This window comes from Flavobacterium omnivorum, from assembly GCF_900099915.1.
Lineage (GTDB): Bacteria > Bacteroidota > Bacteroidia > Flavobacteriales > Flavobacteriaceae > Flavobacterium > Flavobacterium omnivorum.
In genome coordinates this window covers 230686-274989 of sequence record NZ_FNDB01000005.1, presented here as the reverse complement: position 1 = coordinate 274989, position 44304 = coordinate 230686, and the positions used below count along the sequence as shown (strand labels likewise).

Below are 44304 nucleotides of genomic sequence, written 5' to 3'. Positions count from 1 at the left end.
ACGTTGATAGGCTATAGATGTAAAGGCAGTAATGTCATAGTCGAGTAGTACTAATAACCCGTAAGCTTATGTACGCTTTTCCCCGGGGCAACCCGGGGAAGAAACTTTCTCAAACTTTTTATTTTCTTTATCTCAGTATGTTAAGATATTATGTAATTGATGTTTATACAACAATAAACAACATTACAGTAATTGCCCAAAGCAATTATAACCTCTTAAGGTGGTTATTGCGGCGGGGCTCACCTCTTCCCATCCCGAACAGAGTAGTTAAGCCCGCCTGCGCAGATGGTACTGCAGTTATGTGGGAGAGTATGTCGTCGCCTTTCTTTGAAAACCCTATTCCTATCGGATTAGGGTTTTTTGTTATATACCATATCCTAGATTGTGGCCGGTTTTGATGGAGCACGGGAAGGAATCTATGTTAATTCTTTTTTAAAAGGTAATATTATTTTTCTTTTATCTTGGAATAAAATTTGTAGCTACAGATGTTAAGAATAGATTAATATTATGTAGATGCGTATTTTTGCTAAGCCTTTTCAATCTAGATTTTGTATTTTTGTCACCAATATAAATACACATTATGAAAAAAATTATTTTGTTTTTGACCTTCTTTAGTTCTTTAATGTCATATGCGCAACAACGCCCTAAATTAGTAGTTGGAATAGTGGTAGATCAAATGAAAATGGAATATTTATATCGTTTTTCAGATGATTTTTCGTCAAATGGTTTTAATAGATTGATGAACAACGGGTACACTTTTCATAACATGCATTATAATTTTATGCCAACATATACTGCACCTGGTCATGCCAGTATTTATACAGGAAGTACACCATCTACTCATGGCATTGTGGGAAATGAGTGGTTCAATAAAGCTACGGGAAAAGATATGTACTGTACGGATGATGCTTCCGTTAAAATCCTAGGTGACGGTACAGAAAAAGAAGGTGCAATGTCTCCTAAAAATTTATTAAGTACGACCATTACAGATGAATTACGTATGGCTACTAATTTTAAAGGTAAAGTTATAGGTATGAGTATTAAGGATCGTGGTGCAATTTTGCCAGCAGGTCATTTCGCCAATTGGGCGTTTTGGTACAGTAAAACTGGATCTTTTATATCAAGTACTTTTTATGGTTCAGTATTACCAGATTGGGTAAACGAGTTTAATCAAGATAAGCGTTACATGAATTACATTAATAAAGGGTGGGATTTATTGAAGCCAGTTGCTACTTATAATGAAAGTCTTGTGGATGATAATCCTTATGAAGGAAAATTAGATAAAGGTAATGCACCAGTCTTCCCGTATGATTTGAGTAAAATATATAAAGAAAAGGGACCGGATATTTTACGAACCACGCCTTTTGGGAATGATATTTTGGCTGAGTTAGCCATGAAAGCCATAGAAAAAGAAGATTTAGGAAAAGATGATATTACTGATTTTCTTACTGTTAGCTTTTCTTCGACTGATTATGTAGGACATACTTTTGGACCCCGTTCTATGGAGTTGCAGGATACTTACTTACGTTTAGATCAAACTTTGGCTACTTTTATAAGCTATTTAGACAAAACTGTTGGAAAGGATAATTACCTACTTTTTCTGACTGCTGATCATGCTGGTGCTGAAAATCCAAATTATCTTAAGGATAATAAATACAATGTAAAAAATATTCCTTCTAAAGATATTGTTGAGGCATTAAAAAAACATTCAAATGAAACATTTGGTTCCGATTTGATATTAGACTATTCTAACTTCAATCTTTTCTTCAATAAAGAAATTATAAAACAAAAAGGTTTAGAATTAACTAAAGTAAAACAAAGTTTCAAAGATTTTTTGATGACACAAGAACAAGTTAAAAGAGTGTATACCGAAGAAGAAATCCTAGCATCTTGTGGGGAAGATTATTTTTTAAGTTTTATCGCTAAGGGTTATGATCCTAAACAAAATGGTGATATGGTAATTCTGGACAAAACAGGTTATCTTCAGTATCAAGCGACAGGAACTACACATGGATCTCCTAATAGTTATGATACACATGTTCCGTTACTCTTTTATGGATGGCATGTTCCGAAAGGAGAATTATATGCAAAAAAATATATAACTCAAATAGCACCAACACTTTCACAAATGTTGAAAATTCCATTTACTAATGGAACTGAATCTGAAGTTTTGGAAACGCTTTTAGAGAAAAAATAAAGCATTTTAAAGCTGCTGTTATTATAAAAAACTCCTCTCTTTTTAAAAAGTTTGGAGTTTTTATTTTTGTATTTTATTCTAAAATTTATTTTCTACTTCAGCTGCGTCTAGCATTAGATAATGTAAGTCTGTGTTTTTTATAAAAGGTTGCAACAGATCATTTCCGGGTCCGTACATGGCTAATTCGGTGTAATCAGCAGAATGATCCATACTAATCCAACCCACTGAATTGTGTTTCTTTTGAATGTCAGCAAGTACTTTGAAAGGCAAATGTTTTGGATTATAAAGACCTTCCTCTAATTTGATATTTGAATAAAAATTCAAAATTTCCTTAGCCTCATCTTCTTGTAAAATCGTTTTATTGGCATATTCAATTCTTTCAATTACTTGTGAAACAGATGTTTCTTGACCAATTCCATTTAAAATCCAATCGTTGGTTTGTCTGTAGTTTTGGATAGAATCAAAATTTTTATTAGTATCTTTTCCGTATATAATTCCTGGATTGGCGTTCCCGTGATCTGTTGTGATAATTACTAACGTATTTTTGTCTTTTTCAGCAAAATCAATAGCAACTTTTACGGCTTCATCATGAGCCACTTGATCATAAAGTAATCCAGTGATGTCATTTCCATGTGCTGCCCAATCTACTTTTCCAGCTTCGACTTGAAGTACAAAACCATTGGGGTGGTCTTTCATTTTATCAATGGCACGTTCCGTCATTTCAGCTAAAGTAGGAATAGACGCGGTTAATTCCTTGCTGCTTTCTCTATCTTTTGAATAGGGAAGGCCATCGTTATGAAACACACCAAGTATAGGTTTGTTGTTGCCGCATGCTAGCATTTCACTTTTGTTTTTTACAACAGAAAATCCATTTTTTGAAAACTCTTGGTACATATCACGTTTGTCTTTACGGCTTTCAGATGAGAAATAGTTATTGCCGCCACCCATCATGATATCAAATTTCAAGTCAAGATACATTTCAGCAATGCTTTCCTGACTATTTCTGCTCTTTGATGCAATACAAAATCCGGCAGGTGTGGCATGTGTAATAGGAACAGTAGTGACACATCCCGCCATTTTTCCTGCTTTTTTGAATTTTTGCCATATTGGAATGTATTCTTCTCCATTTATTCCAACATTTAAAGAACCATTTTTGACACGAAAACCACTTCCCCAAGAAGAACTTGCAGCAGCTGAATCTGTAACTATTGATGATGCTGAAGCCATGTCCATCAATGCTCGAGTTACTTTATTGTCTTTGTATAATTGAATCCAGTTGCTACCTTTTCCCGTTTTTCTATTTAGGTATAGGTCAGCCATGTTTAATGTACCAATACTCATTCCGTCACTAACGATCACAATGATATTTTTAGCTTTTTTATTCTTTTTTAAAGTGTCAAAATCTAGCTCGTTCGCATTTCCTTCAAAAGGATTTAGTATAGTTGCACCAATTGCAAATAAAGAGCCATTCTTGAAAAATTTCCGTCTATTCATTGTTTCTGTTTTTTTGTAAGAATTCCAAATGTAAAGAAACTACTTCACGGAGTATGTTAAGGATTGATTATTATTTTAGGATATAATAATTTTAGAAAGAGAATGATTTTTGAATAAACTAAATAATCCCATTCACGATGGCGAATGGGATTATTTAGATTAAGATGTTGTTACAGCAACGGGTAACGGAATTTGATTTTTAAGTATATCTTCAAAGGTTTCATGTGCTCTTATTAAATGCCCTTCACCGTTCATCCATAATACTTCAGCTGGCTTGTATCTGGAGTTGTAGTTTGAAGCCATAGAGAAACAATACGCTCCTGCATTTCTAAAAGATAAAATATCACCTTCTTTTATTTCTGCAATTTTTCTATTATTAGCAAAAGTATCGGTTTCGCAAATATAGCCTACTACGGAGTAGAAACGCTCTTTCCCTTTTGGATGCGATATGTTTTCGATATGATGTTGTGAACCATAAAACATTGGTCTAATCAAATGATTAAAACCACTATCTATCCCTGCAAAAACTGTTGAAGTAGTTTGTTTAACGACATTTACTTTAGCCAAGAAGAAACCCGCTTCACTTACTAAAAATTTCCCTGGCTCAAATATCAAGGTTAATTCTTTTCCATATTCGGTACAAAAAGCATTGAATCTTTTTGATAGTTTTTTACCTAATTCTTCAATATTAGTTTCGATATCGTCTTTTTTATATGGCACTTTAAATCCACTTCCGAAGTCTAGGAATTCAAGGTTTTTAAAGTTTTTGGCGGCATCAAATAATATTTCAGCAGCATACAAAAATACTTCGATATCCAAAATATCAGAACCTGTGTGCATGTGAATACCCACAATGTTCATTTTTGTATTTTCAACAATACGAACTAAATGAGGTAATTGGTGAACAGAAATGCCAAATTTACTATCGATATGACCAACAGATATATTTGCATTTCCACCAGCCATTACATGTGGATTTATTCGGATGCATACAGGAACATTTGGATGTTTTGTCCCAAATTGCTCTAATATGGATAAATTATCAATATTAATTTGAACACCCATGGCATTGACTTCTTCAATCTCTTCTAAAGAAACACCATTCGGAGTATAAAATATTTTATCCGGCTCATATCCTGCGTGAAGTCCTAGTAATACCTCTTGAATAGAAACTGTATCTAATCCTGATCCCATTTCTCTTAATAATTGAAGTATAGCGACATTTGACAAAGCCTTCATTGCATAATTGATACGCAACTTATTTACCTTTGAAAAAGCTTTAGTTAATCTATTGTATTGAGATTGTATTTTTTCGGCATCATAAACGTATAATGGACTGCCAAATTGTTCTGCTAATTGTACTAAGTCTTTTGATTGCATGATTATTAATTTTGAGCAAATTTATTACTCTTTATTTAGTCCCACAAGTTAATGAACGAATTCTAACAAATTCTAACAAAAAGTTATAAATTAAACATTTATTTGAAATTTTAAAAAAAAATAACCCTTGACAAAATTTTTCTGTCAAGGGTTATGTAATGTTGTCAAGAACTACAAGTTGGGTAAATCGCCATTTCCTTTAGTTGGTAAATTGGTATAACCCATTAAATATTTATCGACTTCTCGGGCAGCTTCACGACCCTCAGATATTGCCCAAACAATTAATGATTGTCCTCTTCGCATGTCGCCCGCAGTAAAAACATGAGGAACATTCGTTTGATAGTTAGTCGCTTTATAGTTGCTTCTCATATCAATTTCTAAACTTAATTGATCGCTTAATGTTTTTTCAGGACCTGTAAATCCAAGTGCCAATAAAGCTAAATCACAAGGCCATATTTTTTCTGACCCTTCTTTTTCTATCAATTCAGGTCTTTGTCCCGGTGTCATTTTCCAAGCCACTTCAACGGTTTTTAAACCGACAAGTTGGCCACTTTCATTTGAAATGAATTCTTTGGTGTTGATTAACCAGTTTCTACTACAACCTTCTTCATGTGAAGAGGAAGTTTTTAATTGCAATGGCCAAAATGGCCAAGGTGTAGTTTCACTTCTTCCAACGGGTGGTTTTGGTAAAATCTCAAAATTAGTAACTGATTTTGCACCGTGTCTGTTTGAAGTTCCCACACAATCTGAGCCAGTATCTCCACCACCAATAACGATCACATCTTTACCTGTCGCCATTATTTGATCTGGAATTTCCTCACCATATAGTGATTTCGTTTGTTGCGTCAAGAAAGTCATTGCTTGAACAACTCCCTTACTTTCTATTCCTTTGGTTGGTAAACTTCTTCTTTCGGTTGCACCACCACATAGTACGATAGAATCAAAAGCGTTCAATTCTTCAATGCTATAGTTTACACCAACGTTTACATTCGTTTTAAAAGTAATTCCTTCTGCTTCAAGTACTGTAACACGTCTGTCGATTATCCCTTTTTCTAATTTAAAATTTGGAATTCCGTAACGTAATAATCCACCAATGGCATTGTCTCTTTCAAAAACGGTAACGGTATGTCCTGCACGATTTAATTGTTGTGCAGCCGCTAAACCAGCAGGACCAGATCCTATTACAGCCACTGTTTTTCCTGTTCTAACTTCTGGTGGTTGTGGTTTTATCCAACCTTCAGCAAAACCTCTTTCGATAATATTTTTTTCAATATTTTCGATTGCTACCGGTTCGCTTATAATTCCTAATACACATGATTTTTCACATGGAGCTGGGCATAAACGACCAGTAAATTCAGGAAAATTATTGGTTGATTGCAATATTTTTAAAGCACTTTCCCATTCTTCCTGATGCACCATGTCATTAAAATCGGGTATCAAATTCCCTAATGGACAAGCACTGTGGCAAAATGGAATCCCACAATCCATGCATCTGGATCCTTGTTCTTTGATTTTATCTTTAGGTAATGTAATTGTGAATTCATTGTAATTTGAAACACGTTCTTCAATAACAATATTACTTTCGTCAGTTCTATTATATTCTTTAAATCCTCCTATCTTTCCCATAACTATAATGCTAGTAGTTCTTCAATTTGTTTTTCTTCGGCTAAACGTTGTAATGCTTTTTTGTAATCTGTTGGCATTACTTTGACAAAATGGCCTCGTTGGTTTTCCCAATCTTCTAAAATCCTTTTTGCCAAAGGGCTGTTGGTGTACATAGAATGATTTTTTATTAAACGTCTCAGTTTTGTAAAATCTTCTTCTTCCAATGTTTCAAAAGCGACCATTTCCATATTGCATAATGTAGCGTCGAATTTTTTATTTGGATCAAAAACATAAGCAATACCACCGCTCATCCCAGCTGCAAAATTTCTTCCCGTTTTTCCTAAAACTACGACAGTTCCTCCGGTCATATATTCACATCCATGATCTCCAATTCCTTCTACAACTGCTGTTGCTCCAGAATTTCTCACACAAAAACGTTCTCCAGCCATACCATTTATATATGCTTCACCAGTAATTGCTCCATAAAGGGCAACGTTACCAATGATGATATTTTCTTCTGGTTTGAAAGTAGCTGCAGGTGGGACTTTGATAATTAATTTACCTCCAGAAAGTCCTTTTCCTAAATAGTCATTACAATTCCCATGAATTTTAAAAGATAAACCATTGGTTGCAAAAGCACCAAAACTTTGTCCTGCCGATCCGGTAAAATCGACTAATATCGTATCTTCAGGCAAACCTTGCGCACCATATATTTTGGAAATTTCATTACTCAATATAGCGCCAACAGAGCGATCTGTATTCTTGATATCAAACGTAACTCTTGTTTTTTCTTTTCTATAAATAGAAGGAATAGCCGCTTTGATAATGTCAAAATCAAGTACATGCTCTAATGCGTGATCTTGAGTTGTCGTGTTGTGATTTGGAACTTCTTTAGCTTTTTCTGGTTTATATAAAATGGTTGACAAATCTAATCCACTTGCTTTATAATGCTTGATGGCTTTATTGACATTCAGTTTTTGAGATTGTCCTACCATTTCTTTAAGTGTCCTAAATCCAAGTTGTGCCATGATTTCTCTCAACTCCTCAGCAATAAAATACATGAAGTTGATGATGTGTTCCGGCGTTCCTTTGAAATTTTTTCTCAATTCAGGATCTTGAGTTGCAATACCAACTGGACACGTATTCAAGTGGCATGCTCTCATCATAATACAACCTGACGCTACTAAAGGTGCGGTTGCAAAACCAAATTCTTCGGCTCCAAGTAATGCAGCAATAGCGACATCACGACCAGTTTTTAATTGTCCGTCACATTCTAAAACTACGCGACTTCTTAAATCATTTAAGATTAATGTTTGTTGCGCTTCGGCAAGTCCAAGTTCCCAGGGAATACCGGTGTGTTGTAGTGAAGTTAACGGTGCAGCTCCAGTTCCTCCGTCGTATCCAGAAATCAAAATCACATCAGCTTTTGCTTTAGCAACACCGGCAGCGATTGTTCCAACACCCACTTCTGAAACTAACTTCACATTAATACGCGCTTCACGATTGGCATTTTTTAAATCAAAAATTAACTGTGATAAATCTTCAATAGAATAAATATCGTGATGTGGTGGCGGTGAAATTAAGCCAACATAAGGTGTTGAGTTTCTCACTTCAGCAATCCAAGGCACTACTTTTTCTCCAGGTAATTGACCACCTTCTCCTGGTTTTGCACCCTGAGCCATTTTTATTTGAATCTCTTTAGCATTGGTCAAATAGTTGATAGAAACCCCAAATCTTCCAGAAGCTACTTGCTTGATAGCACTATTTCTGGAATCTCCATTTAAGTCTTTTTGGAAACGTTTTGGATCTTCTCCACCTTCGCCAGAATTACTTTTTCCACCAATTCTGTTCATGGCAATCGCTAGATTTTCATGTGCTTCCTGACTGATAGATCCATAAGACATGGCACCAGTTTTAAATTTTTTCACAATTTCTGTCCAAGGCTCCACTTCGTCAATTGAAATAGGATCTAAGTTGTTAAATTCAAATAAACCTCTGATGGTCATCAAGTTTTCACTTTGATCATTGACCATTTTGGCATATTCTTTATAACTTTCAGGACTGTTTAAACGTACTGCTTGTTGTAATTTAGAAATCGTCGTTGGATTAAACATGTGTTTTTCACCGGATCTTCTCCATCTGTAAATACCTCCAATTTCTAAAGGCAATAAATTGCTGACTTTTGAATTTGGAAAAGCTTTTTGGTACCTTTTCTTGATTTCTTTTTCGACTTCCATTAAACCAATACCTTCAATTCGGGAAGGAGTGTAAGGAAAATATTTAGAAGTGAATGTTTTATTTAATCCTAAAATTTCAAAAATTTGTGCCGCTCTGTACGAATGTAAAGTAGAGATGCCAATTTTATTCATGATTTTCAGAATCCCTTTTGCGATAGCTTTATTATAATTTTTAATGGCATAATCCGCTTTTATACCAGTGATAAAACCTTCGTTTACTTGGTTATGAATAATTTCATTCACCATGTAAGGATTAATTGCACTTGCTCCGTAACCAAATAACAAGGCAAAATGGTGTGGCTCACGAGGTTCTGCAGATTCTATAATGATTCCAAATTTAGAACGAGATTTTAAAATATTCATAGAGTGATGAATATAAGAACAGGCTAAAAGCATTGGTATTGGAGCCATTTTTTCACTCACGCCTCTATCAGAAATGATAACAATATTACAACCATCTGAAACTGCCTTAAAAGTGGCTTGAACTGCTCTTTCCAAAGCACGTTCTAATCCGTTTACTCCTTTTTCGATGTCATATAAAGTAGAGATCGTTACTGATTTGAAATCAGCATGATCAATGTTTTTTACTTTATCTAAATCCTCGTTTGATATTACTGGATTTTGGATTTTTAATTTTTTACAATGTTTAGGTACAATATCAAAAATATTGTAATCTCCTCCAATTGCTAAACTGATATCCGTGATGATTTCTTCACGAATACCATCCAATGGTGGATTTGTAACCTGAGCAAACAACTGCTTGAAATAGTTGTATAAAAGCTGTGGTTGATCTGACAAAACCGCTAATGGAGTGTCATTTCCCATAGAGCTTAAAGCTTCTGCACCTTGGGTTCCCATTGGGTTTATGATAGTTTTTAAATCCTCTAAAGTGTATCCAAAAAGTCTTTGTCTTGTTTCAAAATCAATATTTTCTACAGGAATTGGATTGTCAGTGTATGGTATTTGAGCCAATTGTAGTAAATTTTCATCCAACCATTGTTGGTAAGGGCGTTTGGTAACAATAGCATTTTTGATCTCGTCATCTTCAATAATTCGCCCTTCGTTCATGTCCACAAGGAACATTTTTCCAGGTTCTAAACGACCATGTTGTATCACATCTTCTGGCTTGATGTCGAGAACACCAATTTCTGAAGACATAATTACGAAGCCACTTTTAGTCAAAGTATAACGGGAAGGACGCAATCCATTTCTATCCAATAAAGCACCAATAACGTTTCCATCAGTAAAAGGAATAGAAGCCGGGCCATCCCAAGGCTCCATGATACAAGCGTTGTATTCGTAAAATGCCTTTTTGTCGGCTGACATCGTCTGGTGTTTTTCCCAAGCTTCAGGAACGACCATCATCATGGCTTCCGGGAGAGATCGTCCTGTCATCAATAACAGTTCAATAACCATATCCATAGAAGCGGAATCTGATTTTCCTTCTAAAATAATTGGGAATAATTTTTTGATATCATCACCAAAAACGTCACTTTTCATCAATTCTTCACGAGCTCGCATGCGGCTAATATTACCACGGAGCGTATTGATTTCACCATTGTGACACATGTATCGGAACGGTTGTGCTAATTCCCAAGATGGAAATGTATTGGTAGAAAAACGTTGGTGAACCAAAGCTAATCGAGTTACCAAATCGTCATCCAATAAGTCAGTATAATACCTGCTGATGTCTTCCGGCATCAACAAACCTTTATATATTATAGTAGTAGTCGAGAAACTGGAAAAATAAAACATGTGGCTTTCTGAAATTCTTGAATTTCGAATCGTATGTTCTGCTATTTTCCTCGCTGCAAATAATTTAGCGTTAAATTGTTGTTCTGTAAGGTCTAAACCATTTTTACCTACAAATACTTGTTTAACGGTTGGTTCTTTCTCACCGGCAATTCGTCCTAAATTTGTTGCGTCAACAGGTACGTCTCTCCATCCTAGTATTTCTAAATTTTGATCACGTATTGAAGTTTCAAAAGTCGTTTTACAAAAAACAACTTGGTTTTTACTTTTGGGCATAAAAACCATTCCAACTGCATATTGTTTTGTCTCGGGGATTTCAAAATCACAAACTTTCTTAAAAAAATCATGTGGTATATCAAATAATATTCCTGCTCCATCTCCAGTTCTGCCATCTGAACTCACTGCGCCCCGGTGTTCTAATTTGATCAGGATATCTAGTGCTTTGTGGATAATATCATTTGACTTAATTCCATTTAAATTACAAATAAATCCTGCTCCGCAATTGTCGTGTTCAAATTCGGGCAAATAAAGGCCTTGTTCTTTAACTCTCATGCTTACTATTTTTTTTATACAAAAATAAAGATTTCGTTGAATATAATTCATTGTTTGCGGGTTAACGATTCTATTTTTACAATAAAATTAGAAAAACGTTTCGTAAATGATAATAAAGTAAATTAAATAGATTGTATACGACAAATCAATAATTTAAATTATTTTTAATGTAAAAAATAGTGTGATTACAATGAAATTAGAGGGCTAAGCAAGAATAATTCAATCGATATAGTACCTTTTTATATTTAAAACGAAAACTATTTTCCATTTTAAAAATGGATTAAAACTTAAATTTTAATTTTGAATTGTAATTTGATTTTTATTATCACTTTTAAATATAAAAAGATTTCTCTATTAAGATGAATTTTGCTATTTTTGTCCCACTTTTATTCTGAAAGAAATTCAGAAGCCAGACAAATTCTATATTATGAACATACACGAATATCAAGGAAAAGAGATTTTAGCTAGCTACGGAGTTCGCATTCAACGCGGAATCGTTGCTAATAGCCCTGTAGAAGCGGTTGCTGCTGCAAAACAATTAACTGCCGAAACGGGTACAAGTTGGTATGTTGTAAAAGCCCAAGTTCATGCAGGTGGACGTGGAAAAGGTGGTGGCGTGAAACTTGCCAAAAATTTACAACAAGTTGAAGAGATTTCAGAGCAAATCATCGGAATGCAATTGATTACACCTCAAACTTCTGCTGAAGGTAAAAGAGTACACAAAGTTTTAATTGCTGAAGATGTTTATTATCCTGGCGAAAGTGAAACTTCTGAGTTTTATGTTTCTGTTTTATTGAATAGAGCTACAGGTCGCAACATGATTATGTATTCTACTGAAGGTGGAATGGATATTGAAGAAGTTGCAGAACACACTCCTCATTTAATTTTTACTGAAGAAGTAGATCCTTCTGTTGGATTACAAGGTTTTCAAGCAAGAAGAATTGCTTTTAACTTAGGTCTTTCTGGAAATGCTTTCAAAGAAATGGTGAAATTCATCGATTCTTTATATAATGCTTACATAGGATCTGATGCTTCGATGTTTGAAATCAACCCGGTTTTAAAAACATCTGACAATAAAATTATGGCTGTTGATGCTAAAGTGAATATCGATGATAATGCTTTATACAGACAAAAGAAATATGCTGATATGCGTGACATTCGTGAGGAGAACCCAATCGAAGTGGAAGCTAAAGAAGTAGGATTAAATTATGTAGATCTTGACGGTACAGTTGGATGTATGGTGAACGGAGCTGGTTTAGCGATGGCAACTATGGATTTAATCAAGTATGCTGGTTTTGAGCCTGCTAACTTCCTTGATGTAGGTGGAACAGCTGATGCAAAACGTGTTGAAACTGCTTTCCGCATTATCTTAAAAGATCCAAACGTAAAAGCTATTTTGATTAATATTTTTGGAGGAATCGTTCGTTGTGACCGTGTGGCACAAGGAGTTGTTGACGCTTACAAAAATATGGGAGATGCAATTAAAGTGCCAATCATTGTTCGTTTACAAGGTACAAATGCAGCTATTGCAAAAGAATTAATTGACAATTCAGGAATGCCAATTTTATCAGCAGTTGAATTTCAAGAAGCTGCGGATCAAGTAAAAGCAGCACTTTCTTAATTAGAAAAATTGTTATATATTTTAAAAAAATCCTGAGTGAAAGCTCAGGATTTTTTTGTTTTTACCAGTAGATTATTTATTTTTTGAAATCTATTTTTAAGAGACATGTTTTTTTATAGCTAGAATTTTTAGAACCTAAAAATCATAAAAATAAATAAAAGTATAAATAATACTGACTTACAACCGTTACCTTTACTATTGTAAAAAAATCTTTTTTAAATATTATGAAACTTCATTTACAAAATAATTTGATAACTGAATTGCCTGCGGATTCCAATGAAATCAATGTTCCAAGGCAGGTTCATCAAGCTTGTTATTCGTACGTATTACCCAAAAAACCTTCAAATCCTTCGCTTATCCATGCTTCAAATGAAGTGGCTAATGCTATTGGTCTTTCTCAGGAAGATATACTTTCAGCTGATTTTTTAAATACTTTTTCAGGAAGTACCATTTATCCTGGCACGAAACCGTATGCTTTAAGTTATGCCGGACATCAATTTGGAAATTGGGCCGGACAATTAGGCGATGGTCGTGCCATTAATTTAACTGAAGTTATTCATGAAAATAAGTCGTACACATTGCAATTGAAAGGGGCAGGGCCAACACCATATTCGCGAACAGCAGATGGGTTTGCCGTTTTACGTTCTTCCATACGAGAGCATTTATGTGCTGAAGCGATACATTATTTAGGAGTTCCTACTACGCGCTCGCTTTCACTAATGCTTTCTGGCGATCAAGTATTGCGTGATGTTTTGTATAATGGTAATCCTGCTTACGAAAAAGGGGCTATTGTTTGTAGAGTTGCTCCTTCATTTATTCGTTTTGGTAGTTTCGAATTATTCGCTTCTCGAGAAGATCACGATAATCTCAAACTACTGACAGATTTTACCATAAAACATCATTTTCCTCATATTCAAAAAGAAGGTGTCGAAAAATATTTGGCCTTTTTTGAAGAGGTTACCCAAACTACGCTCAACATGATTGTAAACTGGCAACGCGTTGGTTTTGTTCATGGCGTTATGAATACCGATAATATGTCTATTCACGGCATCACCATAGATTATGGACCTTACGGTTGGTTGGAAGATTACAATTCCGGCTGGACACCAAATACAACCGATAACCAACATAAAAGATACCGTTTTGGCAATCAGCCAGAAATTGCACTGTGGAATTTGTATCAATTGGCAAACGCGCTGTTTCCTTTGATAAACGATGCAAAGCCACTCGAAACTATTTTAGAGGCGTATAGTACAAATTACGAAAAGGAGTATTTGAATATGATGCGAGATAAACTTGGGTTTCAAATTAAAAAAGAACAAGATGTAGTTTTGATTCAGAGCTTAACTCAATTGCTTGAAAAGGTAGAAACGGACATGACTATTTTCTTTAGAAACCTGAGTAATGTTACCAAAGCTGATGCTGCAATAACCGCTTTCAATGCCATAAAAGAGGCTTTTTACAATGAAAAGGATGTAGATGAAACAATCTTGAAAGATTGGCACGATTGGTTGGAGAAGTACAGCATTCGAATCAATGCAGAAACACTTTTCGATTCTGAAAGAAAAGAGAAAATGAATAAAGTAAATCCAAAATATGTCTTGCGAAATTACATGTCGCAATTGTGTATTGATGACGCGGATAAAGGAGATTATTCTTTGCTAAACGAGTTATTTGAAATGCTTAAAAATCCGTATGACGAGCAACCGAATTTTCAAAAGTGGTTTACCAAAAGACCCGATTGGGCGAGAGATAAAGTGGGATGTTCTATGTTGAGCTGTAGTTCTTAAAATTGGATTTAAACGCTATTGAAAACAGAATCTATTTTATACCAATTGCTTCATGACCTCTTAATAAAGTCTTGTTTTTATTTTCTAAATTCTCTTTAGTTTTCCCCAAGATGTTTATGATGTCAAATTTGGTGTGACTTTTTCTTAAGTTATAAAATGCTTTTGAATTAGTGACTTCAACTTCTAAAATGTAATTTCGGTCTAATTTGAAAGTTACCACATTGTCTTTTATTAATGTTCCATTTACCATATAAATGATATTGTTACTTTTGATTTTTGTGAATTCAGATTTAATTTGTTCCAAACTTATAAAATCATATTTCTTAGGTTTTTTGGAAGTAATGTTAATTTGGCCACGATACAACACACCATTTATAGTTGAGTCCTTTTTTACAACATTTATAGATTCAATTTCATTTGGGTCGACGTATTCAATTGTATTGCTGGGAACTAAGTTTAAATCAATAAACACTGCAGGTTTTACAGTTTTATTATTTTGTCCAAAAAACAAGGTTGTGAAAAGTAGTATGGAGCAGGTTAGAATACATTTCATATTTGAAGGTGTAAATTGATTTAGATTAACTAAACATACAAAAAAATCCTGAACTCTCATTCAGGATTTTGATATTGTATTAGTTTCCAATTTCTTGAATCGCATCTGATTCATATATTTTGAAACCTGTATTATTTATTTGTGCAATTTTCAAAAGTGCTTTGGCTACTGTTTTACCTTCAATGGGTTTGTACTTTTTCAAGTTTCCAAGGAATAAGAAGGAAAGTGTTTTCATAAAAAACGCACCAACTTTTTCTCCCAATCTAAATTCAGTTCGGTTTCCTAAAAGAAGCGATGGCTGCAATACAACAACACTTTCAAAATTACAATCCTTAAGAAAATCTTGAATTTCTCCTTTTGTTTTCAAATAAGAATTTTGGGATTTTGAATCAGCATTAAGAGAGGATATAATTAAAAATTGTTTGACTCTATTTTGCAAAGCAAAAGCCGCAAACTGTCGAGGATATTCAAAATCTACTTTTTTAAAAGCTTTTTTACTTCCCGCTTTTTTGATTGTTGTTCCTATAGTACAAAAGAAATCATCACCAACGACTAATTCTTTATAGGTTTCCGGATTATCAAAATCAATGATGTGTTGTGTTAATTTTGGATGCTTTATACCTGAATCTCTTTTTACGAAAGTGATCACCTTTAGATAGTCATTGCTATCTAAAAGAAAGTTCAATAGTTGTGAACCTATCAAACCGGTGCTTCCAATAATTAGGGCCGTTTTCACAGTTATGATTTTTTATTCTTGCCGAAGTTGAATTTCACTTTCTCTACTACTTGGACTTTTGAATTTCCCTTAGGATATTGTTTTTTAGAAGTGTTTTTTGTAGCAGGTCTTGATTTTGAAGGTGCTTCGTCACCTCGTGATTTTTCTTCGTCTCTTGGTTTTGCCTTAAACTCGGGTCTGTCTTTAGATCCTTCTTTTGCAGGAATTTGAGCTTTATGTTTTGCTAAAACATCATTCGGGTTTTTTGGATTTTCCTTTGTTCCGCGCAAGTGAATTACCAATGCATTTAGGAAGTTACGCAACACTTGGTCTCCACATTCCATGTAGTTTTCATGTTTTTCATCACGAAAAAAAGCGCCTAATTCTGATTTAGTGATTCTAAAATCTACCAGTTCTAATATTTCAACTATTTGATCGTCACGTAACATTAAGGCTACACGAAGTTTTTTAAAGATATCGTTATTTGTCATCATATTCTAATTTTTTACAAAGGTACGGTTTAAAAGCAATTGGACCACAATTTTAGATTCAGAATTGGTTTTGATTCAGAAGGTGAATTATGATATCCAAATCTTCTTTTTTGTGATTGGCAGTAATTACAATTCTGTTTAAATCTTTGGTGCCTGTCGCGTATTTAAAATTGGTTACAATAATTTTATTCGCAGCTAAAACTTCATTTATTCCTTCTATTTCCGGATAAATAAGTGGATATTCAGGATCAAAAAGGACTGCTTTGTTTTTAATTAAATGAGTATTAATATAGTTTAAATTGTCTTTTAATTTCAGATGCTGTTGCAAATAAATAGTTTCAGCTTCAGCCATGGTTTGTACAAATGCGGCATTCATTCCGGCACTGGATACAAATGTATCATGATTTCTCATCTGAATGATAAATTCAGAATCACTTGCAATTATGCCTCCTGTCAGTCCAAAGGCTTTGCCCAAAGAGGACACCATGATTTTACTTTTAATATTGGAAAGATTGATTTTTGAAAAAATTCCGCAACCATTCGTTCCTAAAATTCCAAGTGAATGCGATTCATCAATAACTAAAGTGATTTCTTTATTGTTCGGAATCAAATTTAGAATAGAAAGATCGATTGGTTGTACATGAAAGGAGGGAACCGAATCCGTCAAAACAGTAATTTTTTCAATTTCAGAATCGAGTAACCGAGGATTTATCTTTTCTCCAATAAAAAAAGGAAGACTGTTTTGCGCTTTGATGGCAGTGTGCGTATCTGGAAAATGAAAAAAGCAATCGGTTTCAGGCGTTAATGTTTCAATAACTAATTTTCCTGCTAACATTCCGGAAGAAAGTGTAAGAGCAGCATCCGCTTTGATGAAATCGGCTAAAAATCGTTCGCCATTTTCGTAGGCGGTCATTTGAATATTTGCACTTCGAGAGCTTCCATACGCTGTTCCCCATTGCAAAATGTTTTTGATAAGCAGTTTTTGGAACTCAGGATGCGTTGGCAAACCCAAATAAGCCGTTCCTCCAAAATAAAGATATTCTTTATTTTCGATTTCAATTATTCGATCTGGAAATTGGTTGACTTTCATTTAAAACTACATTAAAGTTACACCAGTTCCGTTTAAGTCAGAATAGTTTATTTTTCCAAAATCGATTGTCACTCCTGTGGCAATATCTTCTGCCAAAAGCAATGCACCGTCCATATCAACATAATCCAATTGTGGCAATAAATGCGCAATCGCAGAAATCCCTACAGTCGATTCGGTCATACAACCCACCATGGTTTTTAGACCTAATTTCTTAGCTTCTTGAATCATTCGTCTTCCGGGAGTTAAACCGCCACATTTTACTAATTTGACATTTACCCCATGAAAATGGTTATGACATTTTGCTACATCTTCTTCTATAATACAACTTTCGTCAGCGATAATCGGTAAAACGGAATGTTTGAAAACTTCTCTATGACCTTGCCAATTGTCGGCTTTCATGGGCTGTTCCAAAAATTCCACTCCTAATTTTTTTAACTCGATGGCATTATTTATGGTTTCTTCAATACCCCAGCCACAATTGGCATCGATTCTAAAAACAGCATTCGTATGTTTCCGAAGTTCTGTAACAATGGCAATATCTTCTTTGGTTCCCAATTTTATTTTATAAATTGGCCAATGTAATTCCTTCATTTTAGCCACCATTTTTTCGATGGATGCAATTCCAATCGTGTAATCTGTCAATGGATTTTTGTCAATGGAATAATTCCACAATTCGTATAACTTCTTTCCTTTTTTGCGAGCATATAAATCATTGTATGCCATGTCCAAAGCGCACAAAGCAAACATATCGTCTTTTAAATATGGATGGATTTTTGCCCAAAATGCTTCGGGTATTTCATCTATAGTATTTTCTATTATGGTTCTAATTTTTTCTAAATCCTGCATCATCACCGGAACGGTTGTTTTATAATATGGATTAGAAGTTGCTTCGCCAAAACCAGAAAAACCATCACGTTGCAACTCCACAATCAAAGAAGGCTGAACGTTAATCGATTCTCTTGAAATCGTGAACGTATGTTTTAATTTGAGGTTGTATTCTCTTAATATTAGTTCCATTTGAGGTTTAATTATACTATTTGTTGTGTTTATTTGAAGCAGAATTTTTAGTAACCGAGCCATAAAATGGCATCAACAAAACCATCGCGCCATAGTTTTTCATTGTGTTTTCCGTTTTTTACAATTGTTTTTTTATTTAAATTGAGGCAATAGCATCGATTAGAATTTAGTAAATATTCCATTTTGTTCAAATCTGAAACCATGTCGTCACTTTCAGCATCACCACACAGAAAATAAATTTTCGACTTTATTTTTTTGGATTTTTCAGTCAGCGTATAAATGTCTTTGGTAAACCAAAACGAAGGCGAAAAAACACCTGCTTTTCCAAAAATTTCAGGGTATTTTAAAACGGCATAATAGGAAGCCAAACCGCCAAGAGAACTTCCCATGATGATTGTATTTTTCTTTCTAGTTTTGGTTCGATACGTTTTGTCAATTTGTGGTTTCAATGTTTTCACGATAAATTCTAAATAGTGATCTGCTTTTCCACCACCGTATTTTTCGTTTTTAAAAGGCGTTAATTCCTCCATTCGTTTCTCATTTCCATGTTCGATTCCTATCACAATAACTTGCGCTTTTAGGCTGTCCAGTTTTTCATCTACATTCCATTCCCCGGAATAAGAAGTTTTAGCATCAAATAAGTTTTGAGCATCATGCATATATATTACAGAGAAATTCTTTTTTGAAGTTGCATAATTTTCGGGTAAATACACCCAAATTTTCTTTGTAGCTTGAAGTTGTGGTGCTTCAATAGTAAAAGTAGAAACTTGTTTAGAAGCAGTTCTTTCTTGAGCATACGCATGTGAAAATATAAAAAATAATGTGAGAACGGGAAGCAGTTTTTTAATCATTATGTTTTTTTTAAAGCATTTATTCGTAGTTAAAAATAGTTATATTTTTTATTATTTGATTATAAACTTTATTTGATGTTTTTTGTTTTTTTTGAACAGTTTTTTAAATCTTTTATTAATGAATGTAAGTATATGATTTACTGTGTTTACTATTTTCAAGTTTTCTTCCTTTATTTCATTTAACAATTTGCATGTTTGTAATAAGATTAAGTGGCATAGTTATTGGTTTTGCCTTCAATAGTTATTAATTAAATTTTTGAACAGATGAAACAGATAAAAGTACTTGCATTACTAGGAATCTCCTTTTTTGCCTCAAGCACTATAAATGCGCAAGTTTCAGTGGGTGTAAACATTGGACTTCCCTCAGTGGTAATATCGGGTCAATATGAACGCAGATATGAACCACAAAGGAGAAATGTTGAATATCGCGAAGAACACGTTATATATGTAGATCATAGTGAATGTGATGATAGATGGCATGACGATCGAAGGTACGAACAAAGAAATTATAGAGAAAAAAAACACTATCACGGAAAGGATTATTATAAAAAATACAAAGGGAAAGAGCATAAAAGAGACTACGATGATGAGGATGACGACTAATAGTTGTTCGAAATGAGAGTATACAATGAGAGAATCAATTTTGGTTCTCTTTTTTTTATTCATTTCTCCTTAAAGTCTAGAAATATTTTAATGGTATATTATAATGAGATTATTGTTTTTGTACAATTTTTTTATGCTTGTAAAAAATAGGAGAATAACTGTCATTTGTTTATTCATTATCAACATTTAGGGTTTTCATTATAAAATTGATATTTTAGCTAAAAATAATAATTTGATGAATACATTCGAACAAAAGAGGAGTTTACTTCTAGAAATGATTGCTTTTTCTACCGTTGACGGACATTTGCATAAAAGAGAATATGAGTTTTTAGAAATTGTCGCCAAAGAACTGAGTTTTGACAGTACTGTTTTTAAAGATTTTTTTCATCAAGAATTACCTTTACTACCGATAAAAACTGAATTTCAACGGATTCAACAATTTTATAGATTGGCTTTATTGATGTTTTGTGACGGAATTTTACATAAAAAAGAAGCTGTTGCTATTCAGCAAATAGCAATTGAAATGGGACTTAATCCAACAGCTACAAAACGCATTCTTAAATTGATGAATGAAGCGCCTAATGCAATTATAGAAGCTGAAGTTTTATTAAATATTTTTCAGGAACAACATAATTAACCTTTGATTCTAGTAGATTTTAAGCATCTATATTTTTACTATTTATTTCTTAAAAGATATTTTCACACCGAAGCCGGTCTGTAAATCAGGTGCATTATCTAGGGTAAGGTCTTCTCTAATGTATATAAAATAAGAATATTGTTTAACAGAATAGGTGCAGATTAAATTCCACGCATCAAGATTTTCATATAGATGAGATAATGTTTCCTGCCAATGCGATTTTACTCTTTCGCCAGTTAAAACAATGTGATTAAAATCATTTTTATTATTGTAAGGTGTTTGAAAAGTATAATTGATTCCAAATGAGATCGTATTATTATTTTGAAGTTTTCTTTTGTAATCAATAAGTCCTTCAAAACTGTATAGGAAGGAGCGATCGCTGAAGTTTATTCGATCTCCAAACTGGAATAATCGCTGTCTTAAAGCGCCTGCACTGATGCCTACAGTCAATATGTTTTTATCTTTAACTATCATTTTCTTGATAGCGGAAGAAGAAATACCAAAGTCCGTTACAGGATTATATCTGGACATATTGATGCCGAAATGGGCGCCAAAATTCAGATAGATTCGATATTTCTTATTTATTTCTAATTTTGGATAGTAGAAATAATTAATCTCCATTCCGGGAATTCTAAAATCACCATTGTTCATTGTTAGTGTGGCGTTTTTTTCGTCTTCATAGGATATTTTTGCTTTGTTTAAACCATAATACCGTCTCGAAAACGGATCTTCGCCTCCGGCAATAGTACTGTGAAACCATTCAATGGATTCATCAGAGGTAAAAATTGAAAATGGATATTTTCCTCCGTCAAGGGAATACGATCGGACGCCAAAAGTAAGTTCTTGATTGACTGATAAAGGCAAGGAAAATGTAAATTTATAGGATCTAATGACACCGTCAGCAGTAAATGAGTTGGTTTGAGCAGGAACGGTGCTGAGATAAAATTTAAATTCTCGGTCATGCCAAGGAAACTGTGCCGAATTTGCTCTATCAGCTGGATTTGTTAAAGTATATGATTTAACATAAGGCAACATCACATTTCCGCTGGAAACTTTAAATGAGAAGGAGTATTTCTCTGGTGAACGGACTTTAAAATTATGATTTATTCGCGAAATATACATTCCTAGGGGGTGATTAGAAAGAATATTAGGTTTGATTAAATCAGTGGAGTTTTCTATTTCTGTGCGTATTAAATCCGGCTCCGAAGTTTGTCCTGAAGCACCTGAAATAAATCCTAAAAGAATTAAAATGTATGAATGGTATTTCATTTAAAATCGTAATTGATTGTATGACAATTAGATAGCATTTCAATTCAAATTTAAAACTTTTTAAATGATTTAAAAACATTTCACGGCAAAATAGTAGCACTTAAAGCGATCAAAATTTGCGAAGATACATTTTATATTTGTTTGTAATGATGTATTGCAGCGTTAGCTAGGCTAATTGACCTTGTAATCTCTTGATATCATCCCGTAATTTTGCCGCTTGCATAAAGTCTAAATCTTTTGCCGCTTTCTCCATTGATTTGCGTTTCTCTCTAATAATCTTCTCGATTTCCGGTTTGGACATATAAGTCGTCTCCGGTTCAGCAGCTGAGTTTAAGGTAAGTCCTAATTCATAATCGACTAATGGATTTTTGGTAAAAGCGCTCTCGATTTTTTTATTTAAAGCCATCGGAACCAAGTTGTGTTCTGTGTTGTAATTAATTTGTTTGGTTCTGCGGTAATTGGTTTCATCAATAGTTTTTTGCATGCTATTTGTGATTTTATCGGCATACATAATTGCTTTTCCATTGAGGTTTCTTGCCGCTCTACCAATGGTTTGCGTCAATGAACGGTGGCTTCTTAAAAAACCTTCTTTGTCTGCATCTAATATGGCGACCAAAGAAACTTCTGGTAAATCCAACCCTTCACGAAGTAAATTAACACCAATCAACACATCAAAAATTCCTTTTCGCAAATCTTGCATGATTTCTATTCGTTCTAAAGTATCTACTTCAGAGTGAATGTAACGGCAACGAATATTAACTTTTGTTAAATATTTAGCGAGTTCTTCCGCCATTCTTTTGGTTAACGTCGTCACCAAAACGCGTTCGTCAATTTCGGCCCGAACTTGAATTTCTTCGATTAAATCATCGATTTGGTTTAAACTTGGTCGGATTTCGATAATTGGATCTAGTAAACTTGTCGGACGAATTACCTGTTCCACAACAACACCTTCTGTTTTTTGCAACTCATAATCCGCTGGTGTTGCGGAAACATAAATCACCTGATTTTGCATGGCTTCAAATTCTTCAAACTTCAAAGGACGATTGTCCATTGCGGCGGGTAGCCGGAAACCATATTCCACTAAATTTTCTTTTCGGCTTCGGTCTCCGCCATACATAGCGCTAACTTGTGAAAGAGTCACGTGACTTTCATCAACCACCATCAAGTAATCTTTAGGGAAATAATCCAATAAACAAAAAGGTCTGGTTCCCGGTAAACGACCATCAAGATAACGAGAGTAATTCTCGATTCCAGAGCAATAACCCAATTCCCGAATCATCTCCAAATCAAAATTGGTGCGTTCTTCCAATCGTTTTGCTTCTAAAGGTTTGCCAATTTCCTTGAAATAATCAACTTGTTTTACCAAATCTTGTTGTATTTCCCAAATGGCGCCTTGTAAAACATCTGGTGAAGTCACAAACATATTAGCCGGATAAATAGTCAGTTTGTCAAATTTTTCAAGAACCTGAGAATTTTTGGTGTCAAAACTTTCAATTTCCTCAATTTCATCCCCAAAGAAATGAACTCTGTAAGCTTCATCTGCATAACTTGGATAAACATCTACTGTATCACCTTTTATCCTGAAACTTCCTGGATTAAAATCGGCTTCGGTTCTGGAATATAAACTTTGCACCAGTTGATGCAATAATTTGGTACGAGAAATAATTTGTCCTTTCTCAATTGGAATCAAGTTTTTTTGAAATTCTATCGGATTTCCAATACCATACAAACAAGAAACCGATGCCACGACTAAAATATCTCTTCGTCCGGAGAGTAACGAGGCAGTTGTTGACATTCTCATTTTTTCTAGTTCTTCATTGATAGATAAATCCTTTTCGATGAAAACGCCGGTTACGGGCATAAAAGCTTCGGGCTGGTAGTAATCGTAATAGGAAACGAAATATTCCACGGCATTATTCGGGAAGAATTGTTTGAACTCAGAGTATAATTGAGCTGCCAACGTTTTGTTGTGTGCCAAAACTAAAGTTGGTCTTTGCACTTCCTGAATTACATTGGCTACCGTGAATGTTTTTCCAGATCCGGTAACACCTAATAAAGTTTGGAATTTTTCACCATCAGTAATTCCCTGAACTAATTTTTCAATCGCTTGGGGTTGGTCGCCTTTGGGCTGGTAATCGGATACTACTTGGAAATTCATTTAATTAAGGGGCAAAGTTTTAGAAATGCAAAGGTACAAAGTTTGGATTCTTTTATTACCTAAGATTAAGCCAAAAAAAAACCATTCGCGCAAGCGAATGGTTTTCAGTATAAAATAAGGTGTTCTAGAAACTCAAGCTTAACCTAGCAAAAAGGAATCTCCCGTTTTGACCAAATTGAGAGGTGTTTCTTGAATATGCAAATTGATTTGCATTTGATAAGTCAATTGTGGAGGGTGCAGCGGTGTAATCTATAGCTCCAGATACTAATCTAGGTCTGATTGCAGTTTGTGTACCAAGATTTGCATCAGGATAGATATCAAAAATATTGTTAGCGCCAATTACAACTTTTGCAGCTTCAGTAATTTTGAAACCAACAGATAAATCAGTGATTATTTTTGCGCCCCAGATTGGATGCTCAATTTCGACTGGTTGACCATTTATTATTGCTCCTTCAACTCTTCCATCTCCATTTACATCAGCTGTATTTGGATCAGTAACCTGTCCGAAGTAAACATTTCTCAAAAAGAAATCGAATTTTTTATAAGTAAATGAGTTGGTTAAATTTCCTTTAACTCTTGGAATGGCTTCTTCTAAATAGACTCTGCTCATTTCAGAAAAATAGCGGTTTATTTGACCATTAGCAACTAAAGTAGGCGATCCTTGTATAGCACCCACTTGTCTTGTTTGAGAAAAAGTAGTAGCTAAATCAGATTTGATTACTATAGCTCCTAAATTTAGCTTATGTGTTATAATGATATCAATTCCTTTCGACTCTGTACTAATAGCATTGGCAAAAAAGGTAGCCGCATTTGCTCCAGCGAGATCAAATTGTTCTTGAAGCTCTCTCTGTGGTGTTCCGTCAGCAAACGTGCCCGATGGACGAGAAAATTGATCCGTCAAAGTTACTCGGTCATCTATTCTTACAATATAAGCATCGGCAGTCAAAGTAATGTTTCCCTCTGGAATCTTAGCGGTAAAACCAATACTAGCACTTTTAGATTCTTCTTGTTTCAATTGCGGAATTCCAAGGGCTTTAGCTGCTGGGGAATCATTACTAAATGTACTTACTTCAAATGGTACACCACCAACAAATTGAGTCGCGGTAGCTTTAAAATTGATTTGGTGTAACGATGGCGCACGGAAACCTGTGGAAACGGCACCACGCAAATTAATGTTGTCTGTTAGTTTATAACGACTGGCAACTTTAAAATTAGTAGTGTTTCCAAAATCAGAATAGTTTTCAAAACGAACGGCTCCGTTCACTAACCATTTTTCTGTAACATCATATTCAAGATCTCCATAAATAGCGGCACTGTTACGACCTTTGTCAACAGCATTTGCTGGCCTGAAACCTGGAAATACTTGGGAGCCATTTCCTCTAATAGATCCAAAGAAATCGGTTACGATCAGATTAGCAGGGGTTACTCCAGGTAAAGCGACATTACCGTTTATATCATATAAATTATATGATTCTGGTTGTCCAGCATTGATGCTATATTTTTCATTTCTGTATTCAGCTCCAAAAGCAACGTTCAAATCACCAAATTTTTGATTCATGTCAAAATTAGTTGTGTTTTGGCTAAATGCTAATCCACCTGCATCAAAAGTAGTTGGAGAGTTCTCTCTCATGGAAGAATTGACGGTATTTTCAACACCATAATCAAAACTGTTTCTACCAAAAGTATTACTCAAGTCAAAATTCCAATTACCAAAAATAGTACCTCGCAATCCTGCTGCTGCTGAAATATCGTTAATTGTCGAATGGATTTCAGGTAAAAAACCATTTGGATACAAACCAGTATACGATCTAGATTGATTTGGTCTTCTGTAAAATCCAGCAGCTTCACCAGTTCTGTGGCTGTTCCCTCCAAAAGCATACAATTCTAATTTATCAGTTAAAGGATAGGCAGCATTTACAAAGAATTGTGAGCTTTGAAGTGATGATTGACCTACTCGCATATTAAAATCATTTCGACCTAAACCTCTAAAGGCTAGTTCGTCAGTTGTGGCATCAATTCCTAATAAAGTTCTCATCCCCGGTAAATTTCCATTCGATGCGGCAGTTTGAATATTAGCTTTTGTTGTTGCATCAAAATAACTTACTTGTTGCGCATACGTATTAATTGTGTTCAGTAAACCGTTGTAAAAACCAGGGGTTGTGTTTAACGTATTCGCATACAAACTATTAATGTTAATACCTGCTATTCTAGCTCTTTCTTCAACAGCATTGTATCGGTTAAATAGATTTCCTGTAACTTCTTTAGCACGACTTGTTTGACCTCTCAATTGAGCACTTGCCGTAACATTAATGAAACTTTTTTCCTTTCCTAAATTTGTTCCGTAGTTCAAGTCAATTTGAATGTTGTTTCCATCATTTCCGCCGGTATGGTCGTTAGCATTTTTAGAAAAATGACTTCCTCCAAAAAGGTTTATTTCTAATTTTTTAGTGTCTTTTTTCATGTTGATGTTGATTACACCAGCAATAGCATCTGAGCCATATTGAGCTGAAGCTCCATCTCTTAATACCTCAATTTTTTCGATAGCAAAAGCGGGAATGGAATTCAAGTCGGTACCTACAGCTCCTCTGCCAGGTGATCCATTGATGTTTACTAAAGATGACGTATGACGTCGTTTTCCATTGATCAAAACCAATACTTGGTCTGGTCCTAAACCTCTTAATTGTGCAGGGTCAATGTGATCTGTTCCATCAGCTACTGTTGTTGTATTTGAGGTAAATGACGGCGCAACCATGTTCAAAATCTGATTCAAATTTGTTTGAGCTCCCTGTGAAGCAATTTCTTTCATGCTAATTACATCAATAGGTACTGCAGATTCAGTGACTGTTCTGGTTGGATTTCTGGATCCGATTACGACAACATCTTGCAGTGTTTCGCCACTTCCCATTAAAGTAACGTTTAATGTAGTTCCGGTTACCTTCAGCGATTTAGTTTCTAATCCTACATAGGAAAATTGTAAAACGTCTCCAATTTCAGCGCTGATGGTATACGTTCCATCAATATCTGTTGTTGTTCCTTTTGTTGTTCCTTTTACGATAATTGTTACGCCAGGTAACGATTCTCCTTTTTCATCTACAACGCGACCTTTGATAATCTCTGCAGTTGTGTTTTGATTTAAATTAGAGAAAAATTCACCATTCATTACGCTGTTGGCAATACCTTCTTTTTGTAAAATAATTTGATTACTTACTTCGGTATAATTCATTTTTAATGGTTTCAAAATGCGTGTCAATACACTTGATAATGCTTCGTTGTTAGCATAAACACTCACTTTTTGATTCAATTGTGACATTCTCGAATTGTACGAAAATTTTACATGTGCCAATTTTTCAAGTTTAGTCAGCGCAGTATCTAAGTTCAAATCGGTCACGGTAATAGTTACTTTTGTGTCCAGTTTTTTTTGACCTCTGATAGTATTCGCAAATGTTATACTTGAAAATACAAGGGCTAAAACAAATTGAAATAAGGTTATTTTCATAATTCGAATTAGTAGTCGTTGTTTGAAGACGGTTTTTTTCATAATTTTGGTCTGTTTTTATTAATATTCGTTAGTTAGGTTATTGGTAGAACACAGCAATTACTCTTTACAGAGAGTGAATTGATTTTAGTCAAGGCGTCGAGAATGTTACAGCATTTTCGGCGCTTTTTGTATTATATATTTCTATTCATAGGCAAGTTACTATTAATTACATCCATCGGATATAATACTAATTTGGTTACCATTCATTTCATAACTCGTATTGTTTCCAAGGCTTTTGCAAATAATTTTAAGCTTTTCAGGTAAAGGTTGATCTGTTAAAGATGTTGTTAGATAACAGTCTTTTAATTTGGATTGAGGAAAATCAATTTTCACTAAATACGCCTGTTCAATTGTTTTAAAAATTTGTGCCACAGGAATATCGGTGAATTCAAATCCTAATTGCTCAATATTACTCTTAGAATTAATTAATAACTCATCTTGTGTAATATCAGTAATCTTTTTAAAACTTAAGTTTTTTCGAAAGAATCGCAGGGCTTGATTGGGTAATAAAACAATCAGCTCGTCTTTTGAATTTGAGATTAATTCATTCGATCTCACTTTTACTTTTCCAGTCCGAACCACAACTTCCACATTTGGTTGATTAGCGTATGCTTTTATTTTGAAACTGGTTCCTACTACTTTTGTAACGATTTCATTCGCAAACACAAAAAATGGCTTTTTAGGATCTTTGCTGATTTCGAAAAAGCCTTCACCGGACAGGTACACTTTTCGTTCATTACCCACAAATATTTTAGGATAACTTAATTTACTGTTGGGTTGCAATAAAACCGAACTTCCGTCAGATAATGTTATGCTTTGTGGTTTGTCTGAATTATTCGTTTCCTCCACTAAGCCTTCTTCATTTTCATTGATAAGTTCGCTATAAGTTAGTGCGGAATCATTATCACTGTTGGTTTGATTATATAGCCATCCGGTTAAAAGGCTTAAAATCAAAACAGCCGCAACTCCGTTAAACCATCTTTTTCTCAAAAGCTTAAGAACTGGTTTTCCCTTTTTATTTTCTTCTACTCTTTCAATTTTTTTCCAAGTAGCTTCCAATGCATTTTGCACTTCATCCTTAGTTAAATTATCATTAGGCGCTTTCATTGCTAACAACCATAATCTAGCCTCTTCAACTAATTTAGCACGATTGGAATTTTCCAAAGTCCATTCTTCCCATTGGTGTTGATCATCATTGAAATACACCCATAATCGGAATGATTCATCGGCTAAAAAGTGTTCTATTTCGGTATAATTAGTACGGTGTTGCATCAAAAAAAGGGGTTACAATTATAGAGAGGACCATTTTTTTAATTGATACTCACTAAATAGTTTATTTTTTTAAATTATTTTTCCGAAGATTATAATGCGAGCAAAACAAGCATTAAAATGCAGCAGATGTTTCCTTTCCAATTTTTGCGTAAACTCAACAAAGCGCGGTGCAAAAGATTGTTTGCCGATTGATAATTCATATCCAATGTATCGGCAATTTGGTCTACGGTAAGTTCTTGTGTGTAACGAAGATATAAGGCTTCTTTTTGTCGAGAAGGCAAGCCGTTTATAAAATGATTGAGATGTGACACTTTAGAAGCTGTCGTTTCCTCTGAGATAAGATCATGTTCAATTGAAAAATCAAATAAAAATTCTACCGTATCTATAGAGCTGCTTAGGCGAAAAATCCGATCCCTTTCTTGTGATCTAGTTATACGCTTGCGAACACAGGCTAATAAATAGGCTTTTACAACCACTTTATCACTCAATTTGTCTCTGTAAATCCAAATGTCAGTAAAAACATCTTGAACGCAGTCTTGCACTTTTTCAGGAAAAGGAAGAAATGAATTTCCATAACGTACTAAATGAGAATAATGTCTTTTGAAAATTATGGAAAAAGCATTTTCATTCCCTTCTTTTAGACTGTTCCAAAGTGTGGAATCATCAGGTATTTCGGTTTGTGACAGTTGCTTTTTTACCATTTAGTTTAAATTGTATTATTGACTTTAAACACAAAAAATAATAATTAATTTGGCTTTTTTAGTTTAAAAAGTTCAGTTTTCAGGTGCCTTTTTGATGCGTTGTAAAAGAAATTTCTTTATAATTAATTAATGATTTCTTCACCAAATCTACGTAAAATTATGTTAAAATGATCTTTTACTCTTGAAAGTAGCAAGAAATTCAATTATTTATGAATAACAGTTCTTTTTTTTCGGTAAAGTAAATTTAGAGAAGTTTAATTATGGATTTAATAATGGAAGTTTTTAAGGACTTTATTTTAAATGCATAATAAGAAAAAGTATAGGTACAGATTAATTTTCCCGACTATCAAGAATGATTGTTGGGATTGAATGTATAAACTTAATAGGAGTTTTTATTCGAATTTCCAGGCTTTTTGTTGTGCTTCACTCAGGAAAGTCCAAGCTATTATTCGGCTTGTTTTTTGTCCTTGAGCCATATCAATTGTTTTAATTTCGACTGCACTTACTTTGTTTAGTGTTTTGTAAAGACTGGAAAGATTTTCTTTTTTGGATACCAAAGTAGTAAACCATAAACACTGCATTGGATATTTAGCACTTTCGTAAATCATTTGGGTAACAAAACCTAATTCTCCGCCTTCACACCATAGTTCTGCATTGTGACCACCAAAATTTAAAACAGGTTTAGTTACTTTGCTTGTGGCGCTTCGAGATTCTAAATTATTGATTTTTCTTACCGTACTTTTCGTAGCTTCCTCCTGTGAGGCATGAAAAGGAGGATTGCAAATGGTAAACGTAAATCGGTCTTCGGGAGTGATTATATTTTTAAAAATAAAACGAGATTCCGTTTGCTGTTGTAAACTAATGGCATCAATCAGTTTTGGATTTTCTTCAATGATGGCGCTGCAATTTTCAATTGCTTTTAAATCGATATCGGTTCCTACAAAACTCCATCCGTATGCTGAATTACCAATTATAGGATAAATGCAATTGGCACCTACACCAATGTCTAAACCTTGAACGGTTTCTCCTTCAGGAATGATTCCGTTGTTGCTGGAAGCTAATAAATCTGCTATATAATGAATGTAATCCGCTCTTCCTGGAATCGGTGGACAAAGATAATTTTTAGGAATATCCCAGTTTTGAATGTCGTAATGAGATAACAATAATGCTTTGTTAAGCGATTTTACTGCATCAGGATTACTAAAATCAATAGTCTCAATATTATGCTCATTTATAGAAACAAAATGCTGCAATTCAGGAGATTTTTCTATTAATTGCTCAAAATTATATCCAAATCTATCCAGATTTCTCGGATGTAAATTAGTTTTTTCGGTAATCGTTTTTGCTTTCATTTTCTATATTTCGGTGCAAAGATAGGCATAACTATTTTGTAAAAGCATAAAGACTTTGACCCATTAAACAGATGAAAAATAAATCATAAAATCAGAACCTTACGTATTTTTTGAAAACTAATAACGGTTACTTTTATAAAAAATACAGCTAGAATGACTTTTATGACCGCTTCATTTCATTTCAAAAAGAGATATATTGTTTACAGTTTGATGTTTTTGTATATCGTAATATGTCAATCCTATATGTCGATGCGATATTCAGATAAGGAAACAACAAAATTTTTCGCAACCTCTAAAATAGAATTCCAGGATAAAACAGTTGCTTTTGAAGGTTATAAAATCCATTATGTTGCGACGGGAAGCGCGCAAAACCCGACCTTGTTTTTTATTCATGGATCGCCTGGAAGTTGGAATGCTTTCAAAGAATATCTTCAGGATACTTTACTGCTCAAAAAATACCGAATGATTGCTATTGACCGTCCGGGTTTTGGATACAGTGATTTTGGTGAAGCTCAAAATTTAAAGGTACAATCTCAAAGAATATCTGAATTCATCAAAAAAATCGAGAATAAAAAGCCGCTAATTTTAGTAGGGCATTCCGTTGGCGGACCAGTTGTGGCTCAGTTAGCCGTGGATAATCCGTCTTGGTACAAACGATTGGTGATATTGGCTGGGTCATTAGATCCGAAAGCGGAGAACCCAGAAAAATGGAGAACGGTTATCAAAGCATCGCCTTTGCGTTATCTAATTCCTGGAGCATTACGCCCGTCCAATGATGAGTTGTGGTGGTTGAAAAAGGATTTAGTCTATTTAGAACCAGAGCTGAAAAAAATCACTTGTGACGTCACCATTATTCATGGAACAAAAGATGCTTTGGTACCATATAGTAATGTTGCCTTTATGCAAAAAAAGTTTACCAATGCTAAATCAATCGATACGGTAACGATAGAGAAAGCGAATCATTTTATTCCGTGGAGTCATTATGAGATTGTGAGAAATGCATTGTTGGATATACAATAAATGTTTTAGTCCATGCATTCCATCATTAATAAATCACCTTCATTATGTTCTATTGTTACGATGCCATCTTTGATAACATGATTGCTGCTTCCGGTTCTGTAACCAATGGTCAAACTGTCATCTTTCAAAGGATAAAATAAATTATCCGAATGTATTCCTGTAACGTGACCGATAGGAATTAATGAAATTGGCGTATTCGCTGTATACCATTTTTCGAATTTCTTGGGCAATAAAAAGACTTTTGAATGATCGTCGAGAATGACAATTTTCAATAGATTTCTGTATCTGGTAATATTGGTCAGATTCGTAATCGTATGATCAGCTCTTCGTCCAGTGGCCCAAACTACGTTTACAGCTGGAATTTTTCGTTCGATTAAATAGTCAAAAGCCTTTTCTAAATCGGTTTTATTTTGATCTGGCGTATGTATAATTTCAATTGGATATTGAGTCGTTTTATAAATTTCAGGATCAAATCCTCGGTCGAAATCGCCTAAAAGCACATCGACTTTGATGTCTAATTCCATTACGCGAACCATAGCCGAATCCAATACCACCACAAGCGGTGACCATTCCAGTAATTGACCTAATAATTCTGGATTACAGGAAGCGCCGTTGGCAATGATTAAAGCTGGTTCTTGGTCGTCCCGAACGATATGGTGTGAAGACATGAGGATTGTAGATTTAAGAAATGTGATTTAAGATTTTAGATTTTGGCAATCGATAATAGATTGGATCGTAGACTGTAAAGTTAGTTAAAATATGCAAACTTGAAAAATCAACTATACTCTAGCCCAGATGGCAATGAAAACCAAAACAGGTTGTAAACTTTAGTTTTCTGGCTGTAGAAGAGCGACCAATGGAAGCTCCTTATACAGACTGGAAAACTGTTTAGAACCTGTTTTTGGTTGTAATGAACAGCTGGATTAGCTCCTAATTATTCAATTGTATAATTTCTAACATCCACCTCACTAAGAGAGAAATAGCCCAAAGGATAATTGGCGGTGTCAGTTGTATTGATGACATTTCCTCTTACGGTTGCAGGTGGTGATTGAAAGGGTCCTCCGCCATTATTTCCAGCAATACTCACTAAGACACTCATGTAATTATAGTATGCTTTAGAAATTCCGAAGTGCGTTACCTCAATTTTATCGTCTTTTTTTAATTCATCATTTTGCGAAATACTAAAAAATTCGTTTCCGTTGAAAAACTCATCCTGATCCACATAAAAATTTGATTTTACCTGATTGGAATATACATATTTGTAAAGATAATAATTAGCTTCACCAGCTGGATCTTGATAAAATGTTTTAATTTCTTTTTGGTTGCCTGTAAAACCACCTTGATTGTTTTGAACAATTTTAGTAATGGCTGTAACAGGTTTCAAGGTTTCGGTTGCAGTGTACCTATTGCCATTGCTGATAACCGTCAGCGTGTAGGTTTCGTTTATAACCGGAATAAAAGTAGCGCACGTATATTCACCTGTATTCGCAATTTCCGAAAAAGAAAAAACTACATTAGTGCTATTTTTTATGGAAACTGTTGCTCCAGAAACTTTTGGAATTTCAGTGTTGTAAAATCCGGTGGTAGTAGTCAATTTTATTCGTTGTTGATTTCCGGAAGTTCCTTTTTTCCAATTAATGGCTGCTTCAATAACCAGTTTTGGTGGCGCATTGTCTAAATCTACTTCGATTACCTCTTCGCAACTGGTTGAAAAAACCGCTATTAAAAGTATTAGATATGGTGTTATTTTTTTCATGATTTCATGTTTTTATTTTGTTCTGTTTTGAAAGGCTATCCTTAGAATTTAAAGTTATAACTCACTGCTGGAACTATACCAAAAATAGAAGTTTTTATGGCTTCATTGCTACCAGTATCAGCGTTTTGTCTGAAATTGATGGAAGCTGCATTTTTTCGATTGTACAAATTGTAAATGCTAAAAACCCATTCGCCTTTCCATTCTCTATTTTTATTTTTGCTAGGGGTTAAAGTGGCAGCAATGTCAAGATGGTGGTATGCTGGAAGCCGATTTTCATTTCTTAGTCCGTAACTAGGTACATTGATTCCTAGGTATTCATATTGTCCAACAGGATACGTTACTGGTTGTCCCGTTTGCAAAGCAAAATTAGCTCCAAAAGACCATTTTTCGTTCAAATTATATGATGTGGTTACCGCAACATTATGCAGTTTGTCATACACTGAATTGTACCATTGCCCGTTGTTGATTCCGGTTTCTATTGGGGTTCTTCCTGGGGTTTGTTGCTCTGATTTGGATAATGTATATGAAATCCATCCATTAAATTTTCCTTCGTTTTTTCGGAACATGATTTCTAAACCATACGATCTTAATTGACCGTTTAGGATTATTTGCTCGATGGCTTTATTTGCAATCAAATTAGCACCATCAATGTAATCCAATCGGTTTTGAACTTCTTTGTAATAAGTTTCTACTTCAAGGGAATACATGTCGTCATTGAAGTTTTTGAAGTAACCCAAAGCGACTTGATCCGCAATTTGTGGTTTGATAAAACGATCACTTGGCGTCCAGACATCAAGCGGAGTAGGCGATGAGGTGTTTGAAATCAATTGCAGATATTGCACCATTCTGTTGTAACTTGCTTTGATCGATTGGTCGTCGTTGATTTGATACGCCAATGAAAATCGCGGTTCCAGATAATTATAGCTCTTCATCACTTTGTTACGATCGTAAAATTTAGTGCCAATTGGAGTAGCTTTTTCATAAATCTGTAATTCCGAATTAAAGAGCACTGGATTATCATTTTCATAAATATTCACAGTAGATTGTCCTAAACGGTAAAACATACTGTAACGTAATCCGTAAGATAATGCTATTCTATCGGAGATTTCGTGGTCCGCATTGATGTAAACTGCAGGTTCAAAAGCATATTTTTTATCCAATTGGTCAAAATTTATTCCAGAGTTCTCATCAGATGGTTTAATGGTTCCCGGATTGAACTCGTAATAAATTCCGTTTAGCCCGTAATTCAATTTAAATTTATCTGAAATATAATTCTTGAAATCGTATTTGACATTATAATTTTTGATGCCCGAATCCCATTTGAAACCAATAAAATCCAAATCTAAACCGTAATAATAATCGCTGTAAATAAGCGATAAATTCGAAAATAATTTTTCAGAAAACAAGTGATTCCATCTCAGATTGACCGTTGTATTGCCATAAATGTTAGTAAAACTATCTTTTAAACTAAAAACATCCCTCCCAAAATAACCGGATAAAAACAAACTATTATTTGGGTCTAATTTATAACTCAATTTGGTGTTTAAATCATAAAAATAAGCCGAGTTGTCTTTTTGTTCCTCGGAAAGCTTCAGGAATAAATGTGCGTAGGAACTTCTACCGCCAATAAGGAACGAGCCTTTGTCTTTTACCAACGGCCCTTCGGCCAAAATACGGCTGGAAATTAATCCGATTCCTCCATTAACATGGAATTCTTTACTATTACCGTCTTTTTGATAAATATCTAAAACAGAAGAAGCTCGTCCGCCATAACGTGCTGGAATTCCACCTTTGTACAACTTTAAATCTTTGATAGCATCCGGATTAAAAACAGAGAAAAATCCAAAAACATGCGATGAATTAAAGATAGTTGCTTCGTCTAATAAAATCAAATTTTGGTCGGCTCCACCACCACGAACATTGAAACCAGAGGCACCTTCGCCTGCATTAGTAACTCCAGGAAGTAATAAAATTGATTTTAAAACATCGACTTCTCCCAAAACGACAGGCATTTTTTTGATAGCTGAAATAGAAAGTTTATTAACACTCATTTCAGGTTTCTTGATGTCAATTTTTGTTTTATTGTCTGTAATGATTACTTCTTGTAAAGCTGTTTCATTACTAAATAAATTGAAGTTATTTTTTATATTTTGGTTTAGGGCGATTGATTCTTCAATAGTTTGATAGCCCAAATAACTTATTTGAACGGTATAATTTCCCTTTGGTATCGTAATGGAGAAAAATCCGTATTCGTTTGTTGTTACGCCAGTTTTTAGCGTTGGAATCATAACGTTGACACCTATTAAAGTTTCATTGCTGTTGGCGTCAATAATAGTTCCGCTTAGCGTAAATTTTTCTTGAGCGAAACCTGATAGCGCGTGCAGTACTACAACTAAAAAGGTAATAATTTTCTTTGGAGTCATTGTTTAAATTTTATCGAAATGAAAAAACGCAAAGTACATTAAATAGAATAGCATTTGTCATATAACAACTGTTAAGGTATTGCTAAGGTAAAAAAAAAGACAACCGTTTCGGGTTGTCTTTTAAATATATATAGCAGAAAATAATTAGGCTAGTTTAGCATCTAAATTTTCTTGGATAGCTGCCAAAAAAGCCTCCGTAGTCAAATAGTCTGCTGCAATCAAACCTTCTGGTTTTACTAACATGGCTAAATCTTTTGTCATTTTTCCACTTTCAACAGTATCGATACAAACTTGTTCTAGTGCATGGCAAAAATCGATTAAGGCTTGGTTTTCGTCTAATTTACCTCTGTGTTCCAATCCTCTTGTCCAGGCAAAAATAGACGCAATTGGGTTCGTTGAAGTTGCTTTCCCTTGCTGGTGCTGTCTAAAGTGACGTGTTACTGTTCCATGAGCTGCTTCTGCTTCTAATGTTTTTCCATCAGGAGTTACTAAAACAGAAGTCATTAGACCTAAAGAACCAAAACCTTGAGCAACAGTATCGGATTGTACATCACCATCGTAGTTTTTACAAGCCCAAACAAATCCACCGCTCCATTTCATTGCAGACGCAACCATGTCATCAATCAATCTGTGTTCGTAAGTAATACCTGCTTCAACAAATTGTGGTTTGTAGCTCGATTGGTACACTTCTTCAAAAATATCTTTGAAACGGCCATCATAGGCTTTCAAAATTGTATTTTTTGTAGAAAGATACAAAGGCCATTTTTTTGTCAATGCCATTTGAAATGAAGAATGTGCAAAACCGTAAATACTTTCATCAGTATTGTACATAGCCATTGCAACTCCGTCTCCTTTATAATCGTATACTTCCCAAGTTTGAGTTTCTCCTTCTTCAGGAACAAAAGTCATGGTTAGTTTCCCTTTTCCTTTAATAACAGTATCAGTAGCTTTGTATTGATCTCCAAAAGCATGACGGCCAATAACAATAGGTTGTGTCCAGCCAGGTACTAGACGAGGAACATTTTTCATGATAATTGGTTCACGGAAAACAGTACCACCTACAATATTACGGATGGTTCCGTTTGGAGATTTCCACATTTTTTTTAAACCAAATTCTTTAACGCGGTCTTCATCTGGGGTAATGGTGGCACATTTTATACCAACATTGTATTTTTTTATTGCTTCAGCAGAATCAATTGTGATTTGATCATTGGTAGCGTCTCTGCTCTCCATTCCTAAATCATAATATTTAATATCTAAGTCTAAATAAGGAAGAATTAATTTTTCTTTAATAAAAGACCAAATAATTCGTGTCATTTCATCTCCATCCAATTCTACAATTGGATTGGCTACTTTAATTTTTGTCATAATGTATTGCTATAGGTAATTCTTATTTTTAAACGTGCCTACAAAGGTAATAAAACGATATCGTAAAAGAAAATGCGTTTTCATTAAGTTTTTAGTAGTATAAATTGAATTGTGGAATTAGGATTATTGCGAATCTAAATTGCGAATATGAAAATGAAATTCCTTATAAATTATCAAATAAGAGCTATCAAAATTCTTTTGTTTCAGTTAAAATCTACTGAATAATGATTGTTACTTTGGGTTTAAACCAAAAAAAAGTCCCAACAGTGTTGAGACTTTTATAGTAAAGAGATATTTGACTATCTTCTTTTGTCTTTAATCTTAGCTTTTTTACCAGTAAGTTCTCTGAAGTAGAAAATTCTAGCTCTACGAACTGCACCTTTTTTGTTGATTTCAATTTTTTGCAAAGCTGGCAAGTTTACTGGAAAGATACGCTCTACTCCAATAGCACCTGACATTTTACGAATTGTGAAAGTTTCTGTATTAGCAGAACCTCTTCTTTGGATAACAACTCCTTTGAAAAACTGTGTTCTAGTTTTTTCACCCTCTCTAATTTCGTAGAAAACGGTGATAGTGTCTCCAGCTGCAAAAACTGGGAATTCTTTTCTTGTTACAAATTCGTCTTGAACGAATTTCATCAAATCTGCCATGATATTTTTTAATTATGGGTTGCATTAAATCAACATTCACGGATCTCGCCAGAGGTTAAATTAATGTGAGTACAAAAGTAGATAAAAAAGTTTAAAGTTTAAAGTTTTTCTTGTTTAAAGTTTAGAAGTTCTTGAATACCAACTTTAAACCTTAAACTTTAAACAAACTTTTAATCTTCAAGCAAATCCGGTCTTCTGTTCTTCGTATGTTCGTAGGCCATATCTTCACGCCATTTGTCAATTTTGGCAAAATTCCCACTGGTCAAAACCTCCGGAACTTTCCATCCGTTGTAATCCGCTGGGCGAGTGTAAATAGGTCCCGATAATAATCCATCCTGAAAACTATCTGTCAATGCTGAGGTTTCATCGCTCAAAACTCCCGGAATCAATCGGATTAAAGCGTCTGATAATACTAAAGCTCCTAACTCACCACCAGATAAAACATAATCACCAATAGAGATTTCTTTCGTGATAAAATGATCGCGTACGCGTTGATCTACCCCTTTATAATGTCCGCAAAGGATAATGATATTTTCATACATCGACATGGTGTTCGCCATTTTTTGGTTCAGGGTTTCCCCATCAGGCGACATATAAATGATTTCGTCGTAGGGTCTTTCACTTTTCAAATGTGTAATACAAGCATCAATAGGCTGTACCGTCATCACCATTCCGGCACCACCGCCATAAGGATAATCATCCACGCTTTTCTGTCTGTTGGTGGTATAATCCCGTAGATTATGAAAATGAACTTCCACCAATCCTTTGTCAATAGCACGTTTCATAATCGAAGCCTCAAACGGACTTCGCAATAATTCTGGGAGAACAGTAACAATATCAATGCGCATAATTTCTTTTATAAGTTTCAATCCCGAGGATTCGGGAGCAAAGGTACAAAGATGCTGAGGTTTTCAAATAACCAAATGCTCAATTCAACAATTAAACTTTTCTTTAGGAGCTATTTCCAGCTGTTCGTTGCAATCTTTTTATCCGCCGAAAAGGCGCATAAAAAGGATTTTCACTTCCATCTGGGCTAGGATTTTGTGGAATTAAGGAGGTTTGTAGAACTGAAGCAGTGCGAAAAACATTCAAAAAAAGAAATGCGTCTTTATTTGTAAGAAAATTTTAATATATTTGAAAATGAATAAAGCGAAATAAAACTTCGGCAATCTAGCTTTTATTGGGTGTATAGTTGAAGGTTAATATCACTAATATAGAGTAGACATAATTAAACTCGAAATCGTTGAAGGAACAATAATAATAATTAACGTAAAATGACAACAAATTTAGACGCATTAATTCCTAGAGAAGATTTCGAAATAAAAGATGGAAACCAAATTCCTTCACAAAATTTACCCGCAATTCAAGTTAGAGATTTAGAAGCTGGCTCATTTTTATATCTAACTTTAAGAAAACCTGATTTCCAAAGAGAAACATCTGAATGGACTCCCGATAAAGTATGTGATTTAATTCAAAGTTTTTTAGATGGGGATTTAATTCCAGCGGTTATTTTTTGGAATTCTGGGGGTTATAATTTTGTAATTGATGGAGCACATAGATTAAGTGCAATTATCGCTTGGGTAACTGATGATTATGGAGATGGGATCATATCGCAATCATTTTTTGAATATAATATTTCTTCTGAACAAACTGTTATTGCTGAAAAAACACGGAAGTTAATTAAAAAAAAGTTTGGTACATATAATGACCATAAATATGCTATCTCTAATCAAGATAAAGTAACTCCAGAAATGTTAGAACGTGCTAAAAAATTAGCAACATTAACAATTCAACTTCAATGGGTAAGAGGAGATTCTAGTAAAGCTGAAGCTTCCTTTTTTAAGATTAATGAACAAGCTTCCCCGATTAATGACACTGAAAAAAAATTATTAAAGTCAAGAAAAAAACCAAACTCAATTTCTGCAAGAGCTATTATTCGTTCCGGCACTGGACATAAATATTGGTCTAAATTTGAAAGTGATAAACAAATTGAAATTGAAACTTTAGCAAAAGATATTAATGATTTACTTTTTACACCAAAATTAGAAACTCCAATAAAAACATTGGACGTTCCTTTGGCTGGTAAAGGTTATTCAACGCAAACTCTTTCTTTAATTCTAGATTTAATAAATATTACTAATGATATTAAAAATGATTCGGAATTAACAGACGACACAACAGGAATTGAAACAATTAATTTATTAAAGAAAACTAAAAAGCGATTAAGTAGAATTACTGGAATCCACGCTTCATCTTTAGGCTTGCATCCTGCAATATATTTTTACAGTACAACTGGAAGGTATCAAGTAACAGCATTTTATACAATATTAAATCTAGTTCAAGAATTAGAGTCAAAGCCAAATGCTTTAAACAAATTTATAGATATTAGAAGTAAATTTGAAGACTTTTTACTCTCATATAAAAGTATTGTTAACCAAACAAACACAAAATTTGGTAGTGGTTTGAAAAGTTACAAAAAACTTACAAATTTATTTTTGCATATCATTTCAGAATTACAAAACAATAAAACTGAACAAGAGATTATAGATAGTCTAGAAAGCTCAAAAGAATTTGATTATATCAATCCTGAAAAGATTGATTATGAAGAATATATGAGGAAAGAATTTTCTACAGAATCCAAATCTGGTGTTTTTATTATAAATGCATTAAAAAATCCAACAAAATGTAACATTTGTAATTCATTGATTCATAAAAACTCTATAACAATTGACCATGTAAAAAGAAAACAAGATGGTGGTCTTGGCATGATAGAAAATGGACAATTAGCTCACCCTTATTGTAATACAACATATAAAAATTGACTATGCCCATCAATTAGAGTTTCGTTGCGTGCGCAGCACAAACAATGAAACCCGGGTTGAACGGAACCGGTCACCGGCAGTTATTGTGGATTTAGTGTGCATTGTTGCGATAGAATATTTATTTTTTATTATTCCGTTAGGAATTAAATGTTGGTAGCAAAGAATAGAAATCCCACCTTAATAAAGTCCCATAGGGACGAAACCTTATGGCAAATACCTACACACAAATACATATTCATTTTGTTTTTGCGGTTAAATTTCGTGATGCAATTATACAATCCAAATGGAAAGAAGACTTGTATAAATATATGTCGGGTATAATTCAAAATAATAACCATAAGCTTTTGGCAATAAATGGAATGCCAGACCATATTCATATTTTGATTGGGTTAAGACCCGCACAATCTATTTCCGATTTAATGAAGGAGGTAAAACAAAGTTCTTCAAAATGGATAAATCAAAATAAATTATCAAACGGACATTTTGAATGGCAAGAAGGATATGGTGCGTTTTCATACAGTAAATCACAAATTGGTCAGGTAATAAATTATATTCAAAATCAGGAATTACACCATGAAAAGAAAACATTTACGCAGGAATATCGTGATTTTCTTGTGAAATTTGAAGTCGAGTATGATGAGAAATTTATTTTTAAAGAATTGATTTAAGGTTGCATAGTCCCTAACGGGACAAAAAAAGAGAGGTGAAATGTGTTTTTCTACCAATATTTAGTCCCAAAAGGGACAAATGAAACGATTAATTTTTTTCTACGATATTTTAGTTTCAAACGAAACGAAATAGCAATTCTTGAAACAGTCATATTATTATGCACAAATTGGTTTCTTAATAAAAATCTATATCTCGATAATTCATAAATTCCAAAACATTCAAATTTCCATAATTCCCAAATCAAAGAATCTCCAAATTCCCTTTTTAAAATTAATTTCGTAAATTTGCCTTTCAATAAAAATTAAACAAAAATGGAAAACGGAATATATGCTAAATTCAACACTACAAAAGGTGCTATTTTAGTAAAACTAGCTCACGATTTGACTCCAGGAACAGTTGGAAACTTCGTAGGATTGGCTGAAGGAAACCTAGAAAATAAAGTAAAACCGCAAGGGGTTAAATTCTATGACGGATTAAAATTCCACCGAGTAATTCCTAACTTTATGATTCAAGGGGGTTGTCCTCAAGGAACAGGAACTGGAGATCCAGGATACAAATTTGATGATGAATTTCACCCAAGTTTGAAACACAACCGTCCGGGCGTTTTGGCAATGGCTAACTCAGGACCTGGAACAAACGGTTCTCAATTCTACATCACGCACATTCCAACGGATTGGTTGGATAACAAACATACTGTTTTTGGTCATGTTGTAGAAGGTCAGGATGTGGTTGATGCTGTAGAGCAAGGAGATGTTTTAGAATCTTTGGAAATTATCAGAGAGGGTGAAGAAGCTAAAAACTGGAATGCAATTGAGGCTTTCATTACTTTCAAAGGATCTCGTAACAAACGTGATGCAGCTTTAAAAGCAGATGTTGAAGCAGCAATGGAAAAATTAGCAGCTGGTTTTGAAAAAACAGAAAGCGGTTTGCGTTACCAATTTATTCAAAGAGGTGAAGGTAAAAAAGCAGAAAGCGGAAAAACAGTGGCTGTTCATTATGAAGGTTCATTGGAGAACGGTAAAGTTTTTGACTCTTCTTATCCAAGAAAAAAACCAATCGAATTTAAATTAGGTCAAGGTCAGGTTATCGAAGGTTGGGATGAAGGAATTGCGTTATTGCGCGTAGGTGACAAAGCACGTTTCGTGATTCCATCGGATTTAGGATATGGATCTCGTGGTGCTGGTGGAGCAATTCCACCAAATGCTACTTTGATCTTTGATGTAGAATTAATGGAAGTTAAATAAGTAAAACTGTTTATAGAATTGCAAAAACCCATTCGCCGCTGCGAATGGGTTTTTTTTTGCAATTCACAAATTGTGGTTTGTCAAATTGGTTGCGGTGTAGGTTATGAATTTAAAAATTCAATTAAATCACTATTTAATTTGTCTTTTTCAATATAAAACAAGCCATGAGGTGCTCCTTCATAAATGATAAATTTATTATCTGGAATAAGTTTTGTCGCTACCTCAGAACTGATTTCAATAGGGACTGTTTTGTCTTCATCTCCATGAATAATTAAGGTAGGAACATTTACCGATGCCATTTCTTCACGAAAATCAGTGGAAGAAAATGACTTGGCACATTCTAAAGTCGCACGAGGTGAAGCAAAAGAACACAACATTCTATAATAATCCAACAAAGGAGTGCTAATAGGTTTACTGATAAAACTTACCCCAAAAAACGTTTTTCCAAAATTATCTAGAAAACCAATTCGGTCAGCTTTAATTTGTTCCGCCATTCCATCGTATTTCTCTTGTGGAACTCCGTTGGGATTAGAGTCGGTTTGCAACTGAAATGGGGTAATGGATGATATAAGTACCGCCTTCGAAACGCCTTTTCCACCATGACGACTGAAATAGCGAACGACTTCACCACCACCCATCGAAAATCCAACAAGTGCAGCTTCTTCCAAATTCAATTGCTCGATAATGGCTGCTAAATCATCCGTTAAAGTATCATAATCATAACCGTCCCAAGGTTGAGAAGATTTCCCAAAGCCACGACGGTCATACGCAATAACTCTAAAGTTATTTTGAACTAAAGTGTCAATTTGGTATTCCCACATTTCATTGGATAACGGCCAACCATGAATAAGAATTACAGGTTTTCCTTGACCATAATCTTTCACGTATAATTTTACATTTGGTGCTGTTTCAATAAACAAGTCTATACCAAAATTACTTTCTTTGTGCATTTCGTCACCATTCATTTGACTAATTTCCATAATATTTACTATTTAAAAGATGAATTTAGTATTCGCCTTTTGTAAAATTATAACTATTTTGCATAAAAGTTTTACAGAATTAGTTTGAATAGTTATAAAATTGATAGGTTTGTTATTCAATACTTTAATAGAAAAAAATGTGCAATATGGAAAACATCAGCTGGCCGGAATTTGAAAAAGTAGAAATGCGTGTAGGAACTATATTGGAAGTACATGATTTTCCAGAGGCCAGAAAGCAAGCTTATCAGCTTACAATCGATTTTGGTTCTGATCTTGGAATTAGAAAAACATCTGCACAAATTACGAAAAGATATCAAAAAGAAGATTTAATGAATCGTCAAATCGTAGCCGTGGTTAATTTTCCTAAAAAACAAATCGGGAAATTTATGAGTGAATGTCTTGTACTTGGAGCTGTAGGTGTAAACGGAGATGTAATTTTGTTGGCACCTGATTTTAAAATCGAGAACGGATTGCGAATTGGGTAAGTTAAGGCACCA

At 34.2% G+C, this 44304-nt stretch carries 34 protein-coding genes and 1 rRNA gene (1 of these 35 only partly in view); 11 read left to right on the top strand and 24 right to left on the bottom strand.

The window, feature by feature from the left end; all coding sequences use genetic code 11:
• Positions 1–216 precede the first annotated feature (216 nt).
• Positions 217–326 (top strand): 5S ribosomal RNA (rrf, locus tag BLS90_RS08010).
• Between the two features lie 254 nt (positions 327–580).
• Positions 581–2197, top strand: coding sequence for an alkaline phosphatase PafA (gene pafA / locus BLS90_RS08005; protein WP_091257132.1), 1617 nt, complete (start codon positions 581–583; stop codon positions 2195–2197).
• Positions 2198–2275: 78 nt separating this feature from the next.
• Here pafA and BLS90_RS08000 read toward each other — a convergent pair whose 3' ends face one another.
• From BLS90_RS08000 to gltB, 4 genes are all read right to left on the bottom strand, one after another.
• The gene (locus BLS90_RS08000; RefSeq protein WP_091257131.1) at positions 2276–3691 is read right to left on the bottom strand and encodes an alkaline phosphatase; all 1416 of its coding nucleotides are present in this window, start codon (positions 3689–3691) and stop codon (positions 2276–2278) included.
• Between the two features lie 159 nt (positions 3692–3850).
• Positions 3851–5071 carry a diaminopimelate decarboxylase gene (gene lysA, locus BLS90_RS07995; RefSeq protein ID WP_091257130.1) on the bottom strand — a complete coding sequence of 407 codons (1221 nt, stop codon included), beginning with the start codon at positions 5069–5071 and terminating at the stop codon, positions 3851–3853.
• 171 nt (positions 5072–5242) lie between these two features.
• Positions 5243–6697: a glutamate synthase subunit beta gene (locus BLS90_RS07990; RefSeq protein ID WP_091257129.1), complete on the bottom strand. Its 1455-nt coding sequence runs from the start codon at positions 6695–6697 to the stop codon at positions 5243–5245.
• Between the two features lie 2 nt (positions 6698–6699).
• Positions 6700–11217 carry a glutamate synthase large subunit gene (gene gltB / locus BLS90_RS07985; RefSeq protein ID WP_091257128.1) on the bottom strand — a complete coding sequence of 1506 codons (4518 nt, stop codon included), beginning with the start codon at positions 11215–11217 and terminating at the stop codon, positions 6700–6702.
• A 427-nt stretch (positions 11218–11644) separates the two neighbouring features.
• On the opposite strand from gltB, the gene sucC reads away from it, so the two are divergent.
• Positions 11645–12838, top strand: coding sequence for an ADP-forming succinate--CoA ligase subunit beta (gene sucC, locus BLS90_RS07980; protein WP_073354336.1), 1194 nt, complete (start codon positions 11645–11647; stop codon positions 12836–12838).
• 221 nt (positions 12839–13059) lie between these two features.
• Positions 13060–14628 (top strand): protein adenylyltransferase SelO, encoded by a 1569-nt coding sequence (locus tag BLS90_RS07975; RefSeq protein ID WP_394331026.1) that lies wholly within the window; start codon positions 13060–13062, stop codon positions 14626–14628.
• 31 nt (positions 14629–14659) lie between these two features.
• Here BLS90_RS07975 and BLS90_RS07970 read toward each other — a convergent pair whose 3' ends face one another.
• From BLS90_RS07970 to BLS90_RS07945, 6 genes are all read right to left on the bottom strand, one after another.
• Complete coding sequence (locus BLS90_RS07970) at positions 14660–15181, bottom strand: hypothetical protein (protein ID WP_139171396.1); 522 nt, start codon at positions 15179–15181, stop codon at positions 14660–14662.
• A 79-nt stretch (positions 15182–15260) separates the two neighbouring features.
• On the bottom strand, positions 15261–15917 hold the full coding sequence (locus BLS90_RS07965) for an NAD(P)H-binding protein (RefSeq protein WP_091257125.1): 657 nt from the start codon (positions 15915–15917) through the stop codon (positions 15261–15263).
• A 2-nt stretch (positions 15918–15919) separates the two neighbouring features.
• Positions 15920–16387, bottom strand: coding sequence for a DUF1456 family protein (locus tag BLS90_RS07960; RefSeq protein WP_073207685.1), 468 nt, complete (start codon positions 16385–16387; stop codon positions 15920–15922).
• A 58-nt stretch (positions 16388–16445) separates the two neighbouring features.
• The gene (locus BLS90_RS07955) at positions 16446–17477 is read right to left on the bottom strand and encodes an aminotransferase class I/II-fold pyridoxal phosphate-dependent enzyme (RefSeq protein WP_091257124.1); all 1032 of its coding nucleotides are present in this window, start codon (positions 17475–17477) and stop codon (positions 16446–16448) included.
• 6 nt (positions 17478–17483) lie between these two features.
• Positions 17484–18494, bottom strand: a complete 1011-nt coding sequence (locus BLS90_RS07950; protein WP_091257148.1) for a dipeptide epimerase — start codon at positions 18492–18494, stop codon at positions 17484–17486.
• Positions 18495–18541: 47 nt separating this feature from the next.
• The gene (locus BLS90_RS07945) at positions 18542–19345 is read right to left on the bottom strand and encodes an alpha/beta hydrolase (protein WP_091257123.1); all 804 of its coding nucleotides are present in this window, start codon (positions 19343–19345) and stop codon (positions 18542–18544) included.
• Between the two features lie 264 nt (positions 19346–19609).
• Here BLS90_RS07945 and BLS90_RS07940 point away from each other — a divergent pair, with 264 nt between their 5' ends.
• Positions 19610–19948: a hypothetical protein gene (locus tag BLS90_RS07940; protein ID WP_091257122.1), complete on the top strand. Its 339-nt coding sequence runs from the start codon at positions 19610–19612 to the stop codon at positions 19946–19948.
• Between the two features lie 235 nt (positions 19949–20183).
• Positions 20184–20585 carry an excinuclease ABC subunit B gene (locus BLS90_RS07935; RefSeq protein WP_091257121.1) on the top strand — a complete coding sequence of 134 codons (402 nt, stop codon included), beginning with the start codon at positions 20184–20186 and terminating at the stop codon, positions 20583–20585.
• Positions 20586–20627: 42 nt separating this feature from the next.
• On the opposite strand, the gene BLS90_RS07930 is transcribed toward BLS90_RS07935, so the two are convergent.
• The 6 genes from BLS90_RS07930 to rlmF all read right to left on the bottom strand — a co-directional run bounded on the left by BLS90_RS07930 (position 20628) and on the right by rlmF (position 30875).
• Entirely contained in the window at positions 20628–21854 is a 1227-nt protein-coding gene (locus BLS90_RS07930) for a hypothetical protein (RefSeq protein WP_091257120.1), read from the bottom strand.
• A 166-nt stretch (positions 21855–22020) separates the two neighbouring features.
• Positions 22021–24012 (bottom strand): excinuclease ABC subunit UvrB, encoded by a 1992-nt coding sequence (gene uvrB / locus BLS90_RS07925; protein ID WP_091257119.1) that lies wholly within the window; start codon positions 24010–24012, stop codon positions 22021–22023.
• 124 nt (positions 24013–24136) lie between these two features.
• Positions 24137–27172 (bottom strand): TonB-dependent receptor, encoded by a 3036-nt coding sequence (locus BLS90_RS07920; RefSeq protein WP_091257147.1) that lies wholly within the window; start codon positions 27170–27172, stop codon positions 24137–24139.
• A gap of 540 nt (positions 27173–27712) precedes the next feature.
• Positions 27713–28822 carry a FecR family protein gene (locus tag BLS90_RS07915; protein WP_091257118.1) on the bottom strand — a complete coding sequence of 370 codons (1110 nt, stop codon included), beginning with the start codon at positions 28820–28822 and terminating at the stop codon, positions 27713–27715.
• A gap of 89 nt (positions 28823–28911) precedes the next feature.
• Positions 28912–29523, bottom strand: coding sequence for an RNA polymerase sigma factor (locus BLS90_RS07910; protein ID WP_091257117.1), 612 nt, complete (start codon positions 29521–29523; stop codon positions 28912–28914).
• Positions 29524–29915: 392 nt separating this feature from the next.
• Complete coding sequence (gene rlmF / locus BLS90_RS07905) at positions 29916–30875, bottom strand: 23S rRNA (adenine(1618)-N(6))-methyltransferase RlmF (protein WP_091257116.1); 960 nt, start codon at positions 30873–30875, stop codon at positions 29916–29918.
• Positions 30876–31028: 153 nt separating this feature from the next.
• Between rlmF and BLS90_RS07900 the strand changes: the two genes are divergently transcribed.
• On the top strand, positions 31029–31895 hold the full coding sequence (locus BLS90_RS07900; protein ID WP_091257115.1) for an alpha/beta fold hydrolase: 867 nt from the start codon (positions 31029–31031) through the stop codon (positions 31893–31895).
• 5 nt (positions 31896–31900) lie between these two features.
• On the opposite strand, the gene BLS90_RS07895 is transcribed toward BLS90_RS07900, so the two are convergent.
• From BLS90_RS07895 to trmD, 6 genes are all read right to left on the bottom strand, one after another.
• Positions 31901–32563: a thiamine diphosphokinase gene (locus tag BLS90_RS07895; RefSeq protein ID WP_073354313.1), complete on the bottom strand. Its 663-nt coding sequence runs from the start codon at positions 32561–32563 to the stop codon at positions 31901–31903.
• A gap of 266 nt (positions 32564–32829) precedes the next feature.
• The gene (locus BLS90_RS07890; RefSeq protein ID WP_091257114.1) at positions 32830–33651 is read right to left on the bottom strand and encodes a DUF4249 domain-containing protein; all 822 of its coding nucleotides are present in this window, start codon (positions 33649–33651) and stop codon (positions 32830–32832) included.
• A 41-nt stretch (positions 33652–33692) separates the two neighbouring features.
• Complete coding sequence (locus BLS90_RS07885; protein ID WP_091257113.1) at positions 33693–36074, bottom strand: TonB-dependent receptor; 2382 nt, start codon at positions 36072–36074, stop codon at positions 33693–33695.
• A 144-nt stretch (positions 36075–36218) separates the two neighbouring features.
• A complete protein-coding gene (locus BLS90_RS07880) occupies positions 36219–37442 on the bottom strand; it encodes an isocitrate dehydrogenase (NADP(+)) (protein ID WP_091257112.1) in 1224 nt (407 codons plus the stop codon).
• A 299-nt stretch (positions 37443–37741) separates the two neighbouring features.
• Positions 37742–38092: a 50S ribosomal protein L19 gene (rplS, locus tag BLS90_RS07875; RefSeq protein ID WP_091257111.1), complete on the bottom strand. Its 351-nt coding sequence runs from the start codon at positions 38090–38092 to the stop codon at positions 37742–37744.
• A gap of 170 nt (positions 38093–38262) precedes the next feature.
• The gene (gene trmD / locus BLS90_RS07870; RefSeq protein ID WP_091257146.1) at positions 38263–38940 is read right to left on the bottom strand and encodes a tRNA (guanosine(37)-N1)-methyltransferase TrmD; all 678 of its coding nucleotides are present in this window, start codon (positions 38938–38940) and stop codon (positions 38263–38265) included.
• 426 nt (positions 38941–39366) lie between these two features.
• Between trmD and BLS90_RS07865 the strand changes: the two genes are divergently transcribed.
• The 3 genes from BLS90_RS07865 to BLS90_RS07850 all read left to right on the top strand — a co-directional run bounded on the left by BLS90_RS07865 (position 39367) and on the right by BLS90_RS07850 (position 42827).
• Positions 39367–40914 carry an HNH endonuclease gene (locus tag BLS90_RS07865; RefSeq protein ID WP_091257110.1) on the top strand — a complete coding sequence of 516 codons (1548 nt, stop codon included), beginning with the start codon at positions 39367–39369 and terminating at the stop codon, positions 40912–40914.
• A gap of 206 nt (positions 40915–41120) precedes the next feature.
• A complete protein-coding gene (gene tnpA / locus BLS90_RS07860) occupies positions 41121–41582 on the top strand; it encodes an IS200/IS605 family transposase (protein ID WP_091257109.1) in 462 nt (153 codons plus the stop codon).
• Positions 41583–41894: 312 nt separating this feature from the next.
• Positions 41895–42827 (top strand): peptidylprolyl isomerase, encoded by a 933-nt coding sequence (locus tag BLS90_RS07850; protein ID WP_091257107.1) that lies wholly within the window; start codon positions 41895–41897, stop codon positions 42825–42827.
• A 101-nt stretch (positions 42828–42928) separates the two neighbouring features.
• Here the strand turns inward: BLS90_RS07850 and BLS90_RS07845 are convergent, their stop codons facing one another.
• Complete coding sequence (locus BLS90_RS07845; RefSeq protein WP_091257106.1) at positions 42929–43807, bottom strand: alpha/beta fold hydrolase; 879 nt, start codon at positions 43805–43807, stop codon at positions 42929–42931.
• Positions 43808–43953: 146 nt separating this feature from the next.
• Here BLS90_RS07845 and BLS90_RS07840 point away from each other — a divergent pair, with 146 nt between their 5' ends.
• The gene (locus BLS90_RS07840) at positions 43954–44292 is read left to right on the top strand and encodes a tRNA-binding protein (RefSeq protein WP_091257105.1); all 339 of its coding nucleotides are present in this window, start codon (positions 43954–43956) and stop codon (positions 44290–44292) included.
• A 1-nt stretch (position 44293) separates the two neighbouring features.
• On the opposite strand, the gene BLS90_RS07835 is transcribed toward BLS90_RS07840, so the two are convergent.
• On the bottom strand, positions 44294–44304 hold the final stretch of the coding sequence (locus tag BLS90_RS07835) for a hypothetical protein (RefSeq protein ID WP_091257104.1). It continues 910 nt past the right edge of the window; 11 of the gene's 921 nt are visible here — the last part of the coding sequence; its start codon lies beyond the right edge, outside the window — the gene reads right to left on this strand; the stop codon is at positions 44294–44296.

What these genes read in the sequence shown, in the direction of transcription:
- pafA (WP_091257132.1), top strand. Translation starts at nt 581, where the DNA reads ATGAAAAAAATTATTTTGTTTTTGACCTTCTTTAGTTCTTTAATGTCA.
- BLS90_RS08000 (WP_091257131.1), bottom strand. Translation starts at nt 3,691, where the DNA reads ATGAATAGACGGAAATTTTTCAAGAATGGCTCTTTATTTGCAATTGGT.
- lysA (WP_091257130.1), bottom strand. Translation starts at nt 5,071, where the DNA reads ATGCAATCAAAAGACTTAGTACAATTAGCAGAACAATTTGGCAGTCCA.
- BLS90_RS07990 (WP_091257129.1), bottom strand. Translation starts at nt 6,697, where the DNA reads ATGGGAAAGATAGGAGGATTTAAAGAATATAATAGAACTGACGAAAGT.
- gltB (WP_091257128.1), bottom strand. Translation starts at nt 11,217, where the DNA reads ATGAGAGTTAAAGAACAAGGCCTTTATTTGCCCGAATTTGAACACGAC.
- sucC (WP_073354336.1), top strand. Translation starts at nt 11,645, where the DNA reads ATGAACATACACGAATATCAAGGAAAAGAGATTTTAGCTAGCTACGGA.
- BLS90_RS07970 (WP_139171396.1), bottom strand. Translation starts at nt 15,181, where the DNA reads ATGAAATGTATTCTAACCTGCTCCATACTACTTTTCACAACCTTGTTT.
- BLS90_RS07960 (WP_073207685.1), bottom strand. Translation starts at nt 16,387, where the DNA reads ATGACAAATAACGATATCTTTAAAAAACTTCGTGTAGCCTTAATGTTA.
- BLS90_RS07955 (WP_091257124.1), bottom strand. Translation starts at nt 17,477, where the DNA reads ATGAAAGTCAACCAATTTCCAGATCGAATAATTGAAATCGAAAATAAA.
- BLS90_RS07950 (WP_091257148.1), bottom strand. Translation starts at nt 18,494, where the DNA reads ATGGAACTAATATTAAGAGAATACAACCTCAAATTAAAACATACGTTC.
- BLS90_RS07945 (WP_091257123.1), bottom strand. Translation starts at nt 19,345, where the DNA reads ATGATTAAAAAACTGCTTCCCGTTCTCACATTATTTTTTATATTTTCA.
- BLS90_RS07940 (WP_091257122.1), top strand. Translation starts at nt 19,610, where the DNA reads ATGAAACAGATAAAAGTACTTGCATTACTAGGAATCTCCTTTTTTGCC.
- BLS90_RS07935 (WP_091257121.1), top strand. Translation starts at nt 20,184, where the DNA reads ATGAATACATTCGAACAAAAGAGGAGTTTACTTCTAGAAATGATTGCT.
- BLS90_RS07930 (WP_091257120.1), bottom strand. Translation starts at nt 21,854, where the DNA reads ATGAAATACCATTCATACATTTTAATTCTTTTAGGATTTATTTCAGGT.
- uvrB (WP_091257119.1), bottom strand. Translation starts at nt 24,012, where the DNA reads ATGAATTTCCAAGTAGTATCCGATTACCAGCCCAAAGGCGACCAACCC.
- BLS90_RS07920 (WP_091257147.1), bottom strand. Translation starts at nt 27,172, where the DNA reads ATGAATGGTGAATTTTTCTCTAATTTAAATCAAAACACAACTGCAGAG.
- BLS90_RS07915 (WP_091257118.1), bottom strand. Translation starts at nt 28,822, where the DNA reads ATGCAACACCGTACTAATTATACCGAAATAGAACACTTTTTAGCCGAT.
- BLS90_RS07910 (WP_091257117.1), bottom strand. Translation starts at nt 29,523, where the DNA reads ATGGTAAAAAAGCAACTGTCACAAACCGAAATACCTGATGATTCCACA.
- rlmF (WP_091257116.1), bottom strand. Translation starts at nt 30,875, where the DNA reads ATGAAAGCAAAAACGATTACCGAAAAAACTAATTTACATCCGAGAAAT.
- BLS90_RS07900 (WP_091257115.1), top strand. Translation starts at nt 31,029, where the DNA reads ATGACTTTTATGACCGCTTCATTTCATTTCAAAAAGAGATATATTGTT.
- BLS90_RS07895 (WP_073354313.1), bottom strand. Translation starts at nt 32,563, where the DNA reads ATGTCTTCACACCATATCGTTCGGGACGACCAAGAACCAGCTTTAATC.
- BLS90_RS07890 (WP_091257114.1), bottom strand. Translation starts at nt 33,651, where the DNA reads ATGAAAAAAATAACACCATATCTAATACTTTTAATAGCGGTTTTTTCA.
- BLS90_RS07885 (WP_091257113.1), bottom strand. Translation starts at nt 36,074, where the DNA reads ATGACTCCAAAGAAAATTATTACCTTTTTAGTTGTAGTACTGCACGCG.
- BLS90_RS07880 (WP_091257112.1), bottom strand. Translation starts at nt 37,442, where the DNA reads ATGACAAAAATTAAAGTAGCCAATCCAATTGTAGAATTGGATGGAGAT.
- rplS (WP_091257111.1), bottom strand. Translation starts at nt 38,092, where the DNA reads ATGGCAGATTTGATGAAATTCGTTCAAGACGAATTTGTAACAAGAAAA.
- trmD (WP_091257146.1), bottom strand. Translation starts at nt 38,940, where the DNA reads ATGCGCATTGATATTGTTACTGTTCTCCCAGAATTATTGCGAAGTCCG.
- BLS90_RS07865 (WP_091257110.1), top strand. Translation starts at nt 39,367, where the DNA reads ATGACAACAAATTTAGACGCATTAATTCCTAGAGAAGATTTCGAAATA.
- tnpA (WP_091257109.1), top strand. Translation starts at nt 41,121, where the DNA reads ATGGCAAATACCTACACACAAATACATATTCATTTTGTTTTTGCGGTT.
- BLS90_RS07850 (WP_091257107.1), top strand. Translation starts at nt 41,895, where the DNA reads ATGGAAAACGGAATATATGCTAAATTCAACACTACAAAAGGTGCTATT.
- BLS90_RS07845 (WP_091257106.1), bottom strand. Translation starts at nt 43,807, where the DNA reads ATGGAAATTAGTCAAATGAATGGTGACGAAATGCACAAAGAAAGTAAT.
- BLS90_RS07840 (WP_091257105.1), top strand. Translation starts at nt 43,954, where the DNA reads ATGGAAAACATCAGCTGGCCGGAATTTGAAAAAGTAGAAATGCGTGTA.